This is a genomic window from Komagataeibacter medellinensis NBRC 3288 (assembly GCF_000182745.2).
GTDB lineage: Bacteria > Pseudomonadota > Alphaproteobacteria > Acetobacterales > Acetobacteraceae > Komagataeibacter > Komagataeibacter medellinensis.
Genome location: NC_016027.1, coordinates 1 through 57671, shown reverse-complemented (window position 1 = coordinate 57671; position 57671 = coordinate 1). Strand labels below are relative to the sequence as shown.

At 62.3% G+C, this 57671-nt stretch carries 54 protein-coding genes (1 of these 54 running past the window's edge); 21 read left to right on the top strand and 33 right to left on the bottom strand.

From position 1 onward, the window contains the following. A protein-coding gene (gene spt / locus GLX_RS00265) for a serine palmitoyltransferase (protein ID WP_014104056.1) crosses the window boundary here: on the top strand, positions 1 to 343 show its 3' end. Its footprint begins 860 nt before the window's first position; only the last 343 of its 1203 coding nucleotides appear in the window; the start codon falls outside the window, past its left edge; the stop codon is at positions 341 to 343. Here spt and GLX_RS00260 read toward each other — a convergent pair. Together GLX_RS00260 and GLX_RS00255 are read right to left on the bottom strand one after the other, a co-directional pair. Continuing rightward, positions 327 to 1295, bottom strand: coding sequence for a protein-tyrosine phosphatase family protein (locus GLX_RS00260; protein ID WP_041247021.1), 969 nt, complete (start codon positions 1293 to 1295; stop codon positions 327 to 329). The genes spt and GLX_RS00260 overlap by 17 nt on opposite strands. A gap of 13 nt (positions 1296 to 1308) precedes the next feature. Further along, a complete protein-coding gene (locus GLX_RS00255; RefSeq protein WP_231850357.1) occupies positions 1309 to 2241 on the bottom strand; it encodes an acylglycerol kinase family protein in 933 nt (310 codons plus the stop codon). A 160-nt stretch (positions 2242 to 2401) separates the two neighbouring features. Between GLX_RS00255 and GLX_RS00250 the strand changes: the two genes are divergently transcribed. From GLX_RS00250 to GLX_RS00215, 8 genes are all read left to right on the top strand, one after another. Further along, positions 2402 to 3367, top strand: a complete 966-nt coding sequence (locus GLX_RS00250; RefSeq protein WP_014104053.1) for a metallophosphoesterase family protein — start codon at positions 2402 to 2404, stop codon at positions 3365 to 3367. Further along, on the top strand, positions 3364 to 4596 hold the full coding sequence (locus tag GLX_RS00245) for an LptF/LptG family permease (RefSeq protein WP_014104052.1): 1233 nt from the start codon (positions 3364 to 3366) through the stop codon (positions 4594 to 4596). The genes GLX_RS00250 and GLX_RS00245 overlap by 4 nt, the downstream gene beginning before the upstream one ends. Further along, the gene (locus GLX_RS00240) at positions 4593 to 5702 is read left to right on the top strand and encodes an LptF/LptG family permease (RefSeq protein WP_014104051.1); all 1110 of its coding nucleotides are present in this window, start codon (positions 4593 to 4595) and stop codon (positions 5700 to 5702) included. The genes GLX_RS00245 and GLX_RS00240 overlap by 4 nt, the downstream gene beginning before the upstream one ends. Beyond that, on the top strand, positions 5699 to 6481 hold the full coding sequence (locus tag GLX_RS00235) for a sterol desaturase family protein (RefSeq protein WP_014104050.1): 783 nt from the start codon (positions 5699 to 5701) through the stop codon (positions 6479 to 6481). Before GLX_RS00240 ends, GLX_RS00235 begins: the two co-directional genes overlap by 4 nt. Positions 6482 to 6483: 2 nt before the next feature. Further along, a complete protein-coding gene (locus GLX_RS00230) occupies positions 6484 to 7251 on the top strand; it encodes a nucleotidyltransferase family protein (protein ID WP_081477851.1) in 768 nt (255 codons plus the stop codon). 17 nt (positions 7252 to 7268) lie between these two features. Continuing rightward, complete coding sequence (locus tag GLX_RS00225; protein WP_014104048.1) at positions 7269 to 7772, top strand: MmcB family DNA repair protein; 504 nt, start codon at positions 7269 to 7271, stop codon at positions 7770 to 7772. Positions 7773 to 7800: 28 nt separating this feature from the next. After that, positions 7801 to 8589, top strand: coding sequence for an inositol monophosphatase family protein (locus tag GLX_RS00220; protein WP_014104047.1), 789 nt, complete (start codon positions 7801 to 7803; stop codon positions 8587 to 8589). Positions 8590 to 8721: 132 nt separating this feature from the next. Continuing rightward, positions 8722 to 9537 (top strand): lipid-binding SYLF domain-containing protein, encoded by an 816-nt coding sequence (locus GLX_RS00215; protein WP_014104046.1) that lies wholly within the window; start codon positions 8722 to 8724, stop codon positions 9535 to 9537. Between the two features lie 35 nt (positions 9538 to 9572). On the opposite strand, the gene mltG is transcribed toward GLX_RS00215, so the two are convergent. The 10 genes from mltG to GLX_RS00165 all read right to left on the bottom strand — a co-directional run bounded on the left by mltG (position 9573) and on the right by GLX_RS00165 (position 18515). Beyond that, entirely contained in the window at positions 9573 to 10571 is a 999-nt protein-coding gene (gene mltG / locus GLX_RS00210) for an endolytic transglycosylase MltG (protein WP_014104045.1), read from the bottom strand. A 57-nt stretch (positions 10572 to 10628) separates the two neighbouring features. Continuing rightward, complete coding sequence (gene fabF, locus GLX_RS00205) at positions 10629 to 11912, bottom strand: beta-ketoacyl-ACP synthase II (RefSeq protein WP_014104044.1); 1284 nt, start codon at positions 11910 to 11912, stop codon at positions 10629 to 10631. A 71-nt stretch (positions 11913 to 11983) separates the two neighbouring features. Next, entirely contained in the window at positions 11984 to 12223 is a 240-nt protein-coding gene (locus tag GLX_RS00200; RefSeq protein ID WP_003618476.1) for an acyl carrier protein, read from the bottom strand. Between the two features lie 260 nt (positions 12224 to 12483). Further along, positions 12484 to 13239: a 3-oxoacyl-[acyl-carrier-protein] reductase gene (fabG, locus tag GLX_RS00195; RefSeq protein ID WP_014104043.1), complete on the bottom strand. Its 756-nt coding sequence runs from the start codon at positions 13237 to 13239 to the stop codon at positions 12484 to 12486. Positions 13240 to 13315: 76 nt separating this feature from the next. Then, positions 13316 to 14302: an ACP S-malonyltransferase gene (fabD, locus tag GLX_RS00190; RefSeq protein WP_014104042.1), complete on the bottom strand. Its 987-nt coding sequence runs from the start codon at positions 14300 to 14302 to the stop codon at positions 13316 to 13318. Positions 14303 to 14365: 63 nt separating this feature from the next. Continuing rightward, positions 14366 to 14908, bottom strand: coding sequence for a YdcF family protein (locus GLX_RS00185; protein WP_014104041.1), 543 nt, complete (start codon positions 14906 to 14908; stop codon positions 14366 to 14368). Between the two features lie 5 nt (positions 14909 to 14913). After that, complete coding sequence (locus tag GLX_RS00180) at positions 14914 to 16188, bottom strand: class I SAM-dependent methyltransferase (protein ID WP_014104040.1); 1275 nt, start codon at positions 16186 to 16188, stop codon at positions 14914 to 14916. A 9-nt stretch (positions 16189 to 16197) separates the two neighbouring features. Beyond that, positions 16198 to 16956, bottom strand: coding sequence for a glycine betaine ABC transporter substrate-binding protein (locus tag GLX_RS00175; protein ID WP_014104039.1), 759 nt, complete (start codon positions 16954 to 16956; stop codon positions 16198 to 16200). Between the two features lie 33 nt (positions 16957 to 16989). Beyond that, positions 16990 to 17634, bottom strand: coding sequence for a Dabb family protein (locus GLX_RS00170; RefSeq protein ID WP_228391279.1), 645 nt, complete (start codon positions 17632 to 17634; stop codon positions 16990 to 16992). 56 nt (positions 17635 to 17690) lie between these two features. Then, positions 17691 to 18515 carry an acyl-ACP desaturase gene (locus GLX_RS00165; RefSeq protein ID WP_014104037.1) on the bottom strand — a complete coding sequence of 275 codons (825 nt, stop codon included), beginning with the start codon at positions 18513 to 18515 and terminating at the stop codon, positions 17691 to 17693. Between the two features lie 186 nt (positions 18516 to 18701). On the opposite strand from GLX_RS00165, the gene sucC reads away from it, so the two are divergent. The 7 genes from sucC (at position 18702) to GLX_RS00130 (ending at position 25407) form a co-directional block, all read left to right on the top strand. Then, positions 18702 to 19901 (top strand): ADP-forming succinate--CoA ligase subunit beta, encoded by a 1200-nt coding sequence (sucC, locus tag GLX_RS00160; RefSeq protein ID WP_014104036.1) that lies wholly within the window; start codon positions 18702 to 18704, stop codon positions 19899 to 19901. Positions 19902 to 19905: 4 nt separating this feature from the next. Beyond that, positions 19906 to 20778 carry a succinate--CoA ligase subunit alpha gene (gene sucD, locus GLX_RS00155; RefSeq protein ID WP_014104035.1) on the top strand — a complete coding sequence of 291 codons (873 nt, stop codon included), beginning with the start codon at positions 19906 to 19908 and terminating at the stop codon, positions 20776 to 20778. 141 nt (positions 20779 to 20919) lie between these two features. Next, complete coding sequence (gene bioB, locus GLX_RS00150; protein WP_041247018.1) at positions 20920 to 21936, top strand: biotin synthase BioB; 1017 nt, start codon at positions 20920 to 20922, stop codon at positions 21934 to 21936. A gap of 84 nt (positions 21937 to 22020) precedes the next feature. Beyond that, positions 22021 to 22656, top strand: coding sequence for a 7-carboxy-7-deazaguanine synthase (gene queE / locus GLX_RS00145; protein WP_014104033.1), 636 nt, complete (start codon positions 22021 to 22023; stop codon positions 22654 to 22656). Position 22657: 1 nt separating this feature from the next. Beyond that, positions 22658 to 23395 (top strand): 7-cyano-7-deazaguanine synthase QueC, encoded by a 738-nt coding sequence (gene queC / locus GLX_RS00140; protein ID WP_014104032.1) that lies wholly within the window; start codon positions 22658 to 22660, stop codon positions 23393 to 23395. Further along, the gene (locus GLX_RS00135; protein ID WP_014104031.1) at positions 23388 to 23915 is read left to right on the top strand and encodes a 6-pyruvoyl trahydropterin synthase family protein; all 528 of its coding nucleotides are present in this window, start codon (positions 23388 to 23390) and stop codon (positions 23913 to 23915) included. Before queC ends, GLX_RS00135 begins: the two co-directional genes overlap by 8 nt. A gap of 31 nt (positions 23916 to 23946) precedes the next feature. Beyond that, complete coding sequence (locus GLX_RS00130) at positions 23947 to 25407, top strand: SulP family inorganic anion transporter (protein WP_014104030.1); 1461 nt, start codon at positions 23947 to 23949, stop codon at positions 25405 to 25407. Between the two features lie 333 nt (positions 25408 to 25740). On the opposite strand, the gene GLX_RS00125 is transcribed toward GLX_RS00130, so the two are convergent. The 9 genes from GLX_RS00125 to GLX_RS00085 form a co-directional block, all read right to left on the bottom strand. Further along, positions 25741 to 26628 carry a hypothetical protein gene (locus GLX_RS00125; protein WP_014104029.1) on the bottom strand — a complete coding sequence of 296 codons (888 nt, stop codon included), beginning with the start codon at positions 26626 to 26628 and terminating at the stop codon, positions 25741 to 25743. Beyond that, positions 26625 to 27575: an MlaD family protein gene (locus tag GLX_RS00120; protein ID WP_014104028.1), complete on the bottom strand. Its 951-nt coding sequence runs from the start codon at positions 27573 to 27575 to the stop codon at positions 26625 to 26627. Before GLX_RS00120 ends, GLX_RS00125 begins: the two co-directional genes overlap by 4 nt. Next, positions 27575 to 28270, bottom strand: a complete 696-nt coding sequence (locus GLX_RS00115) for a P-loop NTPase family protein (RefSeq protein ID WP_014104027.1) — start codon at positions 28268 to 28270, stop codon at positions 27575 to 27577. The genes GLX_RS00120 and GLX_RS00115 overlap by 1 nt, the downstream gene beginning before the upstream one ends. 2 nt (positions 28271 to 28272) lie before the next feature. After that, positions 28273 to 29166, bottom strand: coding sequence for an MlaE family ABC transporter permease (locus tag GLX_RS00110; RefSeq protein ID WP_014104026.1), 894 nt, complete (start codon positions 29164 to 29166; stop codon positions 28273 to 28275). After that, positions 29163 to 31505: an adenylate/guanylate cyclase domain-containing protein gene (locus tag GLX_RS00105; protein WP_041247017.1), complete on the bottom strand. Its 2343-nt coding sequence runs from the start codon at positions 31503 to 31505 to the stop codon at positions 29163 to 29165. Before GLX_RS00105 ends, GLX_RS00110 begins: the two co-directional genes overlap by 4 nt. A 97-nt stretch (positions 31506 to 31602) precedes the next feature. Next, positions 31603 to 32283 carry a DNA polymerase III subunit epsilon gene (dnaQ, locus tag GLX_RS00100; protein WP_014104024.1) on the bottom strand — a complete coding sequence of 227 codons (681 nt, stop codon included), beginning with the start codon at positions 32281 to 32283 and terminating at the stop codon, positions 31603 to 31605. Further along, positions 32280 to 32909, bottom strand: coding sequence for a dephospho-CoA kinase (coaE, locus tag GLX_RS00095; RefSeq protein ID WP_014104023.1), 630 nt, complete (start codon positions 32907 to 32909; stop codon positions 32280 to 32282). Before coaE ends, dnaQ begins: the two co-directional genes overlap by 4 nt. Positions 32910 to 32911: 2 nt before the next feature. Then, positions 32912 to 33814: a shikimate dehydrogenase gene (locus GLX_RS00090; RefSeq protein ID WP_014104022.1), complete on the bottom strand. Its 903-nt coding sequence runs from the start codon at positions 33812 to 33814 to the stop codon at positions 32912 to 32914. 30 nt (positions 33815 to 33844) lie between these two features. Next, positions 33845 to 34678 (bottom strand): N-formylglutamate amidohydrolase, encoded by an 834-nt coding sequence (locus tag GLX_RS00085; protein WP_014104021.1) that lies wholly within the window; start codon positions 34676 to 34678, stop codon positions 33845 to 33847. Between the two features lie 230 nt (positions 34679 to 34908). Here GLX_RS00085 and argH point away from each other — a divergent pair, with 230 nt between their 5' ends. Both argH and GLX_RS18545 read left to right on the top strand, forming a co-directional pair. Further along, the gene (gene argH, locus GLX_RS00080) at positions 34909 to 36339 is read left to right on the top strand and encodes an argininosuccinate lyase (RefSeq protein WP_014104020.1); all 1431 of its coding nucleotides are present in this window, start codon (positions 34909 to 34911) and stop codon (positions 36337 to 36339) included. Then, the gene (locus GLX_RS18545) at positions 36336 to 36494 is read left to right on the top strand and encodes a hypothetical protein (RefSeq protein WP_014104019.1); all 159 of its coding nucleotides are present in this window, start codon (positions 36336 to 36338) and stop codon (positions 36492 to 36494) included. The genes argH and GLX_RS18545 overlap by 4 nt, the downstream gene beginning before the upstream one ends. Before the next feature lie 116 nt (positions 36495 to 36610). Here GLX_RS18545 and GLX_RS00075 read toward each other — a convergent pair whose 3' ends face one another. Next, on the bottom strand, positions 36611 to 37009 hold the full coding sequence (locus GLX_RS00075) for a cytidine deaminase (RefSeq protein WP_014104018.1): 399 nt from the start codon (positions 37007 to 37009) through the stop codon (positions 36611 to 36613). Positions 37010 to 37087: 78 nt separating this feature from the next. Here GLX_RS00075 and lysA point away from each other — a divergent pair, with 78 nt between their 5' ends. Further along, positions 37088 to 38458, top strand: a complete 1371-nt coding sequence (gene lysA / locus GLX_RS00070) for a diaminopimelate decarboxylase (protein ID WP_041247485.1) — start codon at positions 37088 to 37090, stop codon at positions 38456 to 38458. Continuing rightward, entirely contained in the window at positions 38455 to 41193 is a 2739-nt protein-coding gene (locus tag GLX_RS00065; RefSeq protein WP_014104016.1) for a DUF4175 domain-containing protein, read from the top strand. Before lysA ends, GLX_RS00065 begins: the two co-directional genes overlap by 4 nt. A 415-nt stretch (positions 41194 to 41608) precedes the next feature. Here the strand turns inward: GLX_RS00065 and GLX_RS00060 are convergent, their stop codons facing one another. The 7 genes from GLX_RS00060 to glmU form a co-directional block, all read right to left on the bottom strand. Next, complete coding sequence (locus GLX_RS00060; protein WP_014104015.1) at positions 41609 to 44233, bottom strand: cation:proton antiporter; 2625 nt, start codon at positions 44231 to 44233, stop codon at positions 41609 to 41611. A 225-nt stretch (positions 44234 to 44458) separates the two neighbouring features. After that, the gene (locus GLX_RS00055) at positions 44459 to 45079 is read right to left on the bottom strand and encodes a thiamine phosphate synthase (protein ID WP_014104014.1); all 621 of its coding nucleotides are present in this window, start codon (positions 45077 to 45079) and stop codon (positions 44459 to 44461) included. Then, positions 45076 to 45846: a thiazole synthase gene (locus GLX_RS00050; protein ID WP_014104013.1), complete on the bottom strand. Its 771-nt coding sequence runs from the start codon at positions 45844 to 45846 to the stop codon at positions 45076 to 45078. Before GLX_RS00050 ends, GLX_RS00055 begins: the two co-directional genes overlap by 4 nt. A gap of 5 nt (positions 45847 to 45851) precedes the next feature. After that, positions 45852 to 46052, bottom strand: a complete 201-nt coding sequence (thiS, locus tag GLX_RS00045) for a sulfur carrier protein ThiS (protein WP_041247484.1) — start codon at positions 46050 to 46052, stop codon at positions 45852 to 45854. Between the two features lie 28 nt (positions 46053 to 46080). Next, complete coding sequence (thiO, locus tag GLX_RS00040; protein WP_041247483.1) at positions 46081 to 47073, bottom strand: glycine oxidase ThiO; 993 nt, start codon at positions 47071 to 47073, stop codon at positions 46081 to 46083. Positions 47074 to 47139: 66 nt separating this feature from the next. Further along, complete coding sequence (gene glmS / locus GLX_RS00035) at positions 47140 to 48963, bottom strand: glutamine--fructose-6-phosphate transaminase (isomerizing) (RefSeq protein ID WP_014104010.1); 1824 nt, start codon at positions 48961 to 48963, stop codon at positions 47140 to 47142. Continuing rightward, the gene (glmU, locus tag GLX_RS00030; protein ID WP_041247016.1) at positions 48963 to 50330 is read right to left on the bottom strand and encodes a bifunctional UDP-N-acetylglucosamine diphosphorylase/glucosamine-1-phosphate N-acetyltransferase GlmU; all 1368 of its coding nucleotides are present in this window, start codon (positions 50328 to 50330) and stop codon (positions 48963 to 48965) included. Before glmU ends, glmS begins: the two co-directional genes overlap by 1 nt. 113 nt (positions 50331 to 50443) lie before the next feature. Between glmU and gph the strand changes: the two genes are divergently transcribed. Beyond that, positions 50444 to 51124 (top strand): phosphoglycolate phosphatase, encoded by a 681-nt coding sequence (gph, locus tag GLX_RS00025; protein WP_014104008.1) that lies wholly within the window; start codon positions 50444 to 50446, stop codon positions 51122 to 51124. Positions 51125 to 51130: 6 nt separating this feature from the next. Here gph and gyrB read toward each other — a convergent pair whose 3' ends face one another. The 4 genes from gyrB to dnaA form a co-directional block, all read right to left on the bottom strand. Then, the gene (gene gyrB / locus GLX_RS00020; protein WP_041247482.1) at positions 51131 to 53599 is read right to left on the bottom strand and encodes a DNA topoisomerase (ATP-hydrolyzing) subunit B; all 2469 of its coding nucleotides are present in this window, start codon (positions 53597 to 53599) and stop codon (positions 51131 to 51133) included. A gap of 90 nt (positions 53600 to 53689) precedes the next feature. After that, positions 53690 to 54814, bottom strand: a complete 1125-nt coding sequence (gene recF / locus GLX_RS00015) for a DNA replication/repair protein RecF (RefSeq protein ID WP_014104006.1) — start codon at positions 54812 to 54814, stop codon at positions 53690 to 53692. A 26-nt stretch (positions 54815 to 54840) separates the two neighbouring features. Further along, positions 54841 to 55965, bottom strand: a complete 1125-nt coding sequence (dnaN, locus tag GLX_RS00010) for a DNA polymerase III subunit beta (RefSeq protein ID WP_014104005.1) — start codon at positions 55963 to 55965, stop codon at positions 54841 to 54843. A gap of 116 nt (positions 55966 to 56081) precedes the next feature. Beyond that, a complete protein-coding gene (gene dnaA / locus GLX_RS00005) occupies positions 56082 to 57545 on the bottom strand; it encodes a chromosomal replication initiator protein DnaA (protein WP_014104004.1) in 1464 nt (487 codons plus the stop codon). Between the last annotated feature and the right edge of the window lie 126 nt (positions 57546 to 57671).

The following is a 57671-nucleotide window of genomic DNA, read 5'->3' as shown; positions in this document are numbered from 1 at the left end:
GGCGCTGGATGAACTGGAAAACCGGCCCGAACTGCGTGTACGCCTTATGGATAACGCACGCAGGCTGCATGCGGGGCTACAGGCGGCTGGCCTACGCACCGGCCCGCAGGCCAGCCCGGTCGTGTCAGTCATTCTGGATGAAATCCCAGTCGCGGTGGCCTTCTGGAACCGGCTGCTTGACCTAGGAGTTTACGTCAACCTCAGCCTGCCGCCCGCAACGCCAGACCAGCACCCCCTGCTGCGGACCTCCGTCATGGCGACCCATACGCCGGAACAGATTGACAGGGCCGTGGAAATCTTCGCTACCGTCGCAACCGAAATGGGTCTCAGCCGCGTCGCCTGAAAAAACCGGCCTGTCGTAACTTCCATAGGAGATACGGCAGGCAGATCAGTGGATGCCGTTCCGAAAACGGGCCAAGCGGCAGTATAATGCCGGAATGACGCTGTATTTTCCAAGCGATGTAGCGCGCGCCCCCTTCAAACGTGAAGGCACCCTTGGCCAATCTGCTGATATTCAGCACACGCCCCACCCGCCCGCGCAACCACCAGCCTTCGCGCATCCTGCTCCGCAGGCCCGGCGTCAGGCGAGGAGTGAGCATGTCTGCACTGCGCTCGAACGGTAGGCCATCGGCAATCCAGATATCTGGCAGCAGCGCCCTGTAACGTTCTTCCCGTCCTGCCAGCAGAGTGCGAGGCCTGCGCCCGTTCTCCACACGTAACTCCGCACCGTAGGTATGGGCGAACAGGGCACGCCAGTACTCATCCGCCGTGCCCGATTCCGGCCCGAGTGCGGCAGCCCATCGCCCTGCCTGCCCCACGGCCCGCACAATGCACGACAGGATGGCATCGGCCGCCTCCGATCCGCGTATCCATACCAGTCGCACAGGCTGGCAGAAGCGCGCCCAGACCGTCGTATCAAGCGATGCCGGCCCCGTCATGCGCCGAAACTGGTCAATGGACAGGATGGCAACCTTGGCCCGGATGAGACGATCATCAACCAGGATTTCGTGATATTCGACATTGGGAGGCAGGAGGCGATTGGCCTCACGCGCCACAGGGCCTGCCCTCCAGTCCTTCAGATGTTCAACGATGACATAGAAATCCAGGATGCCTTCGGGGTCCATCTCGCGCAGGACCGAACCGTAGAAGACCACGCCCAGCGGCTGTACCCCGCCCACAAGCTGCGTGACAAAGTCAGTAACGAAGGGAGCGACCGGCTGGACCAGTTCGTCCGCCAGCAGGTGGGCGATACGGCCTGCGGCGGCAAGGCGGCTGTTTGGATCAGGCTGGGGCATGTATGTCCCTTCCTCATGCATGGATAAAATCTATGGGCGCGGTGGCGGAAAGGATGATCCGCCCGGTCGCACCGGGGGAAAAGACTTCTCCATCCAGCACGAAATCGGAATTAAGGTGCATTTCGATCTGCTCCTCACACCCACTACTGTAATCGGGATTGTGGCGCAGCCACGCAGGCTGCCGGCCGCGCAGCAGCGCCCACGCCGCCGCCGCCAGCTGCGAGGGCCGGCCCGTCACGTACAGGAAATTAATGGTATCGTCGCGCATGTCCTGCCCCGTCCAGAACGGCCATATGCGATAAGGCAGGCGCTGGAGCGTAGTAGACAGGAACAAGAAGCAGTTGCCCTCCAGCCGGGTCTGCGCGCCCGCCAGAATCGTCATTGGGTCGCCCTGCATCCATTCCTGCCGCGAACGCCGCGTAAGCAGGCGCCCCACGGATGACAGGAAGGAGACGATCACCGCCATCTCATGCGAATAATTGTTCAGGATCGCGGGCTGGTGGGCCAGTTCGATCCCGCGCGTAAAGGCCGCCGCCCCATGGAACATGCCAACAACGGGGGGCCTGTCCTCACTGTCTGGCCATTGCACCACCAACCCGCAGCGCCGACGCACGTTGCGCCGCAACCGGTTGGATACGGCAAGCTGCTGCAGGCGCTCCAGCGCTTTGGTCCCGCGCAGGCCAAAGCCCACATCACCTGCTATAAGGTTGGTATTGCCCGATGGCAGCACAGCAATCGCGGGTAGGCGGTCAGGGGCATAGTGGCGGTGCACGGCGCTCAGTACGTCGCTTACCGTGCCGTCTCCTCCATCTATGACAATACACTCCATATTGCGCGAAGCCAGGTCCGCGATATGAGCATCCAGACGGGAGCGGTCAGCCGGATCGATGAAATTGCCTCCAAGCAGCGCACGGGCAGTCGGGGCATAGGCGCTCGTGTCGCTCATGTTCCGTCGGCTGCGCGGGTTGTAAACAAGCGCAAAACATCCGGTCACCAATCATCCCATCCCTGTCTGAAATTTGACTTACAGGTCATAAGCAACCATCTGCCTTCTATTGCAAGGCACGAAAAGCAGGTGCCCCCCCTACAGGGGTCTGGCACAACACATGCGCATAACCCTGATGCGCAGGCATGCCGGAAGGAAAGAGGCGATCTTGAATCCCATTACTATTGCACATCTTTCGGACCCTCACCTGCCGACGGAAATGGCACCTCCCCGCCTTGCAGACCGCCTGAACAAACGCATGTTCAGCTATTTTTCATGGCGTGGGCACCGCCGTTTCGTGCATCGACCCGAGATCCTGGCCCGTGTCATGGCCGACATAACGGCAAATCATGTGAACATGATTGCCGTGACGGGCGATCTGACCAACATGGGTCTGCCGGGCGAGTGTCGCAATGCCCTGCGCTGGCTGGAAGGCATGCCCGCCTCTTGTACAGTCATACCCGGCAATCATGACACCCTTGTGCATGCCGACTGGCAGCAGACTGTGGGCCTATGGCAACCATGGATGGGTAAGCTGCCCTTTCCCTTTGTACGCCGGATGGGGCCTGTTGCGCTGATCGGGGTCAGTTCGGCGGTGCCAACGCCATGGTTTCGGGCAACCGGCACCATGGGCGCGCGGCAGGCGGCGCGCCTGCGCACGATCCTGAACGAAACCGGACGGCAAGGCCTGTGCCGGATCGTCATGATCCACCACCCGCCGGTACCCGGGCTTGCCATCCCCCGCAAGGCACTCCGAGACCCGGATAATTTCGCTGACTGTATTGCACACGAAGGGGCGGAAATGGTACTGCATGGCCATATTCATACCGCGACCATTTCCTCCCTTCCCGGCCCACTGGGCGCCGTGCCGGTTCTGGGCGTAGCCTCGGCTTCCGCCCGCGCGCACGACCCGCTGCGCGCGGCGGGATGGAATCGCATTACGGTCAGCAGCGGAGACAAAGGGTACACATTGGCTGTTACACGGCGTTTCTTTCCTGAAGATGGAGAGGCTGTTACCACGCAGGAAACCGTTTTCGAACTTCTTTCACCCTCCCGCTCCTTTCCGGGTATAAGCACCGACTCATGAATCGCACGTCGCTTCAGCACCGGATACTGGACAGGCTTGCTCCAAGCACCCTGGACCGCTACCTGCTGCGCCAGGTCGTGCCGCCGTTTTCCATCGCACTGGGCGTTGTCATGTCGGCGCTCCTGCTCGAACGCCTGCTGGTGCTGTTCAACCTGCTCGCTGCCAATGGCAGTTCGATGAAAACCTTCTTCGCGCTGCTAAGTGACCTGATCCCCCATTATCTGGGGCTGGCCCTGCCTGCGGCGATGTGCGTGAGCGTGTTTTCTGTCATCCGGCGCATGAGTACCAACCATGAGATCGATGCCCTGATGGCAAGCGGGGTCTCGCTCTTTCGCATATGTCGGCCCTTTGTGGTGACAGGGGCGATATTCGGCTTTCTGGCGTTCTCGCTGTACGGCTTCATACAGCCCTATGCGCGTTATGATTACCGTTCGGCCTTCTATTTCGCCAGTCATGCGGGCTGGACGCCACACCTGCAGTCCAAGATGTTCGCCATATCGGACGACATCGTGCTGACTGCGGAAAATGTTGACCATGCCGGATCACGCATGTGGAACATCTTTATCCGTGACGCAACGGACAAGGCGCATATCCGCTTCATAACGGCCCAGAAGGGATATATCTTCAACCCGGCAGACGGATCGGACATCCGCCTTGACCTGGTTGATGGCACCATTGTGACCGACAGCCAGGACAAACAGCCCTCGGTAACCGGCTTTACACGCACCACCCGCCTGATCTCGGGTCGAAGCAAACTCGATGACGAAGCCTACCGCAAACGTGGCGAGACCGAGCGCGAACTGACCGTACCCGAACTGTATTACGGCATCAGGCACGGCAATCCCGCCATTAGCCATTCCTATATGATTGCGGAGCTGAATTTCCGTCTGGCGCGCACAACGGCCATTCCCTTCATCCCTATTCTGGCCTGTGCCCTAGCAGGTGTGCGCAAGCGGCAGAAAAATAACCCCGGCCTGGCCATTGCCGCCATAACACTGGTCGGGTTCGACCATACGCTACAGATGGGCATGAGCTTTGTCGCCAACATGCATATGTCGCCGCTGCTGGTGATCTGGCTGCCCACACTGGTATTCTGCCTTATCTGCGTAGGTGTTCTGATCCGGCAGGCGGGTGGATTGCGTATCCTGCTCGAACGTGGGCCGAGCATGGCTTCGCGCCAGCTTTCCGCTGATGGTCTGCCCCGCCACATGACGGAACGTCAGGCATGAAGCACCGGCTGCGCCTGGCCAGCGGCACGGTCCTGCTGGGCTACCTGTCGCGCGAGATGATGGGCAAGGTGTTCGCCACCGCCATTATCGTCGTATCGCTCATGGAAATCCTGGCCCTGCTGGAACAGGTAACGGAAATCATGCACCGCCATCTGGGTATGAGCGGGGTGCTGTATTATGCGGTGATGCGCCTGCCACTCCTGTTCTGCAACGCCATGCCGATTGCCATGTTGATCGGTGCCCTGCTGGCGCTGATGCAGATGACAACATCCAACGAGATCGCGATCATGCGCGCGGCGGGACTGTCTACGCCGGGACTGATCAAGCTGTTCCTGCCTACCACCATCGTGCTGGGCATATTATGCGGAGTGGTGAATGATCAGGTTACCCCGCGCACCGAACAGGCTCTGGCCCAGTGGTGGAACCTCACCGCGCCAGATGCCCTTGCTGACCCCCACAATTACTGGATCCGTTCGGGCAATGACCTGATCAGCATCCACTTCCTTGGCAACGGGGGAAGCGTACTCAAGGATGTAATGGTCTATCACCGCGACCGCCAGAGCCTGCTACAGAAGGTCACGACTCTGGACTCGGCGCGCTATGTACATGGTCACTGGTATGGTACGCCTGCCCGGGTGCTTGACGTTGTCAGCCCCACCCGTGTCGACCTGCTCGATATCCCGCCCGGTCAAAGCACGCGGCTTGACTGGCCCATTACGCTGACCCCCGGTTACATCACCCAACTGACCACAAGCTTTACCCAGTCCATCAGCACGATGCTGGCTGAAGAAAACGGCAGCCTGCCTTCCAGCCAGTCCCCGTCCTTCTTCCTGACCGAAATACTGGGACGCATCATGTTACCCGTGACATTCACGGTAATGCTGTTACTGGCCGTGCCGGTGGTCTATATCCCCCCCCGGGCTGGCATCCGCAGCTGGCTACCGGTATGGTGTCTGGGCGCCGGCCTGCTGTTTGTTGTATTCCAGGGGCTGCTGCGTGCGCTGGGAAATGCAGGAACGCTGCCCTCGCTTATGGCGATATTCGTCGGGATCCTTATTTTTATCCTTGGCGTCATCACCGTGCTACTGAGGATCGAAGAGCGATGATTACCAACACCCTGAAGAACAGTTCAATCCGCACGGGCCGGAGTTTCGACCTGGGCAAAATGAACCTATCCCAGCTCTGGATTGCCTACCTGACCTATCCCACCATCCTGCTCTATTTTGCCCTGATTCTGTGCAGCTTTACCGTAATGGCATATACTTATGCCGCTTTTGTTCCGGTAGCTGTCAGCATCGGGGCGGTCATGCTGGTCTATCCGATGGTATGGTATGCCATCCATCGCTTCATCCTGCATGGGCGCTTCCTGTACCGCATGAAATGGAGCGCATCGCTGTGGAAACGCATCCATTTTGACCATCACCAGGATCCGCACCTGCTGGATGTGCTGTTCGGTTCACCGCTCAACACCATTCCCACCATCGCCGTCGTGACCATTCCCATCGGCTACGCCATTGGCGGCATGCCGGCATCGGCAGCAGCCTTCGGTGCAGGACTGACCATTACCTGCATTTATGAATTCTTTCACTGTATCCAGCACCTTAATTACAAGCCGCGCATGAACTGGATTCAGCGCATGAAGCAGCGCCACGTCCTGCATCATTTCCATAACGAAAATGGCAATTACGGCATCACCAGCTTCGTGGCTGACCGCCTGTTCCGCAGCTATTACCGCGATGCCCGTGGCTGCCCGCGCAGCCCCACGGTGTTCAACCTTGGCTACGACATCAAGGAAGCGCAGCATTACCCCTGGGTTATGGAAGAAACCGGCTCCCCCCCGCGTGACCGGCCCGATGGTGCCAACACCACGCGCAACGCAGCATGAGCATGGGGATCCATGTCCTCATTCTGGCGGGAAGCCGGGCGGGCCGGGTTGATCCCATGGCACAGGCCGCCGGCATTTCGCACAAGGCGCTGCTGCCGGTCTGTGGCACGCCCATGATCAGTCGGGTCATCACGGCACTACAATCAGTAGGGGACATCGACACGATCGCCATCTGCATCGAACAACCCGACGTGCTGGAAGGCATTGTGCCAGCGGGCGTGACTTTCATCCCGCCTGCCGCCGGGCCGAGCGCCAGTGTCATGAAGGCACTCGACACGCTTGGTACGCCGCTACTGGTCACGACAGCGGACCATGCCCTGCTGGAGCCGGGCTGGGTCCGCAGCTTTGTGCAAGCGGCACTGGAAAGCGGGAGTGATGTTGCAGCAGCCGTCGCCATGGAAGAGTCGATCATGCGCGACGTGCCGGGCACGAAGCGCACCATGATCCGGCTGGCCGATGGTGCGTTCTCGGGCTGTAACATGTTCCTTTTCCGTACACCTGCTGCGGCCGGCGTGATCCGGCTGTGGCAGAAGCTGGAAACCGAGCGCAAACACCCGTTCCGGATGGCGCGTATTCTGGGCCTGAGCATCCTGCTGCGCTTCGTGTTCAGGCGGTTGACCCGCGCGGATGTCTGTCGCCGTATCGGCCAGCTTGCGCATGCCCGTGTTGCCCTGATCCCGCTGGCTGATGGCCGGGCCGCTGTGGATGTGGACAAGCCAGCAGATCTGGAACTGGTAACTCACCTGCTTTCCACGGCATCTGCCACCTGACAGCTCGTTACTGTCCGATGCCAGACCCCCTGCCTGCCCCCCATACCCAGACCGCCATACGCATGGGCGTGAGCCAGATGTGTCGACAGCATGGGTGGGCGGTGCTGCATGAATTCTCACTGCCCGATCGCAGACGGGCCGATATCATGGCCCTGACGCCGCAGGGGCATCTTGTCTGCATCGAGATCAAGTCCGGCCTGCCCGATTTCCGGGCTGACCGTAAATGGTCCGATTACCTGCCGTGGTGCGACCGGATGTATTTTGCAGTCAATCAGGATTTTCCCCGGACCGTACTGCCCGACACCACCGGCCTGATCGTCGCCGCAACCGACAGGGGCGCCGATGGCAGACCAACCTGCGTGGACTGCGCGATCATCCACCATCCACCCCACACCGCACTCGCCCCCGCACGCAGGCGAAAGCTGACCTTGCAATTTGCCCTGCAGGCAGCGGAACGTCTGGGCCGGATGGAAATGCCACAACTGGACCAGACGCTCAGAACGGCATTACGTGTAGAATAATGTTTCCCGACATACGAAAGGCTAACCGATGACCCAGGCCATCCTGACCCGCTTTGAAGCCGCGCGCTCCATCGTGCGCGATGCAGCAGCCCTTGCCATGAAGATGCGCCCGGCCCCCGGCGGCCCGCAGGGCACCCAAAAAAGCGCACAGGACTGGCTGACGGAAGCCGATGGCGCGGTGGAATCCTTCATCTCGGAGCGAATCGGCACACTGTTCCCCGAAGACGGCTTTCAGGGTGAGGAAGAAGGACGCACCCGTACCGGCAGCCTGCGCTGGGTGGTGGACCCCATTGATGGCACGTCAAACTACGCCCGCGGCCGCAACCGCTGGTGTGTCTCGCTTGGCCTGATGGATGGCGACACGCCGGTTGCGGGCATCATTGAGGCCCCCGCCCTGGGCGAGACCTATACCGCCGTGCGCGGCCATGGGGCCTTTCTCAATGGTAAACGTATCAAGGCATCTCCCGTGACCGATACGGCCGCGTCCCTGATCGAGATGGGATGGAGCAACCGCGTACCGCCTGGCGTATTCCAGCAAAAGATTGATGCCATCCTGAATCTGGGCGCCATGCCGCGCTCGGGCGGGTCAGGTGCGATTGCGCTGGCAGAAGTCGCCTGCGGGCGGCAGGACGGCTACCTGGAAATCCGTATCAATCTTTGGGACGTAGCCGCCGCACTGGTGTTGCTGGAAGAAGCGGGCGCATGCGTCTCCCCCTTCCTGCGTGATGGCGGATTGAACGACGGCATCAGCATCCTGGCCGCAGCTCCCGGTATTGCCAATGCATTTTCCAGTGCGGTTGGGGTCTCCCTTAAATAACGGCAATATAGGACGATAGACCACCGGACGGGCTTGCCTTGCGGGTCATGATTCAGCCATGAAAACACACCACTCCATGGCACGGGCCGTTTTGGTGGATCTGCCGTTACGAATCGGAAAGGGAGCACGGTTTTGCGCACATTTCATTTCATCAGGACATCACTTGCCACCTTGGCCCTGATGATGCCGCTCCACGGTGCCCTTGCGGCAAGCATGGAAGAAGAACAGAATCTGGTGGACCGTGCCACCCTGACCGTGCGGGACATGTTCTCCACCGCCACCGCGAACAGCAAGGTTACCCGTTACCTTGCCCAGTCACGCGGCGTGATTATCTGCCCCTCCGTCTTTCGCATGTCCATCGCCTTTGGCGGCGGCGGCGGCGGCTGTGTGTTCCTGACGCGCGATGCCCATGGCTCGTGGTCGGACCCGGCGTTCTACCGTATGTCCTCGGCCAATTTCGGATTGCAGCTCGGCATGCAGGACGTGGAGGTCATGCTGTTCGTCATGACCGACCAGGGGGTGCAGTCGCTGCTGGACAGCCAGTTCAAGCTGAGCGCCGATGTAGGCACCTCCTTCGCCTCATCCGGCTCAGGGCTGGAAAGCGGCACGGCAGGGGAACATAACACCAGCATCAAGGGCGTACAGAAATCCAAGGGACTGTTTGCCGGTGCCGCCCTGGGTGGCTCCAAGATGCGGGTCAACAGCGCAGCCAACCGGGCCTATTACAACCAGATCGTGGGCCCGGAAGATATTGTGGTGTCCATGCGGGTCAACAATTCCGGTGCGGACCCCCTGCGTTCTGCCCTGAGCGAAGTGCTGACCACCGCCCAGAGTAAAGCTGACAAGAACGGTCCGGCCACCACCACACAGGCCAGCCCGGCCTTCCAGCAGCCCATGGCTACGGCACCGTCCGGGTCAGTCAGCAGTCAGAACCTGCCGGCCCAGTAAGAGCGCATCATTATGCGCAGAGGCAGTCACGGTCCCTATTGCGCGACAGAAGACTGTGCCCGCTTCGCGGCCCTGAAGGCCGAGACATTATGGTTATGGTCACCCAGCGTGGTCGCAAAATTATGGCCACCATGGCCATTGGCCACAAAATAAAGCTGGTCCCCCTGCGCCGGGTGGGCAGCGGCCTCAAGCGCTGCCATACCCGGCGAGCAGATCGGACCGGGCGGCAGGCCAAGGATGATATAGGTGTTATAGGGTGTCGGCTGCAGAAGGTCGGCGTGAGACAGCGCATGCCCCAGCGGTCCCACCCCATGGTTCAGGCCATATACCACGGTCGGGTCGGACTGTAGTCGCATACCCTGATGCAGGCGGTTGAGGAATACGCGCGCCACCATCGGCCGTTCATCCGCGCTGCCTGTCTCACGCTCGATCATGGAGGCCAGCACCAGCAGGTCATGACGGTTCAGGATAGCGGGATCAGCCACGCGCCCTTCCCATGCATGGTCCAGGGCACGATCCATGGCATGCTGCATGCGCGCCAGCATTTGCGCGCGCGGCATCCCCCATTCGTAATCATAAGTCAACGGCATGACTGACCCCTCATCGGGGAAGGGAAACGTACCGTCCATATAGGGCGCCTGTTCCAGCAGGGCCGCGATCTGGATGGAAGACAGACCTTCAGGGATGGTCAACCTGTGTATGACCGGCTTGCCATGGCGTAATACCAGCAGAACCTGATGGATGGACCCGTGAGCGGGAAATACCAATTCCGCTGCATGGAACGCACCATCCACCCGTGTCAGGGCGGTTGCGACATCGAATACTTTTTGCGTGGACCAGTCACGCTCCAGCACGCCCGCATCCTGCAGCGTGGCCATTACCTGTGTCGTTCCCCCATGCGGGATGACAACCGCGCGCCCTTCGGTCAATGGGCCGGGCGCATCGTAATGCTTCAGGCCCAGAAAACCGATGCCTAGACCTGACAGGACAAGCAGCAGGAATGCCCCCCCCAGTGCCGCCAGAACCCTGCGCACGCCGTCTCCCCATTCTTTTTACTGGAAATGGAAAGGGCGCCCGCAGGCGCCCCGGTCTCATACGCCGCGCAGGATCACGCTGGCATTGGTCCCGCCAAAGCCGAAGCTGTTGGACAGGATCGTGTCGATCTTGCGCTCTTGCGCCGTATGCGCCACCCGGTCGATCACGCTCTCACGCGATGGATTGTCCAGATTGAGCGTGGGCGGTGCCACGTTATCACGAATGGCAAGGATGGAGTAGATCGCCTCCACCGCCCCTGCCGCCCCAAGCAGATGTCCCGTGGCCGATTTGGTGGAGGACATGGCCAGCTTGCGCGCATCGTCGCCGAACAGGCGTTCTACAGCTTCCAGTTCCAGGTCATCGGCCATGGTGGAGGTGCCATGAGCGTTGACGTACTGGATGTCCGCCGTAGTCAGGCCCGCGCTGCGCACGGCATTCTGCATGGCGCGGAATGCACCTTCATGCCCTGCTGCCGGTGCCGTGATATGATGTGCATCGCCCGACATGCCATAGCCTATCACCTCGGCATAGATCTTGGCACCACGTGCCTTGGCATGCTCGTATTCTTCCAGCACGACAATACCGGCCCCCTCACCCATCACAAAACCATCACGGTCGCGGTCCCATGGGCGGGATGCCTTTTCAGGCGTGTCGTTGAAATGGGTGGACAGCGCCTTGGCCGAGCAGAAGCCCGCAATGCCCAATGGGCACACCGCAGCTTCTGCCCCACCGGCCACCATCACGTCGGCATCACCCAGCATGATCATGCGGGCGGCATCGCCAATCGCATGTACGCCGGTGGCGCACGCCGTGACGACCGAGTGGTTTGGCCCCTTGAATCCGTATTTGATCGAGACATGGCCCGAGACCAGGTTGATCAGGGCGGACGGGATGAAGAAGGGCGAAAGCCTGCGCGCACGTCCTTCCTTTACCGTGACCGATGCCTCGTAGATGGTCTGGAGGCCACCGATACCGGCACCGATCATCACACCGGTGCGGCAGCGATCTTCCTCCGATTCCGGCTTCCAGCCGGAATCCTCGACCGCTTCGGTCGCGGCCACAAGACCAAGATGGATGAAGCGGTCCATCTTTTTCTGGTCCTTGACCGGTATCCAGTCCGAAAGAGTCAGGCCGCCACTTTCCGTCGGCCCTGCAGGCACTTCACCTGCAACCTGTGCCGGCAGGTCGGACGCGTCGAACGAGGCAATACGGCCAAAGCCGTTTTCACCGGCCACAAGGCGTGACCAGTTACGCTCCACACCCAGTCCGAGAGGGCTGACAATACCCATACCGGTCACGACAACGCGCCGCTGTCCAGATGTCAATCCGGTAGACTGCATCAACCCGCCCTGCTCCTGAAAGTAACGATACCTGACTGAATTCGTAAAAACATGATCGGATAAAAGACCGATCAGGCAGCCTTCTGCTTCTCGATGTAGTCGATCGCGTCCTTCACGGTCGTGATCTTTTCAGCTGCATCTTCGGGGATCTCGACGCTGAACGCTTCTTCGAAAGCCATAACCAGCTCAACCGTATCGAGGCTGTCCGCACCCAGATCGTCGATGAACGATGCATCGGGGGTGACCTTGCTTTCGTCCACACCGAGGTGCTCGACTACGATCTTCTTAACCTTATCAGCGATTTCGCTCATCTGTCTCTGCTTCCTGTCTGCCCCTGAAAGAAACGGGCGGTTCGAAACGTGTTCGTCCTGTAACGTCCCTGCAAACCGGCATTGCATACCGGCCCGCTTCGGACGAAGCTGCGGGCGATTAGCACGGTTTTGATGTGATCGCCAAGGCAGCGATTGCATTTCCTGTCCGCGCGGCCTGCAATCAAGGGACAGCCGGGGGCCACAGACCCCCCTCTTTTCCGTTATTTGCAAGTCTGCTGGGCGGCAGGATACCACATCTGTCAGGGCATCGCCATGCCACCATTGACATGAATTGTAGTACCCGTAATCCATCCTGCCTCGTCCGATGCAAGATACACCACGGCGGGTGCGATATCCTGCGGCTGGCCCATGCGGCCCAGCGGGATGGCGCCCACCAGCTTTTCCTTCTGCGCATCTGGCAGTACATCGGTCATGGCGGTCTGGACAAAGCCCGGCGCCACGGTATTCACGGTAACACCCCGACTGCCTGCTTCCTGCGCCAGCGACTTGCCCATGCCAATCATACCGGCCTTGGCGGCGGCATAATTGGCCTGCCCCGCATTGCCCGTAACCCCCACAACTGAGGCGATGTTGACAATCCGCCCCGCCCTGCGGCGCAACATGCCCTTCAGTGCAGCGCGGCACAGACGGAAGGGGGCGGCAAGGTCCACGTCCAGCACGCGGCTCCAGTCCTCATCCTTCATGCGAATCGCAAGCGTGTCGCGTGTCAGGCCCGCGTTGTTGACCAGAATGGCCAGTGGGGCACCCGCCTTTTCCTCGGCACTGGCGACCAGCGCATCGGCCGCCGCTGGGTCTGACAGGTCGGCCGCACACACATGCACCCGCCCAGCCCCATCCTGTGCGCCAATTTCGGCCGCCACGTCCTCCAGCACACCCTGTCGGGTACCCGACAGCACGACACTGGCTCCCTGCGCATGCAGCGCGCGAGCGATCTCGCGCCCGATTCCACCCGATGCGCCGGTTACCAGCGCCACTTTTCCATCCAGCCTGAACATGAGCTGTCCGTTCCCTTCGGTATTCATAAACCAGATACACTCCGTGACCCGTCCGCTACGGAGCATGGGCATATTGTCAGCGTGCAGCCAGATAGGCCTCGATATCGGCGGGCGTGCCGACCGAACGGGTGGCCACGTCGCCATTGATGCGACGCACCAGCCCTGCCAGCACCTTGCCCGACCCGATCTCGACAAAGCTGTCGGCTCCCATGGCCACCATGGCATCGACACTTTCGCGCCAGCGCACGGTACCGGTGACCTGCCGGACCAGCAGATCACGAATGGTGGCGGGGTCAGATACCTTGGCCGCCGTCACGTTCGCCACCACGGGCACGACGGGGGGCGCAATGTCCGTATCGGCTAGCGCCGCGCGCATGGCGTCCGCTGCCGACGCCATCATGGAGCAGTGGAAAGGCGCCGAGACCGGCAGCTTGAGCGCACGCTTGACACCCTGCGCCTTGGCGAGGGCGATCACGCGGTCAATCGCCGCCATCTGCCCCGCCACGACCACCTGGCCACCGCCATTGTCGTTAGCGACTTCCAGCACTTCCTTGCAGGTTTTACCGGTCTCGTCAGTAAAGGTCGCGGCTTCAGCGCACAGGCTGGCCGCGCGTTCCATGTCCATATCGGCGCCGATTAACGCCGCCATGCCGCCCTCGCCGGGGGGAACGGCCTTCTGCATGGCATTGCCACGCAGACGCAGCAGGCGCGCGGTCTGGGCAATGCCCAGCGCACCGGCTGCCGCAAGGGCGGAGTATTCACCCAGCGAGTGCCCGGCCACCAACGCCACGTCGCGCTTCAGGTCAAGTCCGCCCTCACGCTCCAGCACCCGCAGCACGGCCAGCGAGACGGCCATCAGCGCTGGCTGGGCGTTATCGGTGCGAGTCAGGTCCTCCATCGGCCCTTCGAACATGAGCGTGGAGAGATGTTGCTCCAGTGCATCATCGACTTCCTGAAACACTTCACGCGCGGGGGCAAAGGCTTCGGCCAGATCGCGGCCCATTCCAACTGACTGGCTTCCCTGACCGGGAAAAACAAAGGCTTGCACAGGCATGTCTTCCATCCACACTCATGTTGTCTTTAAATATCCCCGCGTGATGCGGGGTTGGGCTGTCAGTGTCAATCATCATGGCGCGAAACCACCGCGCCCGTAGCGCAGCCGCCATATGGCCAGCAGCAGCATATCCCACGGTAGGGCCGCTCCCTCACGCAGGCGCCAGAACCAGCGTTTGCGCCATCCGCGTGCAGCGGCAACCTTTGGCGGGGGCACACGCTGCACCCGCCAACCCATCATTCGCATCAGCACAAGGCAGCGCGGCAGGTGATAGGCGCTGGATGCCACGGCCACGACACCCCCATACCCCCGCGCGCGCAGGAGCCGGGTGCAGGCGATGACAGAGGCCAGCGTATCGGGGGCCGTATCCTCTACCAGCACACTGCCTGCCGCCGCCCCGCCATCAAGCAACAGGCGGGCCATCACGCTGGCCTCCGTCATGCCTGATGGCCGTGACGGGCCACCCGTAGGCACATACACAACCCCGCCCTGCCGGAGGCCAAAGGCATGGGCTGCGGCCACCCGCAACCTTACCGTGCGGCCGGGCGTGCCATCGGGCCGCAGTTTCGCACCGAATATGACAACCGGCAGCCCGGTCTCCCTCCGCTGCGTCACGGCGGTCAGCGGGGGGCGCGCAGCAGCACCCGGTTGAGTGATTCCAGCGTTGTGAACATCTGGTCCCATACCCGGGCAAACCGGCTGGCGGACAGGCCGCGCGTTTCCATGATCGCCGCGATATCGGCCAGCGTACGCTCACCATCAATCAGCGGCAGGATGCCGCGCGCCTGGGGCGGCAGGGCAATCGTCACCTGCAGCGTTCCAAAAGCGAAGGGCAGCCGGTCATCCGGCCCCATCATGCGGGCCAGTTCGATACCGGGTATCTCACGCATGATGGGCACGGCATCCGGCGCACGCGCATCGGCGCGCATAACGGGTTCGCTCGCGCGGCGCACATAGGCGACATGGGTTGCCATATTGCCTGCCACGTCCTCCGCCACCGCCTCGCGCACCCGTTCGGGCAGGGCCGCAATACGTTCGCGCAAGCGCGGGTCAGGCAACAGCAGGGCCGGGTCGTAACGGGCGGGTTCCATCAGGCAGGCCGCCGCAAGCCCCGCGCGTTCCAGAAATGCATGGAAGGCGGTTATGTCATATGCGCGATCACGTGGATTGAGCAGCAGGTCATACAGCCCAGCCTCGCCGCCGCTCAGGTGGTCTCCAAAATTGCCGTTCTGTCGCAGCCATGCAGTGGCAGGCAGGTGACGCATGACCCGGCGCGCCACATCCAGCCGCTGTTTTGGCGCATCCGCCACCGGGGCCAGGCGCTCCAGCGCATCCTGCAGCATGTACACCCCCGTGCGGCCATAGGGGGCATAGACCATGATCCCCATGCCCCCACCGGGCGCCAGAACGCCTTCCAGCGCCGCAAGCCCGGCATCGGGGTCGGGCAGGTGGTGCAGCACGCCGCAGCAGTCGATGTAATCGAACGGACCCGGCGCAACGGCGGCAAGGTTGGCCAGATCGCCCTGCACGAAGCGCATGTTGGTCAACCCACGCACCTCCGCCCGTGCTCGCGCGATGCCCAGTGCCACAGATGAGCGGTCGAGGCACAGGACCTCTCCCCCCCTGCCCGCGCGCGCCATATGCGTGGCCAGCATGATCGCGCCATCACCCGTGCCACACCCGGCCACCAGCACCCTTAGCGCAGTGGATTGCGGGCGGGTGGCACCGAAGACCCAGTAGTCGATCTCACGCAGGTGGCTGGGGCTGCCGATCAGCAGCCTGCTTTTTTCCTCCCGCGGGTCACGGGCGGGATAGGGGTAGTGTTCGTACTGGGCCTTCAGTCCAGCATCACGCGCGTCCGGGGCGGGTGGCCCATCGTCTTCATGCATGGTCATGGCCGGGCCTCAGCGTGGCAGCAGCTTGCCACGCTGCCACGCCTCGGCTGCATCTTCAGCACTCATGCCTTCGGTGCGCATGGCATGGTCCAGCGCGCTGACAACCTTGTTGCCCAGTGTCAGTTCATCCAGTTCATCAAGCAGGTCGGTATCCATCTCGGGACGGATGGCGGAGCGGATCAGGATACGCGCCTCCTGCTCTTGCCCGCAGGCCTCCTTGGGGTCTTCCAGCGTGATCACGCGCTGTCCGTAATGCACGAAGGAAGGCTGCCAGACGGGAATGATCTCAGGCAGGCTATTTTCAAGCACATGGGCCGCGTGGTCGCTGGCCTGTGCATCGGGACGGGTCGCGATGGTATAGCCTGCTTCGGTCAGATTGTAGGCAGCAACGACCTGCCGCACCAGGTCGATGACCGAGTCCGGGGCCACGATCTCACGCCCCACGGGGCAGCCAGCGGCAGCCAGTTCGGCAAGGGAAGTGATGCCGGTAGCAGCCGCTTCGGGGATACAGAAACCAAAAGTGGGGCGGTAGAGTTGCCCGAAGGATTCCATGCCCAGACCGGATGCGACGAAACCTGCATCGACATCAGGCAGCCAGGCGGAGACAAACAGGTCCACATCGCCCCGGCGCATGTGCTCTTCCATCGCGTCACGGGGGGCTGCGACGTATTCAACCTCCAGATCGTATGCCTCCAGCACACGGGCCACGGCGGCAGCGCTGGCCTGTTGCACGGTATTGTCCAGATGCCCGAGGGTCACGGTTGTCATGATATGGTCACTCCTTGATGGGATATCCGGCCGTCAGCCCTGCTGCCGGGGAACCTGCGTGCCGCCGGTACGGACCGGCACGTCACGCCTCGGATGGGTGGTGGAAAGGGCATAGTCGAACACGACTACCGAGACGAGGTAGGGGGCCGCGAATTTCTTGAAGGCTTCATGCGCCGGGTCGAAATAAGCGGGATCGGTCACCACGGGGCGGCCGACATAGTAATTCCGGTCCCCTTCCGAACGGAAGGTCACGATAAAGGCCTGCTGCAACCCCTCATCAGCCCCTTCCCCACTCATCTGCGCGCCGGTCTCGATGGCGGATACCACGGGAGAGCCGTCCTCGCGGCGCGAAACCAGACCAAGCGCCATGAATCGGCGCACTACCTCGGCACGCTGCGCGTCAGTAATGGTGGGCAGGAAACGCAACAACACGATATGGCGCACCATACCCGGATGGAACCCGGCTGCCGTGAAGTTACGCAGCCCGACCTGCGATGCCATGAGCCGCTCCGCGCGCGTGGCGTCACTGATCTGGGCATCAGATGATGAATCCGCTCCGGCCGGGCCGGGTGCCGCAGCCGTTGCCGGCACATCCGCCCGTGCAGTGCCCGCCAGCGCAAGGCAGCCCGCTGCTGCCAGAAGGAGGGTGCCGCGCGTTTTCATATCCTGAACCATCATGCCGTGTATCTTCATTTCCTGATGTTGTTGCGGGTGCTATTGCGTGGGCATGCCGGTCAGACCGTGGTCATGACCCGTGCGAACCGGCGCTGGCGCATCATGAGCAGCCGGTACAGCACGCGCGCAATCAGCGCATGCAGACGGCCATGAGGCGTCCAGCCTATGGTCTTGAGGATCATGCCCGTAACCCTGGCCGCATGCCGTGGCTGGTAGAAGCGCAGGGCGCGCGACATATAGGCCGCGATACAGCGCTGGTGGTCATAGGGCAGGCCCACCGGATCGTTTGTGGTGTGGTAGGCAGAGGCCAGTTCGTCATCCTCGCTTTCCGTAACCCGTCCCAGAGCAATCCGGGCACGCTGCCACACCCCCAGCCGCTCCCGGCGCAGATAGCGATTCATATGATCATAGAACAGCTTGAAATGCCTGTATTCATCGGCGGCGATCTGCCGACATATCGCCTTGAGCACCGGTTCGTCCGTGGCATCGCCCAGGGCGGTATAAAAGGATGACGTGCCCGTTTCCACCATGCAGCGCGCGATCAGTTCCCCCGTGCGCGAACCACGGATGGAGGCCGCCACATCCAGTTCAAGCCGGTAAGACTGCCGGTAGCGCTCAAACGCCGCCATGTAGTCCCATGCGGGATCGGCCAGCATGGCCCACCTACCCAGTGCGTCGCCATGCTGCACTTCCTCATCTGCCCAGTTGTCCACCGCCTGCTGGAAGGCAGGGTCATCGGCAAAGACGTTCTTGAGATAGCGGGCATAATCCAGGCCATTACGTTCCACCACCGATGCGGCCTTGACCAGCGGGACAGTGTCAGGGTCCACCCGCTGCGGGTCGAAACGTTCCCAGTTCATCTGTTCAATGCGCCAGTGTTTCATCGCAACCTGTTCTTCTGCATTTTCTCCATGACGGCGCGCCGCGCGTGCCACTTGCTGGCGACGACATGACACATGTTTCATGTTTACGCCAATTCTGCCTGTATCCCACCCCTGTCATTGCGAAGCCAAATCGTGCTAGGGGCGTAGCCCGACACCGCCAATAAGAACGACAGATTGGGTCGCCAAATGAATATTCACGAATATCAGGCAAAGGCGCTGCTGCGCTCCTACGGCATGCCCGTGCCTGAAGGCCGTGCCGCCACCTCCGCAGCGCAAGCCCTGGATGCCGCCCGTAGCCTTGCTGCGCCCGTTACGGTGGTCAAGGCTCAGATCCATGCGGGCGGACGTGGTGCGGGGCATTTTGCCAGCAACCCCGAAGGCAGGGGCGGCGTGCGCCTGGCCCGCAGCCTTGATGAGGTGAGTGAGGCCGCCGGGGCCATGCTGGGTGAAATACTGGTCACCAAACAGACCGGGCCCGCGGGTCGCATGGTCCGCACGCTGTATATCGAGTCCGGCTGCGACATCGCGCGCGAACTGTATTTCTCCATGCTGGTGGACCGGGTAAGCGGCCAGATCGTCATTGTTGCCTCCCCTGATGGCGGCATGGAGATCGAGGAAGTCGCGGCGCGCACGCCCGAACGTATCCTCAAGGAATATATCGACCCTGCGAAGGGCCTGTGTGATTACCAGTCACGTGACCTTGCCGTGCGTCTTGGCCTGACAGGGCGCGAGATCAGAGCGTTCCAGAACATCGTGCGTTCCGCCTATAACGCCTTTACCGACCTGGATGCCGCGATTGTGGAGATCAATCCGCTGGTGGTGACCGGGGCGGGCGACCTGCTGGCGCTGGACGCCAAGATGTCGTTCGATGAAAACGCGCTGTTCCGCCACCCCGAACTGGCAAAGCTGCGTGATGAGCACGAAGAAGACCCGCGTGAGCGCGAAGCCGCCGGATACGGGCTGGCCTATGTCGGCCTGGACGGCAATATCGGCTGTATGGTCAATGGCGCGGGTCTGGCCATGGCGACGATGGACATCATCAAGATGGAAGGCGAGGAGCCGGCCAACTTCCTTGATGTGGGTGGTGGCGCATCGAAAGAGCGCGTGGCGGCGGCCTTCCGCATCCTGATCGGCGACCCCAAGGTGCGCGGCATCCTTGTCAACATCTTCGGTGGAATCATGCGCTGCGACGTGATTGCGGAAGCCATCATCGCCGCCTCGCACGAGACGGGGCTGAATGTGCCCCTGGTGGTGCGCCTGGCGGGCACGAATGTCGAACGCGGCAAGGCGCTTCTGGCTGAATCCGGCCTGACCATCATCCCCGCCGATGATCTGGGCGATGCCGCCCGCAAGATCGTATCCGCCGTCCGTCATGCGGGAGCCTGATTGAATGTCCATTCTCGTCAACAAGTCCACCCGGGTCATCACGCAGGGTTTCACCGGCGCGCAGGGCACCTTTCATACCGAACAGGCCATTGCCTACGGCACCCGCATGGTCGGTGGTGTCACACCGGGCAAGGGCGGCAGCCAGCACCTTGGCCTGCCAGTGTTCGATACCGTGGCGCAGGCGCGTGAGGCCACCGGGGCCGAGGCTTCCGTCATCTACGTGCCGCCCGCAGGCGCCGCAGATGCGATCCTTGAGGCGATTGCCGCCGGCATCCCGCTGATCGTATGCATTACCGAAGGCATCCCGGTGCAGGACATGGTGCGTGTGCGCGCGGCCCTTGAATGTTCCGACAGCCTGCTGATCGGCCCGAACTGCCCCGGCATCATCACGCCGGATGAATGCAAGATCGGCATCATGCCCGGCCCGATACACCGCCGTGGGCATGTGGGCATCGTCTCGCGCTCGGGCACCCTGACCTATGAGGCCGTGGCCCAGACTTCCGCCATTGGTCAGGGACAGAGCACCTGCGTCGGCATTGGCGGCGATCCGGTCAAGGGCATGGACTTCACCGATGTGCTCGAACGCATGATTGCGGACCCCGACACCCATTCCATCGTTATGATCGGTGAAATCGGTGGCACGTCCGAAATTGATGGCGCCGAACTGATCCGCGCCAGCGGCACGCGCAAGCCGGTGGTGGGCTTCATTGCCGGTGCCACCGCCCCCCCGGGGCGCCGCATGGGTCACGCCGGTGCCGTGATTACCGGCGGCCACGAGACCGCCAGCGCCAAGATCGAGGCCATGCGCGAGGCCGGAATCCATATCTCCCACAGCCCGGCCGAACTGGGCGTGACATTGGCGCGCGTTCTGGGCTGATCCAGTCGGCGCTGATCTACCCGGCGCTGATCCCCCGTCCCGGCAATGACCCCATAACGATAAAAATGTGGTCATTGCCGGTTTTCTATGGCACAGCCTGTGCCGTTTTCTACCTTTATCATCGCCACAGGAGCCAGACCGATGCCCGATGGGAGCAGCCCGGACACCCTGCCGCATGTCGGCCCCACCAGCCTGCCTGCCGTCAGGACGGACTGGACGCGCGATGAAGTCGCGGCCCTCATGGCCCTGCCCTTCCCCGACCTGATCTACCGCGCACAGACCGTGCACCGTGCGCGTTTCGACCCCACGGAAATGCAGATTTCCACCCTGCTGTCCATCAAGACTGGCGGCTGTCCCGAGGACTGCGCCTACTGCCCGCAGAGTGCCATGCACGAGGACGGCGGCGTGAAAGCCAGCCGCCTGATGGCTGTGGAAGAAGTGCTGAAGGAAGCCCGTGCGGCAAAGGCCGCTGGCGCCGCACGCTTCTGCATGGGAGCGGCATGGCGCAGCCCCAAGGAACATGACCTTGAAACCGTGTGCGCCATGATCGAAGGTGTAAAGGCGCTGGGACTGGAAAGCTGCGTGACACTGGGCATGCTTGATAACACCCAGGCACACAGGCTCAAGGATGCCGGGCTGGACTACTACAACCACAACATCGATACCTCGCCCGAATATTATGGGGACATCATCTCCACCCGCACCTTCCAGGACCGGCTCGACACGCTGGAAAACGTGCGCGATGCGGGCATCAATGTCTGCTGTGGTGGCATTGTCGGCATGGGCGAGGACAGCACCGACCGCGCGGGCATGATCGCAACACTCGCCAGTCTGCCCCGCCACCCCGAGAGCGTGCCGATCAACATGCTGGTCCGAGTGGAGGGTACCCCCCTTGCCGAACGAACCGGGGAAACGGTCGACCCGATCGAATTCGTCCGTACCATTGCGGCCGCCCGCATCACCATGCCCACCAGCCGTGTGCGCCTTGCCGCAGGCCGCGAGGATATGACGGATGAAGCGCAGACACTGTGCTTCCTTGCCGGTGCCAATTCCATTTTCTATGGCGAGCGGCTGCTGACCACCCCCAATCCCGCAGCCCTGCGCGACCGGCAGTTGCTGGACCGGCTGGGCATGCATACTTCCCACCAACAGGGCTGAACCCGACGCAGCCGGACGCGGGACCGGCTGGGACATTTTCCCACGCTGGCCCGTAATGGCCGCGTGCAGTATGAAATCTGGAACATGTCCTACACCGTAAAGGAAATCTTCCCCACCCTGCAGGGTGAGGGCGCCCATGCGGGCCGCACGGCGGTATTCTGCCGCTTTGCAGGGTGCAACCTGTGGTCGGGGCTGGAGCGTGACCGGGCACAGGCAGCCTGCCGGTTCTGTGATACGGATTTCATCGGCACTGATGGTCCCGGTGGCGGTCGGTTTACCACCGCCGATACACTGGCCGATGCCATTGCCACCCATTGGCCCGCACCGGACAGGAAAGCTGCCTTCGTGGTCTTTACCGGCGGTGAGCCCCTGCTCCAGCTTGATGGCGCACTGGTCGCGGCCATGCATGCGCGTGGTTTTGAGATTGCGGTGGAAACCAACGGTACGCTGCCCGCCCCCGCCGGCATTGACTGGATCTGCGTCAGCCCCAAGGCGGGCACGCCACTGGTGCAGACCCATGGCCATGAACTCAAGCTGGTCTACCCCCAGCCCGATCTGCTACCCGAACAGGTGGCCGGGCTGGACTTCAGGCAGTTCTGGCTCCAGCCGATGGATAACGCCGCGCGCGATTACAATACACGTGCCACAGTTGACTATTGCCTGCATCATCCGCAATGGCGTCTTTCATTGCAGACCCACAAGCTGATCGGGATACCCTGACATGAGCGTCTCCCCCCCTCCCTCCATCCCCGCGCGGGAAGCCGCACTGGTCCTGTTCTCCGGCGGGCAGGATTCAGCCACCTGCCTGGCATGGGCGTTGGCGCGATTTGGCCGGGTGGAAACGCTGGGCTTCGATTACGGGCAACGCCATGCGGTGGAACTGGAATGCCGCGACACCCTGCGCCGGGGCATGGCGAGCGAGAAACCGCACTGGGCGCAGCGCCTGGGGGCGGACCATACGCTGGACCTTGCGGCTCTTGGCCATGTGTCGGACACGGCGCTGACGCGTGAGGCCGAGATCACGCTTAATGAAAACGGCCTACCCAATACCTTCGTGCCCGGTCGTAACCTGATATTCCTGACCTTTGCCGCAGCCCTCGCAGCCCGGCGCAATATCCGCCACATAATAACCGGCGTGTGCGAAACGGATTATTCCGGCTACCCCGACTGCCGGGACGACACGATCAAGTCCCTACAGGTTACCCTCAACCTTGGCATGGCCAGCCATTACGTGCTGCACACCCCGCTCATGTGGCTGGATAAGGCGCAGACATGGGAACTGGCCCAGACACTTGGGGGGGAAGCGCTGGTCGGGCTGATCAACCGTGAAAGCCACAGTTGCTACCTGGGCACGCGTGGTACGCTGCATGCCTGGGGTCATGGTTGCGGCACCTGCCCCGCCTGCCAGTTGCGCCAGGCGGGATGGGAGCGCTTTGCGGAGAAAAGCCGCCATGTTTGAACTGGTCTTTACCCGCCGCTTTTCCATGGCGCACCGCCTGCTGGCGGGCGAGAGCGAACGCTGCGCCCTGCCCCATGGCCATAACGAATATGTCCGTGTGAGCCTGCGGGCCACGCAACCCGGCGCGCTTGACGGCCGGACGAACATGGTCCTGCCTTTCCAGCGCGCAAAAAGTGTGTGGCACCAGTTCATTGACAACCATGTCGACCATGCCCTGCAACTGGCGCAGGATGACCCGCTGCTGGGCTGGTTCATGCAGCATGAGCCGCAGCGCGCCCGGCGCATACTGGTCACGCCGGGCGACCCCACGACGGAACTGCTGGCCTGCCTGCTCATGGCCAAGCTCAATGCGTTCCTGGCCGCTGATGGCGGGGTGCTGACCTGCGCACTCATCGAAATTGACGAAACGCCCACCAACACTATCCGCTACAGCGGCGACCCGCTTGCCATGCTGCCACAACCCCGCCCCGCCGGGCAGTGCTGGTGGCGCCGCGCGGACATGACCATCACCGATACCTGAATATCAAGTCCTGAAAGGTTCCGTCCTACTTATGTCAGCCCTTACCCGTTACCGCCAGGAATGGTTCGGCAACATCTCGCGCGACACATTGGCCGGCATGGTCGGAACTTTTGCGCTGATCCCCGAAGTGATCGCCTTTTCCTTCGTGGCAGGCGTGGACCCGGCGGTGGGATTGTATGCCTCCTTCGTCATCAGCGTGGTGATCGCGCTGACCGGCGGCCGACCGGGCATGATATCGGGGGCAGCCGGGTCGGTGGCGCTGGTGGCGGCAGCGCTGGTGCGCGCCCATGGCGTACAATACCTGCTGGCGGCAACCCTGCTGTGCGGGCTGCTGCAGGTGGTTTTTGGTATCCTGCGCCTGCATGTGCTGATGCGCTACGTCTCGCGCCCCGTGCGGACCGGCTTTGTCAACGCGCTGGCCATCCTGATCTTTTCGGCACAGATGCCGCATATGCTGCATGTGACATGGCATACCTACGCCATGATCGCGCTTGGGCTTGCGATCATCTATTCCGTGCCACGTTTCTTCTCGACCATTCCCTCGCCACTAATCTGTATTGTGGTGCTGACGGTGGTGTCCATACTGTATCCCATGCCGTTGCATACCGTGGCCGACCTTGGCCACCTGCCTGACAGCCTGCCGCACCTGGTCTGGCCCGATGTGCCGTTCTCGCCGGCAACGCTGGGCATCATCGCCCCCTATGCACTGGCCATGGCGAGTGTAGGCGTGCTGGAATCCATGATGACCGCCCGCGTGGTAGATGACCTGACCGAGACACACAGCAGCAAGCAACGCGAATGCGTGGGCCTTGGCGTAGCCAATATCGCAGTCGGTCTGTTTGGCGGCATCGCGGGTTGCGGTATGATTGGCCAGACGGTGGGCAACCTGCGCTATGGCGGGCGGGGACGGCTTTCCACCTTCATGGCGGGCACCTTCCTGCTGCTGCTCATGGTCGCACTACGCCCGTGGGTAGCGCAGGTACCGGTGGCAGCCCTGGTTGCGATCATGATCATGGTCTCAGCCAGTACGTTCTCATGGTCCTCGCTGCGCGATCTTGCGCACCACCCGCGCACCACCAGCGTCATCATGCTGGCCACGGTTGCCGTGGTTGTCGGTACGCATGACCTTGCGGCAGGGGTTGCGGTGGGTGTGCTGCTCAATGGTCTGTTCTTTGCCTTTCAGGTCTCCAGCATGCTTACGGTCACCTGCACGCTCTCCGCCGATGGAACCGCCCGTAATTACATAGTGAACGGACAGGTCTTCTTTGCCTCATCCGACAGCTTTGCCGATGCCTTTGACCTGCATGATACGGCCCGCCACATCACCATCGACCTCACACACGCCCATCTGTGGGACATGACGGCAGCCGGTATGCTGGAGGAACTGGTGGAAAAAATGAAAATACAAGGCATGCAGGTCCAGATTATTGGCCTGAACAGTGCCACCAGCACCCTGCTCAGCCGCCATACCAGGCTACAAGGCCTGCCCTGACGCACGGCAGCAGGGCGACCGGAACAGCCAGACTCCATCGGGCAACCCAGCCTGCACAGACTGCTCCCGCCGAAGGCAGGAGCAGAGACTATCTGGAAAAAGACTGTTTCAAAACAGTCCATTCATGAAAATAGAAGGCTCGGATGTCGTTTTTTCCAGAAGTGGCATTCCCCTCGAAAGGGTTTGAAAAGCCCAGCTGGAAAAGACCCTGCAATCGTTCAGAACGTCTTGGGTAAAGCTTTGTACAGAAAGCGTCAGGAAACACCGCCTTCTTGCCAGAAGGCGATGTCTAAAAACTTTTCCCTGATTTACAGGCCCCTATAACGGGCCGCTTTATTTTTTGCGCGCGGGGGCCGCAGGTTCCACAAACGGATCAACCGCTGCCGCAGAACCCGCCTGCTTTGCCCAGCGATCGGCCGCAACCGTATCACCCGCCTGACGGGCACTCTGGCTGGCACGTACATAAAGCTGGGCAGCCGCCTGCGTGTTGCCAGAACGGTCGGCCGCGCGGGCTGCAACACCGAGTGCACGCGCCATATCACGATAATCTACATGTGTCTGACGGATTGTCGCGGCCTGCATGGCATCCTGCCAGGCTGTCTGGCTGCTACCGGCAGTGGCCAACAGGTTACGGGCCTCGACCTCCCGGGCGTCGGCGGTCCAGCTATCGGGCACCTTGCCCGTCAGGGTGGCAAAATAGGCTGCGACGGAGGCCAGAGTGGCGTGGTCTCCGCTATCATCGGCAATCAGGCCACGCACAAGCTGGGCCTTTTCCGTAACATCCGTGTCCTGACCGGCCGCAGCACGGACGGCAGCGGCAGCGGCCTCATTCTCCCGCCCCAGGCGATGGAGTGCCCCGGCCTGAACCAGATCAAGCCCGGCATCATCTGCCGTCTGCCCACGCGTAGCCAGAGCGGAACGGGTGGCCGTGATCGTGGTGAGTGCATCAGTCGGCTTGTTCTCGTTCAACTGTACGGTGGCAAGGTTGTAGCCTGCATCGCCAATTGCCGTCACATCATCACGGGCCAGCGCACGCTGGCCTGCCGCCCGGTACTGCTGTTCCGCCACGGCAAGCCGCTCCAGTCCGACGGCATCACGCCCGGTATCCATGTCCTGTGCCAGGGTTGTATCGCCGGGGGAGACAGCCTGACCGCCACCCCCACCGCATTCGGCCAGCGTGAGCGCTAGACCCAGCGCCAGATATTCTTTCTTCATTTTCATGGCTGCACCTTCTGCGGCGACAGGCGTGCGTGCCCTGTCTTTACCTTGTTGCCGCTGCCCCCCAGTATCCACAGGCCGCGCATCTGGTCGACCAGTTTCTGCAGGCTGCTCACGGTGGTCTGGGCCTGCACCATCAGGACCGGAAGCTGCTGGGTCGCATCCTTCAGGTTCCGGGTAATGGCAGGCGTCGCATTGCTCAGGTCACCCGTTGCCTTCTGCACATTGCTCATGCTGGCATTGGCCCGTTCCATTACGGTGCCAAGCTGCTTTTCGATGGGAGTCAACTGGCTAATCGTAGCGTTCAGGGAGGTGATCATCTGCTCGGCCTGACGGATCAGGTCATCATTGGTCATAAGCCGCCCGATCGAACCCTTGCCGGCATGCATGTCCGTAATGGTGGCATCCAGTATGGCCATCATGTGCTGGGCATTGTCCAGAACAGGAATGACCCGGTCACGGATATCGCTGAAGGTCTGGGTAATGGTATCAGCCGGGTTGGGGGCATTGGTGGCACCAAGCACCGCATAGCTCCAGTCAAGCTTTTCACCCACACCACGCGAGATGTCGATGTAACTCGCCCCTGCCACCACAAAGCGCTTGCGGATGATCGCCGTGCTGTCATGGCGGATATAGGGTTCGATGTCAGGATCGATTTCGGCAATGGCGTACATACCCCCACTGGGGTTGATACGCACCCGGCGCACAGTGCCGGCATGGATGCCCATGACCTCCAGGTCATCGCCGACCGACAGGCCGCTGACCCCGTCTTCAGGCAGCACGATCCGCAGCCTGCCCGCTGGCGTAAGCCAGTCACGCAGCACACCGGCCTCAATGACCGCGCCAAACAGGATGACAAGGGCCAGAAGGACAAGAATGCCCACCCATTCATCGGCATAACGGACCCGCACGAGCTGCCGGATACCATCAGACTGTTGTTTCTGGACCATTACACCACCCGCATGGAAAAAAGACCTTCGTCAAGAAGGCGCATGTGGATATTCACCGCCTTGCGATAATCACGCCATGCCGCCGCCGATCGGACGAGCCATAATACGCCGCACCCCCGATCCCGCGCGGTGGTCAGCATTTCAAGGAACGGCAGCACCGTCTCTTCGGGCAGCATGTCCGATATATCCTCCAGCACCAGCAGGGCAGGCCGCCCCATGAAGGCCCGCACACAGGCCGCACGCGCCAGATCCGCCGCCGAAAGCCGGTCCGGTGCCGAAATGGGCAGGCCCGGCAGGCCAAACCTGTGCCCCAGTTCGGTCGCATGCTGCACCACATGCTCGAACGGGTCAGTGGTATGATACAGATGCGGCAGCATGATGTTGAGATGCGTGCCAAACATGTCCAGCCAGCCGCCATGGCGCGAAATACGCCCGATCCGCCCGCGCAGCGCATTGAGCTGCCTGTCGTGCAATGCGCTCCAGTCCAGCCCCATGAACTTCACGCTCCCCTGCGTAAGCGAGATCATGCCTGTGCACAGATCGGCGAACAGGGCGGCACGCTCCACATCACGACAGTCTATGACCGCGCATTCACCGGGCATGATCCGCAGGTTGTAGGGCGCGGGCATAAGGCCGCTTTCCTCGAACGAGGGCATGACATCACGCAGTTCCAGCAGGGGGGCGTTTGCTGTCATGATCAGAAATCCAGCATGAAGAGGATGTTGACCACAAGCACCAGCATGATGCCCCGCGCAAAGCCGCGCGGCATGATGGTGGCCATCGTATCAGTGCTGCTGACGGTCAGGCCCGAGATGCACGCGCCAAGTCCCACGAAAAAGCCAACCAGCACGAACTTAAGCGGGATGATCAGGTAATCCCACGTCGTCATGGCAACAAGGACATTGAAGAAGAAGGTCCATACCGAGGAGGTGATGGCCCCGTTGGCATGCGCCACCACAAACCCCATGAGCAGCGAGACCACGGCAAAGATCATGCCCAGTGTGAAACCGCCCACCGTAAAGGCAAAGGTGCGCGGCATGACCAGCGCCAGGAAAGGATCGATGCCACGGGCCTGCAGCCCCCGCACCTCCCCCCCCAGCACCATCATCCCGATCTCGGTCAACGACAGCATGCCGCTGCGCCCCATGAGGATGATCCCCACAAGGATGGGCGCGATTTCACGCACCAGCACGGATACCAGTATGGACCCTGTCATCTGCGCCATGCCGGCATAACCCAGCCAGTACGCCGCCTGCGACACCACCATAAGCCCGGTAAGGGTTGCCGTGATGACAATGCTGAGAAATCCGCCACTGACCACCTGCCGCAATGTGGCCCGGAATTCATAGATAACCGGCCGACGCCATGAATTGGGACGCAGGCTTTCACGCAGCGTACCCCATCCCGCGCCAACCAGCAGCAGCGTGAAACGGACCTGATGGCGCATCAGGCGCCCGATGGCCGCAAGCCATGGCGCAAAGCGCTGCAGCAGCACGGCCAGACGCCCCGTGTGGTCGGGCCCGGATGGCGGAGCCATACCACGGACCTGCCCCGCGTCCTCGCCTGCCATGATGGGGGGAGTATCCGTCATCGCCGCCCGGCCAGCACGTAGGTGCGGGTCAGCCCAGCACCGGGTATGAAGAAGCGCCCGCGTTCACGGAACAGGAAATACTGCCGCAGGTCGAGATATACATCCTCCGATACCTGGATCGTGCCGACATCCGGCGCGCCCTGGGCCATCATTTCCGCCATGCCCATGGCATCGCCCCACAGGTTGAACGCCTGCGGATCCTTGCCCAACATGCCGCCATAAACCGGTCCCACATCAATGCCGATACGGAAGACGGGATCGAGATCCGCTTGCGAAAGCGCGGCCAGGGTGTTCTCGCGCATCATCAGCGCCGCATTGGCAATGCGGTAGACCGCCCCCTTGTCCGGCGTGCGTGACCATCCCGCCACACAGACCACACGGTGGCCCAGCATGCGGATGGAATACAGGCCACACTGATGCGCGATATCCTGCAGCATGGTCGCCATGGAATCGAGCAGCTTGATATTGGACGTGGGATCATTCTGGGCTGTCATCACCACATCGGACAGGCTGATCACCATGATGGCGACGGCAGGATAGTATCCCTCGACCGATGCCAGGTCGGGCGCGCCTTCCTGCCCATGCATGGACAGTGCGCCGGGACGAAGCAGGAAGCCCTGGCTAGGATCGCGCTGCGCCTCCTCCGTTGTAGGTTCGGATTCCAGTTCTTCCTTCGCTGCCGCGACGGCAGTGTAGTGCTGGGCCGAAAAGCGGGCAGCGGTCACACCTGCGATCATGTCCACAAAATGCGAGACCAGCGATGCCCGTGGCGCATCTTCCAGCGTGATCACGCCGACCGGACCGCTACTCCCCAGAATGGGACTGCAAAACAGCGCCTTGCTGCCAAAACTGCGCATATACACGCGGTAGAAGGCCACCGCGCGCTCATCTTTCGCCGCATCATCCACCACCAGCGCATCGCCATGCGATACGGAATCGAAAAAGCTTTTCATGTCGGTGGTGGACATCTCGAACCCACCGGAATGCACATCCTGCTGCCGGTCATACGAATCGATGCACATCAGGGTATGCCCGTCATGCAGGATCCGCCATATCGCGGCACGACGGGCATGAGCCTGCTCGGCCAGGCTTTCGGTCAGGACAAGGGCGTTGTCTTCGGGGTTGAACAGGTCGGGATAGCTTGCGACCGACTGCAGGGCATGGCTTTCATAACTGGCCACCGCACGTGACTGCGCGATCTGCCCGCGCATGCGGTCCGCACGCCGGGCCTGCAGGAACAGAAGTAACCCGAACCCCGATGCCATCAGCACGACCAGCACGAAGAACAGAAGGTTCTGCCGCCCGTCAGCCATGGCAAAGCGGGAGAAATCATCCTCGGGGGCAACCAGCAGCAGCACCCAGCTATCCTTGCCCACGGGCAGCTGTGCGGTAATGGTAACGTATTTCTTGTTCTTGACTGTAACGGTACGCGCACCATACCCATGCACGCGATACTGGTCGAACGCCTTGGTCATGACCGGGAAATGGTCCGGGTCAAGGGTCATCTTGTCTGAATCGCCGTGCGCCCTGGCCTGCGTTTCGGCCATGCCATGGCCTGCCACGACATGGCCGTTCTGGTCCAGCAGGATCGCGTTGCCGCTCTCACCAATCCTGAGCGAATTCAGGAAGTTGTTCAGGTGGTTGAGCGACATATTGATGGCATAGACGTAAGTCTTGCCGTTCAGTCCCTTGTACGGCACGGCGGCGGTAATGGTGATCTGCTTGGTCACTTCCACCACATAGGGGTGGGTCCAGGCCAGTTGTCCCGCCTTGACCGTATCAATAAACCAGGCGTGGGCACGCGGGTCGTAGGTGCCCGCCGACGTCTCCCACTGCTTGAGCACCTTGCCATTCGGATCGCGCAGTTGGTGCGTGAAGCTGGCCTTGGGTGTTCCCACGTCATGCAGGGTGGTTATGGTGATGTCCTGATTGTTGTCACCATGTTCGAGCGTGCTGAAATTGCCGTCGCTATCGGCGATATAGAAGGACTGGATCTGCTGCACGTTACGCAGCATGGTGCTGCTGTAACCAGTGAAGATCTTCTGCTCCACCTCCGGCACGCCATGTTCAAGCATATCACGCGCAACGATGGCCCCGGCGGATGCAGGCATGAGGAAGGAACTGACTTCCTTGGCAATATAGTCCTGCTGGCTAACCAGCAGGTCATGCGTAAGGGTCAACGCGCCGGTACGCACAGTGCGATAGGAATGCCACCCCACTCCCGCGATGATGGCAATGGCCGACACAACACCAGCCACCGGAATACCGATGTGGAACAGGAAACGCCTGATCTGGTCGGAAGGGGCAATCGAGGGATCGACAATCTCGTCCGTGGACAATGCTCTCTTCCTGTTCAAGACATCCATTGTTCTTAATGCAGCCAAGTGTACCCGAAACGGGCCACCGCGACCACCGTCTTTGTTACATAGCGCCCATTCAGTCTGCCCAGAGTGCGTCGGGCAGCTTTTCCACAAAGGCCTGATGGGCCGCGATTTCAGCCGCATCGGGTTTTACGCACACACCCGCCAGCCCTGCCGGGCGGGTATATTCGTAGGTAGCGATGCCGCCGCCCCCTTCTTCCACCGCAAGGCTCAGGCCACGCTGACGCCCCCCGGTCAGTTCAAGGTAAACCGCAGCCAGCAGCTTGCAGTCCAGCAGGGCGTTATGAGTGGTGCGTTCCGACAGGTCGATCGAAAAACGGCGGCATAGCGCATCAAGGCTGTTGGGCATGCCCGGAAAGCGCTCGCGCGCCATATCCAGCGTATCAACCATGCGCCCCATGTCGAGCACGGGCTGCTTTGCGCGCGCCAGTTCCGCGTTGAGGAATCCGAAGTCGAAGCGCGCGTTATGCGCGATCAGCGGGTCATTACCCACGAATTCCAGGAAACCGGCGGCCACTTCAGCGAATTTCGGCTTTCCTTCAAGGTCGGCACGGGTAAAGCCATGCACGCGCGATGCTTCTTCGGGCACATCGCGCTCGGGGTCGATCAGGACATGGAAATTGCGGCCCGTGGGCAGGTCACCCACCAGTTCCAGCGCCGCGATTTCAATCACCCGGTCACCCTTGAGCGGGTCAAGGCCCGTTGTTTCCGTATCGAACAGGATGGTCCGTTTCATGCGCGTATTCCTTCCGCTGCAGCCCACGCGGCGGGACTTCCCTCACGCATTGCACGCAGCAAACGCTGTATCTGCCGCACTGTTTCATGCCGCGACAGGCCGGTTTCAATCACCACATCCGCCCTGCGCCGCCGCTGGTCGTCGGGCATTTGCCGGGCCAGCACCGCATTGATCTGCGCCGGTGTCATGGTGCCACGGCGCAGCACGCGCATACGCTGGATGGAAGCAGGCGCGCTGACCACTACCACACGGTTGCATAACCGGTCGCTCCCCGTCTCGAACAGGAGCGGGATGTCCAGCACGACCCAGCGGCATCCATCCCGCCGCGCCCGTTCAAGAAAACGCTGGCGCGCGCGACGCACCAGCGGATGGATGATCGCCTCCAGCCCGTGCATGACCGCAGGGCTGGCCAGCGCTGCCGCTCGCAATGCCGCCCGGTCCAGCACGCCATCACGCACGCAGCCGGGCACAAGCCGACCAATGGCGGGCAGCGCCGCGCCATGGGGGGCCTGCAGGGCACGCACCGCAGCATCGGCATCAAACAGCCTTACACCTGCCCGCACAAGCAGTTGCGCCGTGGTGGACTTGCCCATGCCGATCCCGCCGGTCAGCCCCAGCACGCGCATGCTCAGCCCGCGCCGCCTGCCGCCGGGCGGTGCAGGTCCGCATCCAGCAGTGCCTCGACATCCGGGCCGATGCCGGGAGCCACGCCAAACCATTTTTCAAACCCGAGTCCGGCCTGATGGATCAGCATGCCCAGCCCGTCAACCGTGCGCAGTCCGTTGGCTGCCGCCCATTTCAGCAGGGCTGTCTGGCGGGGGACATAAACGATATCGCACACCACAAGTTCAGGGTCGGCCTGCGCCAGATCAAGCGGGAACTGCGCCTGGGCTGCCCCCTCCATCCCGATTGAAGTCGTGTTGACGAGCATCGTGCTGCCCGGCAGGGCACTGCCCGCCTGTGCCCAGTCAATGGCCTCAACCCCCGCCAGCGATGCAGCCAGCGCATCGGCACGGGCACGGGTGCGGTTCGCCACCACCACCCGCACACCCCGGTCCAACAGGCTGGCAGCTATGGCGCGCGCGGCCCCGCCTGCGCCCAGCAACAGGGCACTGCCACCTTTTACGGCCACGCCATGCGCCTCCACGTTGGCCACAAAGCCATCGCCATCGGTGGAATAGCCCTCGATCCTGCCATCGCTGGAAAATACCAGCGTGTTGACCGATCCCGAACGCTGGGCGGAACGGTGCAGCCGGTCCACGATCCGATAGGCGGATTCCTTATGCGGTATGGTGACATTGACGCCCCGGAACCCGGCTGCCTGCAGCCCCCGCACCGCCGTGTCGAACTGATCGGGTGCAACGGGCAGCGGTACATAAGCCCCGTTGACCCCACACTGCGCCAGCCACCAGTTATGCATGAGAGGCGAGCGCGAATGGGCCACCGGCCACCCGATCACTCCGGCCAGAAGCGTGTGCCCGTCAATCCGTGGCCTGTCCCTGCCGGGCACCGTGTCCCCTGTATTTACCATCGCATCTTCATCCGTGCCTTTTCCGTGCGCTCACCGGGCGTGGACCTGGTGGCTGAACTCCTGCCATGCCTGCGGCAGGATACGGGCCAGACGCTGCGCCCATTCCGCCTGTCCCTGCGGGGTTGCGACCAAGTCCTGGCGTATCTCGATTTCAAGATAGGGCAGGCCACGCCCTTCGGCATGGACCGGCACGGTATAGTCGCTGGCATCGGTCAGGGCATAAGGCTCGTTACTGCCGACCACCAGCCCCTCTTCCGCCGCCAACAGGTCACGCACGCGCAGGCCAAAGGCGGGATTGCGGTTGTGCAGCACACCGGTATGCCAGGGGCGATCCTGCCCGTTCATGCAATCGGTAAAGCTGTGCAGCGAGACCAGCACCACCGGCAGCCCGGCTTCCAGCCGCATCGAGATCTCATCACCGATCTGCTGGTGGTAGGGCAGAAATATCTCCTCTACCCGGCAGCCTTCCTGCGCGGCGGAAATGTCGGTATTGGCGGGCACGGATGTGCCATCGCTGTGCCGCACGATAGAAGTCGGGTGGCCCGGCGCGCGGTTGCAGTCGATCACAAGACGGGAATACGTCTGCTCGATCAGCAGGCAGTCCAGGTGCTGCGCCAGCAGTCGCCCGGTCTCGGCCATGCCCAGGTCGCAGGCGATATGGCGCGCCCGGTCATGCGCGCTGACCCCCATATCCCCCAATGCTGCGGGAATGGCGCAGCCCGCGTGGTCACTGACCAGAACAAAGGGGAGACCAGGCGGCGGAAAGCCACCATCCATTACCGATGTGCCGAACTGGATGACAGGAGCCGGGTCATCACGCGTCAGCAAACGTGACGGTTCCTGCGCAAGGGCTGCATGTTGCATTGTAGCGGGGCGTCCTCTGCCATGGGCGGGTTGGAAGCCGACCCTACAGGCCCGGCGACAGGAACGAAAGACCCCATGCCCACGCACCCTACCCTGTCTGCCGCATGGCACACCGTGGGCAGGGTGATTGTATCTGGCGCGGCACCCCGGTAGGGTGCGCCACGTCATGCCGTGATGCCACGGTGGGTAAGAGACGATCATTTTCACACTTTGGGTAGCTGGAATACAGGATGCCGGGGAACGCAAAAACGCCGACGGATCAGGACGCACACAAGGCCAATGCACAGTGGGGCGGCCGGTTTGCCGGAGGGCCTGCGGCAATCATGCAGGACATCAACGCCTCGATCGGCTTTGACAAGGCCCTATGGCGACAGGACATAGCAGGCTCGAAAGCCCATGCCGCCATGCTGGCGAAAACCGGTATCATTCCTGCAGCCGATGCCGCCGCCATTACCGAAGGGCTGGAGCAGATCGGCAGTGAGATCGCGGCGGGCACCTTTGAATTCAGCACCGCACTTGAAGATATTCACATGAATATCGAAGCCCGCCTGTCCGACCGGATTGGTGAGGCAGGCAAGCGCCTGCACACGGCGCGCTCGCGCAATGACCAGGTCGCCACCGATTTCCGCCTGTGGGTGCGCGATGCGATGGACGGGCTGGACCAGCAGGCGGCCTCGCTGCAACGCGCGCTGGCGCGCCGGGCGCTGGAGCACGCGGCCACTCCCATGCCCGGCTTCACCCACCTGCAGACCGCACAACCCGTAACCTTCGGTCATCACCTGATGGCCTATGTGGAAATGCTGGCCCGTGACCGGGGCAGGCTTGCCGATGCACGTCGCAGGCTTAATGAGTCCCCCCTGGGTTCGGCAGCACTTGCGGGCACGTCCTTCCCCATTGACCGCGACATGACGGCGCATGCGCTGGGATTCGACCGCCCCACCGCCAATTCGCTCGATGCCGTGTCGGACCGGGACTTTGCGCTGGAATACCTCTCTGCCCTGTCCATCATGGCGATGCACCTTTCACGGCTGGCGGAAGAGATCGTGATCTGGTGCTCGGCCCCCTTCTCTTTTATCCGCCTGTCCGATGCGTTTACCACCGGCTCCTCCATCATGCCGCAAAAGCGCAACCCCGATGCCGCCGAGCTGGTCCGCGCCAAGGGCGGGCGCATTACCGGCGCGCTGGTGGGTCTGCTTACAGTCATGAAGGGGCTGCCGCTGGCCTATGCCAAGGACATGCAGGAGGACAAGGAACCCGTCTTTGCCGCAACCGATGCCGCAAGCCTCAGCCTGGCCGCGATGGACGGCATGATCCGTGACCTGAGCGTGAACACACAGCAGATGCGCGCCTATGCCGGATCAGGCTTTTCCACCGCCACCGACCTGGCCGACTGGCTTGTACGCGTGCTCAAGGTACCCTTCCGCACCGCGCACCACGTAACGGGGCGGCTTGTTGGCAAGGCGGAAGCAAAAGGCGTTGGTCTGGCTGACCTGACGCTGGAGGAAATGCAGGCGGAGGAAGCTGGCATCACGGCCGATATCTTCTCGGTGCTGACGGTCGATTCCTCCATTGCTTCGCGCACCAGTTACGGCGGCACGGCGGCTGATAACGTGCGCGCCCAGGCCACGCGCTGGCTCGATACGCTGGGGACAGCATCATGAAGGCACGTACCCGCCTACGCGCGCTTGTACTGATAGCGGCAGGCATGCTGGTCCTAACCACGACCCTTGGCGCGTGCGGGCGCATCGGGCCGCCACACCAGCCGTCCTCCAGCCCGCGTGACTATTACCGGACCTATCCCAGTCCGGACCGCTAAAAAGCCACTTCCAGCCGCCATCGGGCAAATAACTGGAAATTCTGGGGAAGTTTGTGGGAATGCCGCCTTTTTGCAAAAGGACAGCACCCGGGAACTTCTTTTATCTCCATAACCGCTCAGGCCAGATTTTCCGGCCCGAAACTATCCGGCAGCAGTTCCGCCAGCGTACGCACCAGGAGTACGGATCCGTTGGCGGAAACCATGGTGACCGGCGTTTGCGGCACCGCAAACTCACGGATCTTCTGCCTGCATCCTCCGCAGGGCGTGCACGCGGTGTCCCCCCCACCACATACCACGATACGGCGGATCTGGCGTCCGCCCGCCATCACCATGGCTGCTATGGCGCCGGCCTCGGCGCAGGTACCTTCGGGGTAGGCCGCGTTTTCCACATTGCACCCGGCAAAGACACGGCCATCTTCCGTCTCCAGTGCAGCCCCCACCTGAAAGCGCGAATAGGGCGCATAGGCGCGCCCACGCGCATCAATGGCAGACTTTACAAGGGGCGTGATATCCATAACCGGTTGTCCTTCTCGTTCTTTCCTGCGCCAGACACCTTGGAAGGGAGGGGGCAAGGCGGTATCGTGCATTCCATCATGGCTGAAGCTCCCCCTCCCTGTCACGGACAGGATCCCTCCGTTGCCGCCCTTCTGGCCGTCCGTCCGGCGCTGTCCATGCATGCCATGGACGGACTTGTACTGGAAGACGTGCCCCTGAACGCCATAGCCGATGCGCTGGGCACCCCCACATGGGTCATGAGTGCCGGCACGCTACGCGCGCGCTACCGGCACCTTGCAGCGGCGTTCAGGGCTACCGGGCAGGCGGTTTCCATTCACTTCGCCGTCAAGGCCAACGACCATCTGGCCGTGTTGCGCGTGCTGGCCGCCGAAGGGGCCGGGGCGGATGTGGTCAGCGGTGGCGAACTGCGCCGCGCCATGGCGGCGGGCATACCGGCGGGGCGCATCGTCTTTTCCGGCGTTGGCAAGACCGTAGTCGAAATGCAGGCCGCCCTGCGCGTCGGCATTGCCCAGATCAATGTGGAAAGTGCGGAGGAACTGGAACTCCTCTCCATCGTGGCGCAGGCCGAAGGGCTGGAAGCACCTGTGGCCCTGCGCATCAACCCCGATGTGGATGCCGGCACCCATGCCAAGATTACCACTGGTCTTGCCACCAACAAATTTGGCATTCCCTATAATCGCGCGGTCGAACTGTATGCCCATGCGGCAAGCCTGCCCGGCATTCGCCCCGTGGGGCTGGCCATGCATATCGGCAGCCAGATCGTGCGCATGCAGCCCTATCGCACGGCCTATGCAAGGCTGGCGGCCCTTGTCCACGCCATCCGCGCACGTGGTCTGAAGGTCGATGTACTGGATTGCGGCGGGGGCCTGGGCATTTCCTACCGCGATGAAACCGAAGGCGCGCCCGAGGCACTGGCCGCAGCCATCCATACCGAACTGGGTGGACTGGACACACATCTGGCCATCGAGCCGGGGCGGTGGCTTGCCGGTCCTGCCGGGGTGCTGCTGAGCACGGTCATCCTGCGCAAACGCGGCTATGACGGCATGCCGCCCTTTCTCGTGCTGGATGCGGCCATGAACGACCTCATGCGCCCTAGCCTGTATGATGCATGGCATGGCATCATCCCGCTTGCCGCCACCACGGCGGCAGCCAAAGAAGAACAGGTGCATGTGGTAGGGCCAGTGTGTGAAAGTGGCGATACCTTCGGCCATGACCGCACCCTGCCGCATATGGAGGCAGGTGCGCGCGTGGCCCTGCTGGATTGCGGGGCGTATGGCATGGTGATGAGTTCAACCTATAACGCCCGCCCGCTGGCGGCTCAGGTCATGGTGGATGGCAGTCGCTGGGCCGTGATCCGTGAGCGGCAGACGGTCGAGGAACTCTGGGCCGCCGACAGCATTCCCCAATGGGTGAACCAGACCCTTCTCCCATCTGGCGGAGGCCTATGACAGTCGGGCAGAACAGCCCCCAGACAAGTGGCGGCCTGCCGCAACGCCTGGCCCGTGCCCGCCAGCAGGCGCACCGTGTCCTGTGGGCGGAACGGTTGTGGCCGCTCATGCTGCCTGCGGCCGATGCGGCCATGGGTGTTGCGCTGCTGGGCCTGACACGCCTGCCCCAGCACCTGCCTGACAGCCTGCATGCCCTGCTGCTGGGGGGCTGTGTTGCGGGTACGGTTTATATCACGGGGCGGCTGTGGCGCAGGCTGCGTCCCCCCACCCCTGCCGAAACAGATCGCCGCGTGGAGCAGGCATCCGGCCTGACCGGCCAGCCCCTGCGTACATTGCAGGACCATCCCGCCAACGCCCCGACACCAGAAATCACCTATCTGTGGCACCTTCACCTCCAGCGCACCAAGGCGGCACTGGACCACCTGCGTGGCGGATGGCCGCGCCTGGGCCTGCCGGATGGGCGCTGGTGGGCCGCAACCCCTCTACTGGCCTTACTGCTGGCAGGCGGCATGGCCTGGAATGGTGCTCATGCCCCCAGCCGTATTCTGGCCGCCTTCATTCCCGGCGTGGATGATGCCGACACACCTGCCCCCCAGATCAATGCCTGGATCACCTTGCCCGATTATGCCCCCGGCGCCCCGGTTTTCCTTGACGCCACGCATGGCACCGCAACCGTACCCGCAGGCGCACAGCTGAGTGTCACGCTGAACGGGCTGGCCGGTCAGCCAGCCCTGCGCATGCGCGGGGCGCAGCAGCCCGCCATCGGCCCGCACGCCTTTCACGCACTGGGCAATGACAGTTGGAACACGCAGGCCACCCTGCTTGCCAGTGGCCAGATTACCCTGCGCGGCCGGGGCCGGACATTGGCGCGGTGGACCCTGCACATCACCCCCAATCCCGCCCCTGATGTGGCATGGGGCAAGGACCCCGGCAGCCAGGAGGGGGAATGGCGGACCCGCCTGCCCTACCATGTGGCCCAGCCTTACGGCATCGCTTCCCTCCATGCCGAACTGGTCATGCCCGACAGCCCGCATGATGTGCTGGATGTGCCTATTGCGCTCAATGGCCAGCCGCGCAAGGCCGATGATATGGCAACGCCCGACCTGTCACAGAACCCGTGGGCGGGAGAGGACGTGACCGCCCGTCTGGTCGCCACCAGCAACAGCGGCATGAGTGCAACATCCGCCCCTGTGCACCTGCGCATTGGCGCACGCGTGTTCAACAACCCACTGGCCAAGGCCATTCTGGACATACGCAAGCGCGTGGCCCTGCACCGTGAAAACCGCGTACAGGCCGGGCGTGAACTCCTGTCGCTGGGGCAGGCCGATACCATGCTGACCCATCATGTGGGCCTGCTGGTGGCACTGACCAGTACTGCCGCCATTCTGGGCAGCGATGACGTGACGGATGACTATGCCATAAATCAGGCTACCGGGAGGCTGTGGTTCCTGGCGCTGGATATTGAACATAACCGTCGTGACATGGATAACGCACAGGCCGATTTTGGCGTACAGACGGCACAGGAAGCCGTACGCCAGCAACTTGAGCACATGCGTGAAATGGGCCCGAAGGGACAGGGTCCTGACCAGCAGGCGGAACTCCAGCACCGTATGCAGGCGCTCAAGGATGCGATTTCACGCAAGATGCAGGCACTGGCGCAGCAGGCCATGCGCGATCATTCCGCCATGCCCGCCATTCCAGAAATGACATCACGCGGGGAGCAGAACCTCGCGCAGATGATGCAGCAGTTGCAGGAAGACGCGGCAGGCGGTCACAACGCCGATGCCATGCAGAAACTCCAGCAGATGGAGGATATAGCAGAAGGCATGCGCAACGCCACTCCGCAGGACATGGTGGAACTCGCCCGGCAGATGCAGGCCCGCCAGCAGGCAATGGAACTGCGCCGCGCCCTGCGTGACCTTGTCAGCCGCCAGGCACAACTGCTTGACCATGCCCAGCTACGCATGGACCAGGACCAGCGCCAGCGTGACCAGGAAGCGGCAAGCCACCAGACCGACATGGATGCGGATGGCGCGGACCTATCCACCATGTCCACGGCAGACCTGCTACGGCAACTGGGCATTTCCCAGCCTGGCGGCGCACCCCAACCCCAGTCCGCCGCACCACCACCTGCCACCAGCATGACACCGGAAGCCCGCACCGCCCAGCAGCACGCGGACCGCGCGGTGCAGCATGCCCTTGCCCGCGCTGTGCATGAACTGCAGCGCGAGTTCAAGCAGTTGGGCGGCAAGGACATGCCCGCACTGGACAAGGCGCAGACAGACATGAAAGCCGTGCGCGCAGCCCTTGGCGCAGGCAGGGACCCCGATGCAGCAAGCGCCGAGAAGAAGGTCCTGGCCGACCTGCAACAGGGTAGCCAGCAGATGCGCAAATCCATGCGCAGCCAGAGTGCGCAGGGAGCCATGACCGTTTTCCTGCCCATGCTTTCACACGAAAATGGCAAGGGCAGCCATGGCAGCGGCGGCAACCATCCCGCCAGCGAGGATGACGAGGACGATACCGACCAGCAGGCCGAGGGCAGCGGTGACCGCGACCCGCTGGGTCGCAAGACCGGTGGTACCCATGCCGGCATGGATAACGACACCCATCTGCCAGACAAGGCCAGCCGCGAGCGCGCCCGCGAGATCGAGCAAGAATTACGCCGCCGCGATGCCGACCGCACCCGTCCGCCAGAGGAGCTGGAATATCTAGACCGCCTGCTGCGCGCTTTCTAACGCGATTCCACCGAAAACCGGTTCGGTGAAAATGCTCTGGTTTATTATTTTTACGAAAATCTTCACCCGTTTGAGTGCATGCATTCAAAAGTGCCTGCGGTCCCCTCTGGCAGACGGCCAGCAAGGCCAGCCCGGAAAATATTCTCGAACCACAAGACGGTTTTCTGGTAAAGCGTCGAAGAATGTCGTCTTTTTGAAAGATGCCAGCATTTGAAAACTTTGACTGTTTTTTATCAATCGGTTGTTTTCAAGCCGTCTCCCTGACTTGAGTCACCCATACATCATGAAGATGGTTCGGTGCATTACCGGACAAGCAGTTCAAACGGCTTCGCGCTGGCGACACGACGTGACCGGGCAGGGCAACGTGGCAAGGCGTGGAGAGTCCCTGCCACCGACATACCTCTTTTCTCTCCGGTCAGGCGTCGCTTGCCTGATTGTCCTGCCGCACTGGAAGGGCACGAGAAACAGGGGCGATGGCCAGGTCGATCGCATCGTAGGATGGTGGGTTTTCCGGCGCATCCTGCCCATCCTGCGGCAGAAGCTGCGCATCGGGCAGTTCACCTTTGTTCCGCGCCTGTGTCAGACGTTCCAGGTTTTCACCAATGCGCGGATAGTCTTCCACTAGCTTGCGGAAGTTGCGTGCGCTCATTGTCATGAAATGCCCGAACTGCAACGAACGGCTTGTGGCCGTGACGCGCTCATCCTTCAGCGCCTCTTCCCCACCCAGCACAGCACCCGCACCAAAGCGTACATCATGCTTGGGATAATGCGTCTCCGCCAGGCCCGCGCTGATGAAGTAGACCGTACGCACCTTCTGGCCCTTGCGGTAAAGCCGCTCACCGGGGGAGGAGAAGTGGATCGACATCTTCATCGCCACGTCATGCAACACACCATCGGGCACGCCCTCAAACAGGGGGAAATTGTGGATGCGGCTCTCGATCCCGGCGCGAATGTTGAATTTCAGCCTGAAATCCAGCTGCTCCCGTCGGTGTTCCACATCTTTGTGCAGTTCGCGATGCAGTTCCTCGCTCAGCAGCGAATCAGCCATCAGGGTATCGTATTTTTCTTCTTCCAGTCTGAGTGCTATCTGGCGCAGCATCCGGTTTTCCAACGCTTCGGAATAACCATGGTAATGTAGCCGCAGGGTCTGCAGCGCTTCATCAAGCAGCTTGCACTGGCGACCCAGCACCTCACCCACGATCTCGCTGATACGCGAACCGAGCGTCGGCTCCATGCGCTGGCGCATGAACCGTGTGAGGGACAGCGAGACGAAATAGCCGATCATCAGCATCTCGAAACGCTCCATCATGCAGTACATGAGAGGCATGTCGAAATTGAAGCGATGATGGATGACCTGCGCCACACGGAAACGCAGCGAGGGCCGCAGCCTGCGCCGCAGGGCACGCACATACCCAAAGCGCCCTTCCAGCCGCGCGCCATCCACCATCGCTTCCGCCGAGCGCAGCAGCGTTTCCATGACCCGGCGCGACAGCCCCTGTATGCGAAACATATCCAGCAGGATGGAACGCTCGCGATTGGCGATCACAATCAGCGCCAGTGTCACACGCTGCCGGTCCCCCAGCGCGGTATCAAAGGTATTGGCCTGTTCCTCGGAATGGACGCGGCGATCAAGCACATCGACTACAGTCGTGGTGACATTGGGCGAAAAACCAAGCTCGCCCGCCACTTCACGTGTTTGGTCGCGCACTTCGCCAAGCCCGATGGCCAGTATCTGGTGACGCAGCGCCTGATCGATCAGCGGCAACTGGTCAAGCTTGAGAAACAGCACGAGATAACGCAGCGACAGGCCGTTGACGAACAGCGTGATCAGCACGAAGCCCGTGGCGATGATGCCGATGAAATGGGCGATGCTGCTGGAGACATGCTCGTTCTCGGTCACTGCCAGCGCCAGCGCCAGCGTAATCGCACCCCGCAAGCCACCCCACACCATTGTTACCTTGAACGGCGTGGGCACCGGGGGGGACAGCTTGGTAGCGGCAAGCACGGGCAGCATGCCGAACACCACGGCCCCACGGGCCAGCAACCCGGCACCTGCCGCCAGCAGGATCAGCACGCAGTCCCATTTGGTCATGCCCACCAGCAGACGCGGCACCAGCATGGAAGCCAGCACAAACACCAGTGACCCCGCCCAGAACACAAGCTGCTGCCACAGTTCGTTAAGGAACCGCCATGTCTGTGGCCGGAAGGTGGAAGGGCCATAAATGGAAATGGTCAGCCCTGATGCCGCCGTTGCCACCACGCCGGAGAAGCCCAGGAATTCATCACAGACAATATAGGCCAGGTATGGAAGTGCGACCGTAAGCGTGACCTCGGCGGCAGGGGCCGCACCCAGTGCCGGAATGAGCATGAGCGTCAGACGCCCGAACACCACGCCAATGATGAGTGCGCCGATGAAGGAGACGAAAAACTCCAGCATCGCGCCGCCCAGCATGATCTTGTGGTGCGAGGTGATGGAACCGAGCAGGATGGTGAAAATGGAAATGGCCGCGGCATCATTGAGCAGCGCCTCGCCTTCCACCAGGCGGGTCAGACGGCTTGCGGCACCAATTTCCTTGAATATGCCCGCCACTGCCGACGGGTCGGTCGTCGCTACAATGGAACCCAGTAGCAGACACACCGCCAGCGGCATGCCCGCAAAGGGATAGAGCGCGAAACCGATCGCGGCCGTGGATACGGCCACCGCCACAACGGCCAGCAGCAGCACGGTGGCGGTTTCGTGCGCAAGTCTGCGCACGTCAATGCCCAAGGCCCCTTGAAACACCAGTATGGGCAGGAAGATCAGCAGGAACGCTTCACTGTTGAGCGGAAAATCCAGCAGCGTCTGGGCCGCGCCACTGAAGATGTCCAGATGGGAATTGCGCAGCACAAGGTCGGCCGCCCCACCGATCACGATGCCCACAATGGCAAGCAGGACAGTTTCGGACAGTTCCAGACGACGGGCAAGCGGTTGCACCGCACTGACCACGACAAGCAGTACGGCAATTGCCATCAGGATTGCTGCCAGACCCGCTATCTCCATTCAAAATCCCCGATTCACGGCCAGATGACGACTATAGTCCAATCCTAGTGACCGACCATGAACAGATTATGTTCATTATATTACGGATCAGCGAAACGGGACCTGATATGATCGATATCCGGCGACAAGGAAAAATTCCCTCACTGACCCGGTGATCAAGTATCAATAATGCCACATGTCCGTTGCAGGAACAACACAGGCCAGATCACATTATGTTCCAGTATTTCACACCGTCGCCGGACCTGCCGTTGCCTCAAGCCAGGCCCGGACTTGTGCCGCCGGGTCCGGCATGCGGATAAAGTCGGATACGGCGGAAACACAGTCCGCCCCGGCGGCAAGGCACAGTGGCGCGCGTGCAAGCGTAACACCACCAATCGCCACAAGCGGAATGGCGCCAATGCGCTGCTTCCAGACCGTAAGCCGGGCGGTACCCTGCGGGGCCCATGGCATTTTCTTGAGCGTGGTGGGCCAGACCGGTCCCAGCGCCACGTAATCGGGGGCCACTGATAGCGCGCGCTCGAGTTCGTGCTCGTCATGCGTACTGACACCAAGGCGAATCCCCGCCGCACGGATGGCGGACAGGTCCGCCGTGTCCAGATCTTCCTGGCCCAGATGGATGTAATCCATCCCTTCCTCGATTGCCGCCTGCCAGTAATCATTCAGTACGAGTGTTACGCCATGGGCACGCGCATGGCGGATGCCTTCACGGATTTCATGGCGCAGGGCATCGGCCGTCCTGTCCTTCAGTCGCAACTGGATCAACCTGGCACCCGCCTGCCCCAGACGGGCCACCCACTGCGCGGAATCGACTACGGGATAGATGCGTGAAGGCAGTGGCGCGCTCATAGCATCGCCTGCCCGATAACGGGGGTAGAGGGCACGGCCATGTCGCGCTCTTCCATCGGGTCAGCCTGATAGGCTATGCGTCCGGCTTCAACCGCCATGGCAAAGGCGCGCGCCATTTCCGCCGGGTTGCCCGCCTTGGCCACTGCCGTGTTGATCAGCACCGCGTCATATCCCAGTTCCATGGCCTGCGCCGCGTGCGACGGCACGCCAATCCCGGCATCCACCACCAGCGGTACATCGGGAAAATGCGCCCGTAGAGCCCGCAGGCCAAACAGGTTATTCAGCCCCTTGCCCGAACCGATTGGCGCGCCCCAAGGCATCAGCACCTCACACCCCGCGCGCAGCAGGCGCTCGGCCCCAACAAGGTCCTCCGTCATATAGGGAAAAACCTTGAAACCGTCTTCCGTCAGGATCCGCGCGGCCTCGACCAGCGCAAACATGTCAGGTTGCAGGGTATCGGATTCGCCAATCACCTCCAGCTTGATCCAGTCCGTGCCGAACACCTCACGCGCCATCTGCGCCGTAGTCACGGCTTCACGCGCACTATGGCAGCCCGCCGTATTGGGCAGTACAGGCACGTCCAGTTCGCGGATCAGGTTCCAGAACGCCTCCCCCGCGCGTGAACCCGCCGCCTCGCGCCGCAGCGAGACGGTCACCACCCCAGCCCCCGCGCGGCGGACCGCATCACTCAGGATTTCGGGCGATGGGTACTGGGCCGTACCCAGCATCAGCCGCGACGTCAGTTCCGTACCGTAGAAAAGGGTCATTGCCGTCATCCTCCCTGCATGGGGGCCAGAATTTCCACTCGCGCCCCTTCGTGCAGCGCCATGCCCGCGCGCTGGCCTGCGGGCACGAAACGACCATCCACCGCCGTGGCAACGCGGGAAGTGGCGGCATAGCCCAGTTCGGTTAGCACCGCCGCAAGCGTTACGGCGACAACATCGCGGCGTTCGTCATTCACCATAATCTGCATGTCCATCTCCTGTGCGGGAGGGTTCAGTTCACGCGCCAAACACAATATCGGCCGCCTCTGCCGCCCTTACGGGCGAGAGCAGAAAACCGTGACGATACATGCCATTGATGTGGATATGCCGCCCCTCACGCCGCACGGCGGGCATATTATCGGGATAGGACGGGCGCAGGCCGGTGCCGGTTTCGAGTATTTCCGCCTCACCAAAGGCCGGATGCAGGGCATAGACCGCGCCCAGCATCTCTACCATGGAGCGCAGGGTCATCGGGCCTGCGTTTTCGCTTTCAATCATGGTAGCTCCCACCATGTACACATGGTCGGCACGCGGTACTATGTAAATGGGTATGCGCGGGTGCAACATGCGCACCGGTCGGCGCAGACCTATATCAGGGCAGCGCAGCAGCAGCATCTCGCCGCGCACCCCGCGCATGTCCGCCATCTGTTCGCGTGCGGCAATGCCGGTGCACGACACCACCCAGTCATATCCGTCCGCAGGGGTATCCACTGGCACGTTGAAACTGATCCGCCCGCCAAGACGGACCAGCCTGTCTGCCAGTGCCGCCAGCGCCCGGCGCGGATCGACATGACCCTCACCGGCAAAAAATAGCGCACGCGAAAAGCGGTCTGCCAGATCGGGCTCAAGGGCTGCGATCTCATCCTCGCCTATGGTGGTGAAATGCGACGTCCTGCGACCAAAACGCGCAATCTCGCCCACATCGCGCGCGGGGGCCAGGACCAGCGTGCCATTGCGCACGACACCGGGTACATGGGCATCCCACCAACCAAGCGAGGAAAGGGACTGCTCGGTCACTTCGGTCGTGGCGGATTCCGCCTCACACCACGGGGCCAGCATGCCCCCTGCCTTCCATGAAGCCCCGGAGCCAACCCGTGGTCCGCTTTCATGCACATGGACCCGTGCGCCCCGTTCAGCCAGTGTGACCGCAGCGGTCAGGCCAGAAACACCGGCACCACGCACAAGGACGGACGGCCCCATGCCGGGGGGTAAAGCCGTTTGTGCTGCCATGTGCTGCATATCCCTGCCTGTTATCGTGACTGCTCGCGGCGATTGTGCCAACCCGCGCCCATCTGTCTATTCAACAGTAACGGACTTGGCGAGGTTGCGAGGCTGGTCCACATCCGTACCCTTGAGCAGAGCGACCTCATAGGCAAGTATCTGCACCGGGATAGTCTGCAGGATCGGGGCGACGAATTCATCCACTGTGGGAATGGCCACAACGCATTCCGCGATTTCACGCAGGCGCGGTGCCCCTTCCATGTCGGTAAACACCAACAGTCGCCCGCCGCGCGCCCTGGCTTCCTGCAGGTTGGACAGGGTTTTGTCGAACAGGGGCCCCGAAGGCACAGTTGCCACCACAGGCACACTGCTGTCGATAAGCGAGATCGGGCCGTGCTTCATTTCCCCTGCCGCATAGGCCTCGGCATGGATATAGGTGATTTCCTTGAGCTTGAGCGCGCCCTCCAGCGCCACGGGGAACATCGCCCCGCGCCCAAGATAAAGGACATCGCGCGCTTCGGCCACGATGGTGGCCATGCGGCGGATCTCGTCATGGCGCTCGAACACTTCCGTGGCCTTGCTGGGCAGGTCGAGCAGGGCGGTCACCATCGCCTCTTCCATCGTCCCGTCCATCAGGCCACGGGCACGCGCCAGGGCAATGGTCAGGCAGGCCAGCACGGAAAGCTGCGCGGTAAACGCCTTGGTGCTGGCCACCGATATTTCCGGCCCCGCCACCGTGCCCAGCACGGCATCACTTTCGCGCGCCATGGTGCTCTGCTCCACATTGAGCACCGAGACGATGTGCTGCCCCGCCGCCCGCATGCCGCGCAGGGCCGCCAGCGTATCCGCCGTTTCGCCCGACTGGGAGATCAGCAGCCCCAGCCCCCCCTGCGCAAGCGGCGGGTTGCGGTAGCGCATCTCGCTTGCCACATCGATATCAACCGGAAGGCGGGCATACTGCTCGATCCAGTAGCGGCCGATCATGCCCGCATAGAAAGCCGAACCGCAGGCGGTCACGACGGCACGGGGAATGGCGGCCAGGTCAAACGGCAGTTCGGGCATGACCACGCGGCGGGTGGCCGGGTCGATCAGGCGTTGCAGGGTCTGGCCAATCACCACCGGGTGCTCGTGCAGTTCCTTTTCCATGTAATGGCGGTAGCCGTCCTTGCCCACCGATGCCGCAATCAATGCGGTCAGCCGCACCGGGCGTTCGACCGGATTACCCGCCATGTCAAAGAATTCCGCGCCCTGCGGCGTGATCACGGCCCAATCGCCATCATCCAGATAGGCGATGCGGCGGGTCAGTGGAGCGAGCGCCAGGCTGTCGGAACCAAAGAACATCTCGTTCTCGCCAAACCCTACCACCAGCGGCGCACCATGGCGGGCACCGATGACCATGCCGTCATGCCCGGCAAAGATCATGGCCAGCGCGTAAGCACCTTCCAGCCGCTTCAGGCATTCATGCGCGGCCTCACGCGGGGAAAGGCCACGTTGCAGGTGGTAGTCCACCAGTTGGGCAATAGTCTCGCTATCCGTATCGGTCGAGAATACCTGTCCTGCCGCCTCAAGCTCTCGGCGCAGGACCTCGAAGTTCTCGATAATGCCATTATGTACGACCGAAACGCGCTCCGTGCCATGCGGGTGGGCATTGTTTTCGGTTGGCGCGCCATGGGTGGCCCATCGGGTATGGCCAATGCCGGTCACACCCGGCAGCGGCACCCGTGCAAGCAGGGAAGCCAGATGGTCCAGCTTACCAGCGGCACGGCGGCGCTCGACCAGACCATGCTCGAGCGTTGCAATGCCAGCGGAATCATAACCGCGGTATTCCAGCCTGCGCAGCGCGTCCAGAATGACCGGGGTCGCCTGATTACTTCCTACAACGCCAACAATACCGCACATCAGCCCTGTTCCTTTTTTTTCTTCAGCCGGTCGCGAAACATGTCGGCATAGCCTGCTTTGTTGGCCTGCCGGGCACGCCCTACGGCCATGGCGCCATCGGGTATGTCATGGGTAATCACACTGCCTGCCGCTGTCAGCGCACGCGCGCCAACCCGCACAGGAGCCACCAGCACCGAGTCCGAACCGATGAAGCTGTCTGCACCAATTTCGGTCGCATGCTTGAACACCCCGTCATAATTGCACGTAATGGTGCCCGCGCCAATATTGGCCCCACCGCCCACGGTGGCATTTCCCAGATATGTCAGGTGGTTGGCCTTGGCTCCCGCGCCCAGGGTCGTGGCCTTCAGTTCCACAAAGTTGCCCACGCGCGCCTTTGCCCCCACATCGGTGCCGGGCCGCAGGCGGGCATAGGGGCCGATCTGGGCATCGGGACCAACTACGGCCCCTTCCACATGCGAGAAAGCATGGATTTCCGTGCCGCGCCGCACATGCACGCCCGGCCCGAACACCACATGGGGGTGCACCACCGTATCGGGTTCCAGCACGGTATCGGCGCACAGGAAGACCGTATCGGGAGCAACCAGCGTGGTGCCGCCATTCATTGCAGCAAGGCGCAGGCGGGTCTGCACGCATGCTTCCGCCTGCGCCAGTTCGGCGCGGGAGTTGATGCCGCGCAGTTCGTCCTCTGGCGCCACCACGGCGCGCACACTGCGACCATCGGCCACGGCACGGGCCACCACATCGCCCAGATAGTACTCACCCTGCGCATTGTCGTTGTTGATCTCGTCCAGCCAGCGGCGGAAATCGGCGGCATCGGCGCACAGCACACCTGCATTGCATAGCCCGATGGCCCGTTCGGCCGGGGTGGCATCCGCCCATTCCACAATGCGTTCGACCTGCCCGTCGCACATGACCACGCGGCCATACTTCGCCGGGTCCGCCGGTTCCATGGCCAGCAGGGCAAGGCCGGTGCCATCCTGCCTACGCTGCGCCAGCAGCGCGCGCATCGTGTCAGGTGAAATCAGCGGGTTATCACCATACAGGACCGCCACATCGCCCTCGCCAAAAGCCGCTTCCGCCTGACGGGCGGCATGGCCCGTGCCAAGGCGATCGTGCTGCACCACCACCGCGTGCGGGGCGGCAAGGGCTGCCACATCATCCATATCAGGACCAACCACTACCACGATCCGGTCAAACACCTTTCCAGCGTTCTCAACCAGGTAGTGCAGCATGGGCCGGCCTGCCAGCAGGTGCATGACCTTGGGCCGCTCCGACTTCATGCGGGTACCACGCCCTGCCGCAAGAATGATGGCGGTCGACAGGCGGGATGCGGGGGCGGATACTACGGTATCGGTCTTGGTATTCATGGCAGTGTGCGGGTACTCCGCACCCGTGTATCGTGTCAAACCCTTATGCATGCGTCGCCCTTCACTTAGAATGTCTGAGTGCTACCTTTCTGCCGGGACCATCACAGGAGTTCATGATGACAGCTTCCCCGCCCCGCCTGGCCGTGTTCGACATGGATGGCACCCTGATCGACAGCCTGCCCGATCTGGCCGCATGTGCCAGCAGGCTGCTTGTGCATTACAGCCTGCCCCCCATCACCCCTGACCTTGTCCGGCCCATGATCGGTGATGGCGTGGCGGTGCTTGTCCGCCGCCTGCTGGCCCATGCCGGGCCAAGTGCTGCCGGGATCGACCCGACTGAGGCCACCACCCGCTACATGGCCGACTACACACCCCATTCCACCGATCTCTCCCGCCCCTTTCCCGGCACGGAAGCGGTGCTGGAAAGCCTGCGGGCGGATGGCTGGCACATGGCAGTATGCACCAACAAACCTGTTGCCGCAGCCCGCCATATCCTGCAGGCCCTTGATCTGGAAAAATGGTTCGTCGCCGTTGGCGGGGGAGACAGCTTCAGCGCCCGCAAACCCGATCCGTGCCACCTGCTAGGCACCATAGAACTGGCAGGTGGCGACCCGCGCCGCGCCATCATGACCGGTGACCATCGTAACGATGTAGCCTGCGCCATGGCCGCGCACATACCGGCCATTTTCGCCCGCTGGGGCTACGGCCGCCCGGAAATGGAAGCCGGCGCCACGGTCGGAGCCGATTCCATTGCAGAAGTGGCGCGGCTGGCAGGGGAACTGATCCCTGCCTGAGTGCGCTCAGACGTCGAGGTTGGCGACCTTGAGCGCATTGCCCACGATGAAGTCACGGCGCGGTTCGACCACATCGCCCATCAGGGTGGAAAAGACCTGCGCCGCGTTTTCAATATCACCAACCTTGACCTGCAACAGCGTACGCATGGCGGGGTCGAGCGTGGTTTCCCACAACTGCTCGTCATTCATCTCGCCCAGACCCTTGAAGCGATTGATGGACAGACCCTTGCGGCCCTGCGCCAGAATCCGCTCATACAGCGAGGCCGGTCCGTTGAAGGGTTGGGGGGCACCATCCAGCACCAGATTGACCGGCTGGGCAAAATCGGACACCAGACGGGCATGGCGTTCGGCCAGCCAGCGCACTTCCGCACTACGCAGGGTTGTGGCTTCCAGGCGGTAGACCTCACCCACACCACGCACGCTGCGCGCCATTTCCAGCCCGCTGTCACTGACCGCAACCTTCCAGCCACGCTCGGCCGCAGGCGAGACCGCATCCAGGCGGCCCTGTAGGTCCACGATCCGCTCTGGCGTGGCCTGCGGGTCAGGGCACAGTACGCCAGCAATGGCCGCCTGTTCCAGCACCCATACCGGCACCCGGGCCGACAGGCGCGAGAGCGCGCGTGTCACGTCACGGATAAACAGCACTTCGGCCCGCATGGGCTCGCCCGTAATCTCCCGTCCGTCAGCATAACGCAGGGCCGCATTGGCCAGCGCCTTGTCCAGCAGGTAGGTCTCCAGCGCAGCATCATCCTTCAGGTAACGCTCGTCATTACCGCGCTTGGCGCGGTAGAGCGGCGGCTGGGCGATATACAGGTACCCCTTCTCGATCAGTTCGGGCATCTGGCGGAAGAAGAAGGTCAGCAGCAGCGTGCGGATGTGCGAGCCATCCACGTCAGCATCCGTCATGATGACAATGCGGTGATAACGCAGTTTTTCAATCGAAAAGCCACCATGCTCCACATCGCCCCGGCCGATGCCGGTACCCAGCGCCGTGATCAGCGTGCCGATTTCAGCCGAGCCGAGCATGCGGTCAAAGCGTGCACGCTCGACATTAAGGATCTTGCCCTTGAGCGGCAGGATCGCCTGAAAGCGCCGGTCACGGCCCTGCTTGGCGGTACCGCCAGCCGAGTCTCCCTCGACAAGGAACAGTTCGCACTTGGACGGATCACGCTCCTGACAGTCCGCCAGCTTGCCGGGCAGCGATGAAATATCGAGTACGCCCTTGCGCCGTGTGAGTTCACGCGCCCGCCGCGCGGCCTCACGCGCGGCGGCCGCGTCCATCACCTTGGCCACGATCAGGCGGGCTTCCTTGGGATGGGTTTCGAACCAGTGGGAAATCATATCGGCGGCGGCGGCATGCACTACGGGCTGCACTTCGGATGAGACCAGCTTGTCCTTGGTCTGGGAAGAGAATTTCGGGTCCGGCACCTTGACCGACAGCACGGCGGTCAGACCTTCGCGCATGTCTTCGCCATTCAGGGCATGGCTGTCCTTCTTAGTGGCGTTCGCTTCCGCGTAGCGACCCACCACGCGGGTCAGCGCCTGGCGGAAACCGGCCAGATGCGCGCCACCATCGCGCTGGGGAATGTTGTTGGTGAAGCACAGCATGGTTTCATGGAAGCTGTCATTCCATGTCAGCGCGAACTCGACCTTGATGCCGTTTTCATCATTCTGCAAGCTGCCGGTGATTGGCGGTTCGACAATGGCGGTCTTGCCCTGATCCAGCCATTCCACGAAGGCGCACAGCCCCCCTTCGTAGTGGAAGCCTTCCTCACGTGCGGGGTCATGGCGCTCGTCGCGCAGGATGATCTTCAGCCCGGAATTGAGAAAAGCCAGTTCCCGCAGGCGACGTTCAAGGATCGCGAACTCGAATTCCACCTTGGCGAAGGTCTGGACGCTGGGCTTGAACGTGACCTGCGTGCCGCGCGGCTCATCGCTTTTACCCACAAGGCGCAGCGGTTCGTCGCGCTCACCATGCTGGAAACGGATCACATGCTCGGACCCGTCACGCCAGATACGCACCTCCATCCACTCGGACAGCGCATTGACCACAGCGGCACCCACACCGTGCAGACCACCCGATACCTTGTAGGAATTCTGGTTGAACTTACCACCTGCATGCAGTTTGGTCAGCACGACTTCGGCAGCACTCACCCCTTCTTCATGATGCATGTCGGTCGGGATGCCGCGCCCGTCGTCACGCACGGTCACACTGCCATCGCCATTGAGGGTTACAGTGCAGCAGGTGGCAAAACCGGCCTGCGCCTCATCCACAGCATTATCGATGATCTCGAACGCCATATGGTGCAGACCTGAACCGTCATCGGTATCACCGATATACATGCCGGGTCGCTTGCGTACCGCATCCAGCCCGCGCAGAACCGAGATGGATGCCGCATCGTAATCTGCAGCAGGAGGCATGCTGCCTACGACCTCGGCATCGTGTTTCTGGTCGGGACTGGATTGATCGGTCATGCCGGCAGATGCTCCACAGCGGATAACAATAAAATAACAGAACGCATTATAGCCCGAACCGGCCCACGTAACCAGCATTCCCCGCCGAAATCATGCGCCACTGGCAAGATTACCTTCGCCCGGTGTCACGAATTCAGCGCTCCCGCGCAACGGAGCAAATTGTTCTATATCCGTTCCCGTCAGCATCACACCAGTATGCATGCGGCTGAGGGCACGGAACAGGGCATCACGCCGCATTGTATCCAGATGCACAAGCGGCTCATCCAGTAGCAGCACCGGCGGCCGCCCCCGGCAGTCGGTCAGGATACGGGCATGGGAGAGCACGATACCCAGCAGCAGCGCCTTTTGCTGCCCCGTGCTGGACTGGGCGGCAGGACGGGATGTCAGTCGGTCGGCCATGTGCAGATCGGCCCGGTGCGCGCCAAAACGGCTGCCACCGCGCTGCCGGTCCACCGCGCGCGTGCTGGCAATACATCCGGCCAACCAGTCCTCCACCGCCAGGGCGGGAGTATCGACCAGTTGTGCCGCAATCACGCAGTCCATGGCCAGCCGGGCGGCGGGAAAGCCATCCAGCACGGCCTGTTCATCGGTATTGAGACGCGCGACCATTTCCATGCGCGCCGCCGTAGCCGCCACGGCATGGCGCGCCATGGTCCGCTCCAGTGCGGCAAGCCAGTGCGGATCAGCCGCATGTTGTGCCAGAACACGGTTGCGCTGCTGCATGGCCCGGTCATGCGCCGCAACCTCACGCGCGTGGCCCGGTTCAAGGGCAAGGACCAACCGGTCCAGAAAACGGCGGCGTCCAGTCGCCCCTTCCTGAAACAGGCGGTCCATCTGCGGCGTCAGCCACACGGCGGCAAAACATTCGGAAATGCCATCACGGCTACGTAGGGTCTGGCCATCTACCCGAAACGCCCGGCGTACGGGTCGGAGCGGGTCCGCGCCCGTGGCAAGCGGCACAGGCTGGGCTTCCGGGCCCATCATATCCGCCACATCGGCCGCCACACCCCACAGGGTCGCACCATGCCGGGGCAGTTCATCCATCCGCGCGCCGCGCAGCCCCCTGCCGGGTACCAGCAGGGACACGGCCTCAAGCAGGTTGGTCTTGCCGCTGCCATTCGGCCCGGTAATGACAGAAACCGGCTGCCGTGGCCGCCACGAAAGATGGCGGTAATTACGGAAATCCGTCAGAACCAACCGGTTGACGAAGGCCATACCGGCAAGCCTGGCCGGGTTGCCGCCTACACGCGCATCGGCATCAGCACGTACAGCGCGGAAGGGCTATCCACATCGCGCACGATAGTGGGGGCCGAACTGTCGGAAAATGCGAACTCGACCTCACGCTCCACCTGATCGGTGATGTCGTTGAGGTAACGGGCCTGAAAACCAATCTCGATGGCGGGCGCATCGTAGGAGACATGGTTTTCATCAAGTTCTTCGGTTGCCGTGCCCTGGTCCTGGCTGGCGGCGGACAGAGTGAGCAGGTTATGCGCCATGCTCAGCTTGACCGGGCGCGAACGCTCCTGACTGATCGCGGCCACACGCGATACGGCATCGGAGAAGATCTTCTTGCCCACGCGCAGGATCTTGTTGTTGCCATGCGGAATCACGCGCTCATATTCAGGGAACGTACCGTCTATCAGCTTGGAAGTCAGCGTGATGTTGCCGATCGAAAACTGGATGCGCGTATCGGACAGGGCAACAGCTACCTGCTCCGGCCCTTCATCAAGCAGCTTGCGCAGTTCGGCCACCGTCTTGCGCGGTACGATCACGCCGGGCATGCCCGCACTGCCAGGGGGCAGTTCGGTCTCGACCCGTGCCAGACGATGGCCATCAGTCGCGACCGCGCGCAGGACCGGCCCCGCCTCGCCTTCCGCCACGTGCAGGAAAATGCCGTTGAGGTAGTAACGCGTCTCCTCGGTGGAGATGGCAAAGCGCGTGCGGTCGATCAGACCACGCAGCACCTGGGCCGGCATGCTGAATTCATGCGGCAGCGCGCCTGCCATCATGGAAGGGAAGTCATCCACATCCAGCACATTCAGGCTGGTGGCGAACCGTCCGGCCCGCAGGCCCAGCGGCGCATCGCCACCCGCATGGTCCAGTTCGACCTGCGCGCCATCGGGCAACTTACGCACGATTTCATACAGAACCGATGCAGGCGCCGTAACCGCGCCATCGCGCTGCGTTTCGGCCGCAATACCTTCCACCACCGCAATTTCCATGTCGGTTGCAGTCAGCGTCATCGCGCCATTCACGACATTGATCAGCACGTTAGCCAGAATGGGGATGGTATTGCGCTTCTCGGCAACGCTCTGGATATGGGCCAGTGCCTTGAGCAGCGTTACGCGGTCAGCCTTCAACTTCATCGGTATGATATCCTCCACACCCCGCCACAATCGGGCAACGCCATGGCCGGGCCGACATGTCTAGCAGGCGGGTGGCGCAGTGGTAAAGGGGTGCCGCCGCCCGGCGGGGACCGGGTTCAGCTTTCCAGCATACGGCGCAGCAGTTCCACGTCCTCGGCAAAGGCCGGGTCTTCCGCCATCAGACCCGTCACGCGGGAGACGGCGTGGATGACGGTGGTGTGGTCACGGTTGCCGAATTTGCGCCCGATCTCGGGCAGGGAACGACTGGTCAACTGCTTGGCCAGGTACATTGCCACCTGCCGGGGCCGCGCCACCGCACGCGCACGGCGTGCCGATGACATGTCGGTCAGGCGGATATTCCAGTGTTCGGCCACCTTGCGCTGGATTTCCTCAATGGTTACGCGACGGTCGTGGGCCTTGAGGATATCGTGCAGAACATCCTGCGTGGCTTCCAGCGTCACGGGGCGGCCAAACAGGTTGGCATGCGCGATCAGGCGGTTGAGCGCGCCCTCAAGCTCACGCACGTTCGATGTGATCTTATGCGCGAGGAATTCCAGCACCTTGGCCGGCACCACCACACCCGATGCCGTGGCCTTGGCTTCAAGGATGGAGATGCGCAACTCAAACGTAGTGGCGTGGATATCGGCCACCATGCCGCAACCCAGGCGGGTGCGCAGTCTGTCCTCCAGCCCCGACAGGTCAGAGGGCGACTTGTCGGCCGAGACCACGATCTGCCGCCCTGCATCCACCAGCGCATTGAAGGTATGGAAGAATTCTTCCTGCGTGTTGTCCTTGCCGATCAGGAACTGCAGATCGTCGATCATCAGCACATCGACAGACCGCAACTGCTCCTTGAACTCCATGGTGGACTGGGAACGGATGGCGGCGATGAAGCGGTACATGAACTTCTCGGCCGACATGTATGCAACCGACACCCGCCCTTCGCGCACCAGTTCGGCACCGATAGAATGCATGAGGTGTGTCTTGCCCAGGCCGACGCCGCCATACAGGAACAGTGGGTTGAAGCCGGGGCTGGAGGGCTGCTCGGCCACACGGCGGGCGCACGCATAGGCGAACTCGTTCGGCTTGCCTACGACGAAGGTGTCAAACGTAAAGCGTTGATCAAGCGGGGCGGCCAGGTCGGTGCGGACTTCGGCCGGGCGGGGTTCTTCCGCCACGGGAGCGACCGCCGGGCGGGGGGCAGATTTTCCCGACGGGGCTGTCCGGGCTGAGGGGGTGGCGGGGGCTTCTTCTGGCGCAGCCTGCGCGGCATCGGCTGCCGGGCGGGCAACCTGCAGTTCCACACGGCGGATGGCGGGCACTTCCGCATTCCACAGCGTGCCCAGCCGGTCGCCATACTGTCCGCGCACCCAATCACGCAGGAAGCGGGTCGGCAGGTAGAGGGTGATCTCGTCCTCCTCCACCGGGCCGACCGTGATCTGGCGTAGCCATGTGCGGTATTCGACTTCCCCCACCTCGGCCTTCAGCCGTTCGCAAATGCGCGACCAGTGAATGGCGAGCACACTTTTCTGCGCATTGGCTTCCGCCACAGCGTCATAGCCTCCCAGTCCACCCGTCATGTCCGCTCCCGGCCCTATGGGGTGTGGCAACCACGCGCCCCCGCGCGGATCACCCACCCTTTGCTCATCCAACCCGTTCCACAGCACCATCCGTTCCGCACTGGGCAGGCAGATGGCCGCGCCCAT

What these genes read in the sequence shown, in the direction of transcription:
- GLX_RS00260 (WP_041247021.1), bottom strand. Translation starts at nt 1,295, where the DNA reads ATGCCCCAGCCTGATCCAAACAGCCGCCTTGCCGCCGCAGGCCGTATC.
- GLX_RS00255 (WP_231850357.1), bottom strand. Translation starts at nt 2,241, where the DNA reads ATGAGCGACACGAGCGCCTATGCCCCGACTGCCCGTGCGCTGCTTGGA.
- GLX_RS00250 (WP_014104053.1), top strand. Translation starts at nt 2,402, where the DNA reads ATGCGCATAACCCTGATGCGCAGGCATGCCGGAAGGAAAGAGGCGATC.
- GLX_RS00245 (WP_014104052.1), top strand. Translation starts at nt 3,364, where the DNA reads ATGAATCGCACGTCGCTTCAGCACCGGATACTGGACAGGCTTGCTCCA.
- GLX_RS00240 (WP_014104051.1), top strand. Translation starts at nt 4,593, where the DNA reads ATGAAGCACCGGCTGCGCCTGGCCAGCGGCACGGTCCTGCTGGGCTAC.
- GLX_RS00235 (WP_014104050.1), top strand. Translation starts at nt 5,699, where the DNA reads ATGATTACCAACACCCTGAAGAACAGTTCAATCCGCACGGGCCGGAGT.
- GLX_RS00230 (WP_081477851.1), top strand. Translation starts at nt 6,484, where the DNA reads ATGGGGATCCATGTCCTCATTCTGGCGGGAAGCCGGGCGGGCCGGGTT.
- GLX_RS00225 (WP_014104048.1), top strand. Translation starts at nt 7,269, where the DNA reads ATGCCAGACCCCCTGCCTGCCCCCCATACCCAGACCGCCATACGCATG.
- GLX_RS00220 (WP_014104047.1), top strand. Translation starts at nt 7,801, where the DNA reads ATGACCCAGGCCATCCTGACCCGCTTTGAAGCCGCGCGCTCCATCGTG.
- fabF (WP_014104044.1), bottom strand. Translation starts at nt 11,912, where the DNA reads ATGCAGTCTACCGGATTGACATCTGGACAGCGGCGCGTTGTCGTGACC.
- GLX_RS00200 (WP_003618476.1), bottom strand. Translation starts at nt 12,223, where the DNA reads ATGAGCGAAATCGCTGATAAGGTTAAGAAGATCGTAGTCGAGCACCTC.
- fabG (WP_014104043.1), bottom strand. Translation starts at nt 13,239, where the DNA reads ATGTTCAGGCTGGATGGAAAAGTGGCGCTGGTAACCGGCGCATCGGGT.
- fabD (WP_014104042.1), bottom strand. Translation starts at nt 14,302, where the DNA reads ATGGAAGACATGCCTGTGCAAGCCTTTGTTTTTCCCGGTCAGGGAAGC.
- GLX_RS00180 (WP_014104040.1), bottom strand. Translation starts at nt 16,188, where the DNA reads ATGACCATGCATGAAGACGATGGGCCACCCGCCCCGGACGCGCGTGAT.
- GLX_RS00175 (WP_014104039.1), bottom strand. Translation starts at nt 16,956, where the DNA reads ATGACAACCGTGACCCTCGGGCATCTGGACAATACCGTGCAACAGGCC.
- GLX_RS00170 (WP_228391279.1), bottom strand. Translation starts at nt 17,634, where the DNA reads ATGATGGTTCAGGATATGAAAACGCGCGGCACCCTCCTTCTGGCAGCA.
- GLX_RS00165 (WP_014104037.1), bottom strand. Translation starts at nt 18,515, where the DNA reads ATGAAACACTGGCGCATTGAACAGATGAACTGGGAACGTTTCGACCCG.
- sucC (WP_014104036.1), top strand. Translation starts at nt 18,702, where the DNA reads ATGAATATTCACGAATATCAGGCAAAGGCGCTGCTGCGCTCCTACGGC.
- sucD (WP_014104035.1), top strand. Translation starts at nt 19,906, where the DNA reads ATGTCCATTCTCGTCAACAAGTCCACCCGGGTCATCACGCAGGGTTTC.
- bioB (WP_041247018.1), top strand. Translation starts at nt 20,920, where the DNA reads ATGCCCGATGGGAGCAGCCCGGACACCCTGCCGCATGTCGGCCCCACC.
- queE (WP_014104033.1), top strand. Translation starts at nt 22,021, where the DNA reads ATGTCCTACACCGTAAAGGAAATCTTCCCCACCCTGCAGGGTGAGGGC.
- queC (WP_014104032.1), top strand. Translation starts at nt 22,658, where the DNA reads ATGAGCGTCTCCCCCCCTCCCTCCATCCCCGCGCGGGAAGCCGCACTG.
- GLX_RS00135 (WP_014104031.1), top strand. Translation starts at nt 23,388, where the DNA reads ATGTTTGAACTGGTCTTTACCCGCCGCTTTTCCATGGCGCACCGCCTG.
- GLX_RS00130 (WP_014104030.1), top strand. Translation starts at nt 23,947, where the DNA reads ATGTCAGCCCTTACCCGTTACCGCCAGGAATGGTTCGGCAACATCTCG.
- GLX_RS00125 (WP_014104029.1), bottom strand. Translation starts at nt 26,628, where the DNA reads ATGAAAATGAAGAAAGAATATCTGGCGCTGGGTCTAGCGCTCACGCTG.
- GLX_RS00120 (WP_014104028.1), bottom strand. Translation starts at nt 27,575, where the DNA reads ATGGTCCAGAAACAACAGTCTGATGGTATCCGGCAGCTCGTGCGGGTC.
- GLX_RS00115 (WP_014104027.1), bottom strand. Translation starts at nt 28,270, where the DNA reads ATGACAGCAAACGCCCCCCTGCTGGAACTGCGTGATGTCATGCCCTCG.
- GLX_RS00110 (WP_014104026.1), bottom strand. Translation starts at nt 29,166, where the DNA reads ATGACGGATACTCCCCCCATCATGGCAGGCGAGGACGCGGGGCAGGTC.
- dnaQ (WP_014104024.1), bottom strand. Translation starts at nt 32,283, where the DNA reads ATGAAACGGACCATCCTGTTCGATACGGAAACAACGGGCCTTGACCCG.
- coaE (WP_014104023.1), bottom strand. Translation starts at nt 32,909, where the DNA reads ATGCGCGTGCTGGGGCTGACCGGCGGGATCGGCATGGGCAAGTCCACC.
- GLX_RS00090 (WP_014104022.1), bottom strand. Translation starts at nt 33,814, where the DNA reads ATGGTAAATACAGGGGACACGGTGCCCGGCAGGGACAGGCCACGGATT.
- GLX_RS00085 (WP_014104021.1), bottom strand. Translation starts at nt 34,678, where the DNA reads ATGCAACATGCAGCCCTTGCGCAGGAACCGTCACGTTTGCTGACGCGT.
- argH (WP_014104020.1), top strand. Translation starts at nt 34,909, where the DNA reads ATGCCGGGGAACGCAAAAACGCCGACGGATCAGGACGCACACAAGGCC.
- GLX_RS18545 (WP_014104019.1), top strand. Translation starts at nt 36,336, where the DNA reads ATGAAGGCACGTACCCGCCTACGCGCGCTTGTACTGATAGCGGCAGGC.
- GLX_RS00075 (WP_014104018.1), bottom strand. Translation starts at nt 37,009, where the DNA reads ATGGATATCACGCCCCTTGTAAAGTCTGCCATTGATGCGCGTGGGCGC.
- lysA (WP_041247485.1), top strand. Translation starts at nt 37,088, where the DNA reads ATGGCTGAAGCTCCCCCTCCCTGTCACGGACAGGATCCCTCCGTTGCC.
- GLX_RS00065 (WP_014104016.1), top strand. Translation starts at nt 38,455, where the DNA reads ATGACAGTCGGGCAGAACAGCCCCCAGACAAGTGGCGGCCTGCCGCAA.
- GLX_RS00060 (WP_014104015.1), bottom strand. Translation starts at nt 44,233, where the DNA reads ATGGAGATAGCGGGTCTGGCAGCAATCCTGATGGCAATTGCCGTACTG.
- GLX_RS00055 (WP_014104014.1), bottom strand. Translation starts at nt 45,079, where the DNA reads ATGAGCGCGCCACTGCCTTCACGCATCTATCCCGTAGTCGATTCCGCG.
- GLX_RS00050 (WP_014104013.1), bottom strand. Translation starts at nt 45,846, where the DNA reads ATGACCCTTTTCTACGGTACGGAACTGACGTCGCGGCTGATGCTGGGT.
- thiS (WP_041247484.1), bottom strand. Translation starts at nt 46,052, where the DNA reads ATGCAGATTATGGTGAATGACGAACGCCGCGATGTTGTCGCCGTAACG.
- thiO (WP_041247483.1), bottom strand. Translation starts at nt 47,073, where the DNA reads ATGGCAGCACAAACGGCTTTACCCCCCGGCATGGGGCCGTCCGTCCTT.
- glmS (WP_014104010.1), bottom strand. Translation starts at nt 48,963, where the DNA reads ATGTGCGGTATTGTTGGCGTTGTAGGAAGTAATCAGGCGACCCCGGTC.
- glmU (WP_041247016.1), bottom strand. Translation starts at nt 50,330, where the DNA reads ATGAATACCAAGACCGATACCGTAGTATCCGCCCCCGCATCCCGCCTG.
- gph (WP_014104008.1), top strand. Translation starts at nt 50,444, where the DNA reads ATGATGACAGCTTCCCCGCCCCGCCTGGCCGTGTTCGACATGGATGGC.
- gyrB (WP_041247482.1), bottom strand. Translation starts at nt 53,599, where the DNA reads ATGACCGATCAATCCAGTCCCGACCAGAAACACGATGCCGAGGTCGTA.
- recF (WP_014104006.1), bottom strand. Translation starts at nt 54,814, where the DNA reads ATGGCCTTCGTCAACCGGTTGGTTCTGACGGATTTCCGTAATTACCGC.
- dnaN (WP_014104005.1), bottom strand. Translation starts at nt 55,965, where the DNA reads ATGAAGTTGAAGGCTGACCGCGTAACGCTGCTCAAGGCACTGGCCCAT.
- dnaA (WP_014104004.1), bottom strand. Translation starts at nt 57,545, where the DNA reads ATGACGGGTGGACTGGGAGGCTATGACGCTGTGGCGGAAGCCAATGCG.